The sequence below is a fragment of the Thalassotalea profundi genome, from assembly GCF_014653195.1.
GTDB lineage: Bacteria > Pseudomonadota > Gammaproteobacteria > Enterobacterales > Alteromonadaceae > Thalassotalea_B > Thalassotalea_B profundi.
This window is the reverse complement of sequence record NZ_BNAH01000019.1, coordinates 1-49,252: the sequence shown is the minus strand read 5'-3', so window position 1 is coordinate 49,252 and position 49,252 is coordinate 1. Positions and strand designations below refer to the sequence as shown.

At 36.8% G+C, this 49,252-nt stretch carries 39 protein-coding genes; 3 read left to right on the top strand and 36 right to left on the bottom strand.

Annotated elements, in window-relative coordinates; genetic code table 11:
* Positions 1-115 precede the first annotated feature (115 nt).
* The 14 genes from IE155_RS17455 to argC all read right to left on the bottom strand — a co-directional run bounded on the left by IE155_RS17455 (position 116) and on the right by argC (position 17,111).
* Positions 116-964 carry an alpha/beta hydrolase gene (locus IE155_RS17455; protein ID WP_229817442.1) on the bottom strand — a complete coding sequence of 283 codons (849 nt, stop codon included), beginning with the start codon at positions 962-964 and terminating at the stop codon, positions 116-118.
* 33 nt (positions 965-997) lie between these two features.
* Positions 998-4,765, bottom strand: a complete 3,768-nt coding sequence (locus tag IE155_RS17450; protein WP_189379581.1) for a translocation/assembly module TamB domain-containing protein — start codon at positions 4,763-4,765, stop codon at positions 998-1,000.
* A complete protein-coding gene (locus IE155_RS17445; RefSeq protein WP_189379579.1) occupies positions 4,762-6,516 on the bottom strand; it encodes an autotransporter assembly complex protein TamA in 1,755 nt (584 codons plus the stop codon). Before IE155_RS17445 ends, IE155_RS17450 begins: the two co-directional genes overlap by 4 nt.
* A 130-nt stretch (positions 6,517-6,646) precedes the next feature.
* Positions 6,647-7,207, bottom strand: a complete 561-nt coding sequence (locus IE155_RS17440) for an ankyrin repeat domain-containing protein (protein ID WP_189379577.1) — start codon at positions 7,205-7,207, stop codon at positions 6,647-6,649.
* Between the two features lie 24 nt (positions 7,208-7,231).
* The gene (locus IE155_RS17435) at positions 7,232-7,585 is read right to left on the bottom strand and encodes a hypothetical protein (RefSeq protein WP_189379576.1); all 354 of its coding nucleotides are present in this window, start codon (positions 7,583-7,585) and stop codon (positions 7,232-7,234) included.
* 359 nt (positions 7,586-7,944) lie between these two features.
* Positions 7,945-8,184 carry a hypothetical protein gene (locus IE155_RS17430; protein WP_189379574.1) on the bottom strand — a complete coding sequence of 80 codons (240 nt, stop codon included), beginning with the start codon at positions 8,182-8,184 and terminating at the stop codon, positions 7,945-7,947.
* A 73-nt stretch (positions 8,185-8,257) separates the two neighbouring features.
* Positions 8,258-8,992 (bottom strand): hypothetical protein, encoded by a 735-nt coding sequence (locus tag IE155_RS17425; RefSeq protein WP_189379572.1) that lies wholly within the window; start codon positions 8,990-8,992, stop codon positions 8,258-8,260.
* A gap of 286 nt (positions 8,993-9,278) precedes the next feature.
* Positions 9,279-9,500: a penicillin-binding protein gene (locus tag IE155_RS17420; protein WP_189379570.1), complete on the bottom strand. Its 222-nt coding sequence runs from the start codon at positions 9,498-9,500 to the stop codon at positions 9,279-9,281.
* A gap of 131 nt (positions 9,501-9,631) precedes the next feature.
* Entirely contained in the window at positions 9,632-10,942 is a 1,311-nt protein-coding gene (argA, locus tag IE155_RS17415) for an amino-acid N-acetyltransferase (protein WP_189379569.1), read from the bottom strand.
* 45 nt (positions 10,943-10,987) lie between these two features.
* Positions 10,988-12,937, bottom strand: a complete 1,950-nt coding sequence (gene argH, locus IE155_RS17410) for an argininosuccinate lyase (protein ID WP_189379567.1) — start codon at positions 12,935-12,937, stop codon at positions 10,988-10,990.
* 2 nt (positions 12,938-12,939) lie between these two features.
* Entirely contained in the window at positions 12,940-14,199 is a 1,260-nt protein-coding gene (locus tag IE155_RS17405) for an argininosuccinate synthase (protein WP_189379565.1), read from the bottom strand.
* A gap of 59 nt (positions 14,200-14,258) precedes the next feature.
* Positions 14,259-15,182: an ornithine carbamoyltransferase gene (locus tag IE155_RS17400; protein WP_189379563.1), complete on the bottom strand. Its 924-nt coding sequence runs from the start codon at positions 15,180-15,182 to the stop codon at positions 14,259-14,261.
* 106 nt (positions 15,183-15,288) lie between these two features.
* Positions 15,289-16,059, bottom strand: coding sequence for an acetylglutamate kinase (argB, locus tag IE155_RS17395; RefSeq protein WP_189379561.1), 771 nt, complete (start codon positions 16,057-16,059; stop codon positions 15,289-15,291).
* Complete coding sequence (gene argC / locus IE155_RS17390) at positions 16,056-17,111, bottom strand: N-acetyl-gamma-glutamyl-phosphate reductase (protein ID WP_189379560.1); 1,056 nt, start codon at positions 17,109-17,111, stop codon at positions 16,056-16,058. Before argC ends, argB begins: the two co-directional genes overlap by 4 nt.
* 241 nt (positions 17,112-17,352) lie before the next feature.
* On the opposite strand from argC, the gene argE reads away from it, so the two are divergent.
* Complete coding sequence (gene argE, locus IE155_RS17385) at positions 17,353-18,501, top strand: acetylornithine deacetylase (RefSeq protein WP_189379558.1); 1,149 nt, start codon at positions 17,353-17,355, stop codon at positions 18,499-18,501.
* A gap of 63 nt (positions 18,502-18,564) precedes the next feature.
* Here the strand turns inward: argE and IE155_RS17380 are convergent, their stop codons facing one another.
* From IE155_RS17380 to metB, 6 genes are all read right to left on the bottom strand, one after another.
* The gene (locus tag IE155_RS17380) at positions 18,565-19,071 is read right to left on the bottom strand and encodes a P-loop NTPase family protein (protein WP_189379556.1); all 507 of its coding nucleotides are present in this window, start codon (positions 19,069-19,071) and stop codon (positions 18,565-18,567) included.
* Positions 19,068-19,511 carry a CopD family protein gene (locus IE155_RS17375; protein WP_189379554.1) on the bottom strand — a complete coding sequence of 148 codons (444 nt, stop codon included), beginning with the start codon at positions 19,509-19,511 and terminating at the stop codon, positions 19,068-19,070. Before IE155_RS17375 ends, IE155_RS17380 begins: the two co-directional genes overlap by 4 nt.
* A gap of 94 nt (positions 19,512-19,605) precedes the next feature.
* The gene (locus IE155_RS17370; RefSeq protein ID WP_189379585.1) at positions 19,606-20,196 is read right to left on the bottom strand and encodes a DUF2238 domain-containing protein; all 591 of its coding nucleotides are present in this window, start codon (positions 20,194-20,196) and stop codon (positions 19,606-19,608) included.
* 29 nt (positions 20,197-20,225) lie between these two features.
* Positions 20,226-21,683, bottom strand: a complete 1,458-nt coding sequence (locus IE155_RS17365; RefSeq protein WP_189379552.1) for a hypothetical protein — start codon at positions 21,681-21,683, stop codon at positions 20,226-20,228.
* A 136-nt stretch (positions 21,684-21,819) separates the two neighbouring features.
* A complete protein-coding gene (metL, locus tag IE155_RS17360; protein ID WP_189379550.1) occupies positions 21,820-24,264 on the bottom strand; it encodes a bifunctional aspartate kinase/homoserine dehydrogenase II in 2,445 nt (814 codons plus the stop codon).
* A gap of 29 nt (positions 24,265-24,293) precedes the next feature.
* A complete protein-coding gene (metB, locus tag IE155_RS17355; RefSeq protein ID WP_189379583.1) occupies positions 24,294-25,454 on the bottom strand; it encodes a cystathionine gamma-synthase in 1,161 nt (386 codons plus the stop codon).
* Between the two features lie 263 nt (positions 25,455-25,717).
* On the opposite strand from metB, the gene metJ reads away from it, so the two are divergent.
* On the top strand, positions 25,718-26,050 hold the full coding sequence (gene metJ / locus IE155_RS17350; protein WP_189379549.1) for a met regulon transcriptional regulator MetJ: 333 nt from the start codon (positions 25,718-25,720) through the stop codon (positions 26,048-26,050).
* 68 nt (positions 26,051-26,118) lie between these two features.
* Here metJ and IE155_RS17345 read toward each other — a convergent pair whose 3' ends face one another.
* The 10 genes from IE155_RS17345 to tsaE all read right to left on the bottom strand — a co-directional run bounded on the left by IE155_RS17345 (position 26,119) and on the right by tsaE (position 37,862).
* The gene (locus IE155_RS17345; protein ID WP_189379547.1) at positions 26,119-27,360 is read right to left on the bottom strand and encodes a malic enzyme-like NAD(P)-binding protein; all 1,242 of its coding nucleotides are present in this window, start codon (positions 27,358-27,360) and stop codon (positions 26,119-26,121) included.
* Between the two features lie 410 nt (positions 27,361-27,770).
* Complete coding sequence (locus IE155_RS17340) at positions 27,771-29,066, bottom strand: adenylosuccinate synthase (protein WP_189379545.1); 1,296 nt, start codon at positions 29,064-29,066, stop codon at positions 27,771-27,773.
* Between the two features lie 237 nt (positions 29,067-29,303).
* Positions 29,304-30,188, bottom strand: a complete 885-nt coding sequence (gene hflC / locus IE155_RS17335; RefSeq protein ID WP_189379544.1) for a protease modulator HflC — start codon at positions 30,186-30,188, stop codon at positions 29,304-29,306.
* A 3-nt stretch (positions 30,189-30,191) separates the two neighbouring features.
* Entirely contained in the window at positions 30,192-31,337 is a 1,146-nt protein-coding gene (hflK, locus tag IE155_RS17330; protein WP_189379542.1) for an FtsH protease activity modulator HflK, read from the bottom strand.
* Between the two features lie 80 nt (positions 31,338-31,417).
* The gene (hflX, locus tag IE155_RS17325) at positions 31,418-32,704 is read right to left on the bottom strand and encodes a ribosome rescue GTPase HflX (protein WP_189379540.1); all 1,287 of its coding nucleotides are present in this window, start codon (positions 32,702-32,704) and stop codon (positions 31,418-31,420) included.
* Between the two features lie 33 nt (positions 32,705-32,737).
* Entirely contained in the window at positions 32,738-32,998 is a 261-nt protein-coding gene (gene hfq, locus IE155_RS17320; RefSeq protein WP_189379538.1) for an RNA chaperone Hfq, read from the bottom strand.
* A gap of 121 nt (positions 32,999-33,119) precedes the next feature.
* A complete protein-coding gene (gene miaA, locus IE155_RS17315; RefSeq protein ID WP_189379536.1) occupies positions 33,120-34,061 on the bottom strand; it encodes a tRNA (adenosine(37)-N6)-dimethylallyltransferase MiaA in 942 nt (313 codons plus the stop codon).
* Between the two features lie 4 nt (positions 34,062-34,065).
* Entirely contained in the window at positions 34,066-35,931 is a 1,866-nt protein-coding gene (gene mutL / locus IE155_RS17310) for a DNA mismatch repair endonuclease MutL (RefSeq protein ID WP_189379534.1), read from the bottom strand.
* 23 nt (positions 35,932-35,954) lie between these two features.
* Positions 35,955-37,280, bottom strand: a complete 1,326-nt coding sequence (locus IE155_RS17305; RefSeq protein WP_189379532.1) for an N-acetylmuramoyl-L-alanine amidase — start codon at positions 37,278-37,280, stop codon at positions 35,955-35,957.
* Positions 37,281-37,364: 84 nt separating this feature from the next.
* The gene (tsaE, locus tag IE155_RS17300) at positions 37,365-37,862 is read right to left on the bottom strand and encodes a tRNA (adenosine(37)-N6)-threonylcarbamoyltransferase complex ATPase subunit type 1 TsaE (protein WP_229817440.1); all 498 of its coding nucleotides are present in this window, start codon (positions 37,860-37,862) and stop codon (positions 37,365-37,367) included.
* A 169-nt stretch (positions 37,863-38,031) separates the two neighbouring features.
* On the opposite strand from tsaE, the gene queG reads away from it, so the two are divergent.
* Positions 38,032-39,177: a tRNA epoxyqueuosine(34) reductase QueG gene (gene queG / locus IE155_RS17295; RefSeq protein ID WP_189379524.1), complete on the top strand. Its 1,146-nt coding sequence runs from the start codon at positions 38,032-38,034 to the stop codon at positions 39,175-39,177.
* A 32-nt stretch (positions 39,178-39,209) separates the two neighbouring features.
* Here the strand turns inward: queG and IE155_RS17290 are convergent, their stop codons facing one another.
* From IE155_RS17290 to IE155_RS17265, 6 genes are all read right to left on the bottom strand, one after another.
* A complete protein-coding gene (locus IE155_RS17290) occupies positions 39,210-40,883 on the bottom strand; it encodes a response regulator (RefSeq protein WP_189379522.1) in 1,674 nt (557 codons plus the stop codon).
* Between the two features lie 26 nt (positions 40,884-40,909).
* Positions 40,910-41,116 (bottom strand): DUF1289 domain-containing protein, encoded by a 207-nt coding sequence (locus tag IE155_RS17285; protein WP_189379520.1) that lies wholly within the window; start codon positions 41,114-41,116, stop codon positions 40,910-40,912.
* Complete coding sequence (locus tag IE155_RS17280) at positions 41,117-44,521, bottom strand: hypothetical protein (RefSeq protein WP_189379519.1); 3,405 nt, start codon at positions 44,519-44,521, stop codon at positions 41,117-41,119.
* 170 nt (positions 44,522-44,691) lie between these two features.
* Complete coding sequence (locus IE155_RS17275; RefSeq protein ID WP_229817437.1) at positions 44,692-45,129, bottom strand: DUF4442 domain-containing protein; 438 nt, start codon at positions 45,127-45,129, stop codon at positions 44,692-44,694.
* Between the two features lie 131 nt (positions 45,130-45,260).
* Positions 45,261-48,638, bottom strand: a complete 3,378-nt coding sequence (locus IE155_RS17270; RefSeq protein ID WP_189379515.1) for an ATP-binding protein — start codon at positions 48,636-48,638, stop codon at positions 45,261-45,263.
* Positions 48,639-48,871: 233 nt separating this feature from the next.
* On the bottom strand, positions 48,872-49,252 hold a 381-nt coding region (locus tag IE155_RS17265; protein ID WP_506054835.1), incomplete at its 5' end, for an EF-Tu C-terminal domain-related protein.

Sequence of the window (49,252 nt, the reverse complement as noted above, 5' to 3'; positions counted from 1 at the left end):
TGGGTATTTATTATTACTCATAACATCTCTCATCATACTTCATTTTCTAAATAAAAGATGTCTACATTATTTGGGGAAGATCATAATGCTGAATTGCTTATTATTGAATAACAAGTTACTTCGAATAAATCCAATGTAACCCCTGAATAGCTGTTGTCGGAAAAGCCGTTTCATGGTTTGCTTCGGGGATCACTATTATTTTTGCTTTAAGGTTAGGCTGATCCCACGCCAACATGCTTTGATAGAAGGCTTGAGCATCACCCACCATGTCATGTTGCCCTTCAAATGCAGTTGTCTCTAACGCGCCTACAGAGATAAACACATTCGCATGTATACTTTTTAGCTTTACGTTATTTTCTAACTGAAAGATAAATTTATTATCAAACCAATATGAGGGGCTACCTAGTATGTAGTTTTTAAATAGTTGTGGCTTAGTTAATAATATATACGTACCAAATAAGCCACCCAGAGAATTTCCAATAAACGTGCGATCGCTTGGGTCAGTTCGATAATTATTGTCGATAAAATTAATGACATTATTCTCAATAAAGTCTAAATGCTGTTGAGCGCCACCTGTTTTTTGTTTCCAAGATTTATTGATTGATGGCGTATAGTCTCGCACTCGGCTGGCATCTCCTTTTAAGCCTTTAGCGTATGAAATTCCCACAATAATCGCTTCTTTCATTTTATTCACGTTCATCGGGTATCGCGTTGCACCCGACACAATTTGAAAGGCATACCAAGCATCAGTTAAATAAATAACAGGATAATGTACATCACTATTTTTACGATAGGATTTAGGTAGCTTAATAAATAGCGGATAAACCTCCTGACTTTTTGGGTCTTTTATCTCCACAACGCTTGTTCTAGGTATTTGAAAAGGCGTGTTTTCTGCCGCCATAGTTTTTAAAGAGGTTAACGCTAATAACATTAGCAAAGCAGGAAGAGTGTTTAATGATGACAAATGGAATTCCTTATGACTTATCTCAAGCTCAGATCATTTAATATCAAATGAGTAATAAATATCAGCTGAGTTTTCTAACCCCGAAACTGTTTCTACCCACAAACGATTTAACAAATAAAACCTAACTGTTAATTCATTTATCGGCTCCATAATGCCTAAGCCATATTTAATATACACTTTGTCGCCTAAGTAACCTGCTATCGTGGCTTGTTTTTCGTCGCCGTCAATTTCAACACGGTTAATTAATGGTAGTTTTTCAATTTGATCGAGCACACCCGAAAAGTTAGTAATCGCTGTACCTAATGCCACGCCAATGGCGGTATTGCTGTCGCCAGTTTCAGCGTCTAAACCTCTACCGCGTACCAGATATGACAAGGTTTCTGATTGCTGCATGGTCGGATTTGAAAATAACTTTATATCCAAGCTGTTTGTCAAGCCTGTTGCGTCGATACCCACCACAATGTTTTCTTTTTCAATAGTGCGAGTCGCTTGCATTGCCACATAGGGATTATTGGTGGGGCCGTTAAACGTAATGTTGCCTTTGGTAATGGACAAGTCTTGCCCATAGGCTTTATAACGACCTTGCGGAACTTTCAAATTACCAAAAAGTTGTAATGGCTGCTGAGGTTGTTGACTGACTTGTAAATCACCTCCAAGTCGCCCCGTAAAGCCTTGGCCTTCAACCTTAAACGCATCAGCAATAATTACCCGAATATTGGTTGATACATCAAAGGGCTTTTCACTTACCACTTTTTCGCCATCGTCATTCACAATAATCACATCTTTACTTAGGCTAACACTACCTTGTGGCAGTTTATCAATAGTAAGTTTGCCATCGAGTATTTCTACATTACCTGATAATTTAAGTGCTGAGGCCTGTATCTGTGCATTCAAATGTGGTGATAGCGTTAACGTAAGATCTGGTGGTACTGAAAAACTTAATGATTCACCATCAAGATTGAACTCCCCTTTTAATTCGCTTTGCCAATTAGCATTACCAGTAAGGGTAGCCGTAGCATTATTAAGGTTTAATCCGCCCGTCACTTCTGCATTATTACCCTTAAAATCAAGCACTAAGTTAATGTCATCGAGGGTATTCATATTACCAGAAATTTTAGCTTTCCCTTTGGTCAAGGCGATATTACCGTTGATCAAAGGGTTATCTAACGCCCCTTCAACAGTAAGTTGTGTACTAACCCCTCCTTCCAAAATGGCAAGCTCTGGCACCAATACAAGTAATGGCGAAAGACTGAAATGGTTGATGAAAACATTTCCCTGTTCAATGCGGTTATCAGTTAATGAAAACACACTAGACGCTTTTATTATTTCAGTATTATCAGGGGCATATAACGCAAAACTTCCATCTACTTTATTATTGTTCATGTGTAAATTAAGTTGCCCACCTTGCCATTCAAGCAAGCTATGTAGTGTTTCATCTTTTGTGGTTTTTATATGCCCTTCGCTGATTGATAATTGGCTATTAATCATTGGCATAACATTTGGCTTCCAAGCAATAGCAATATCGCCATCTAATGCCCCTGAAACATTAATATCATTTGGAATAAACGGTGCTAACAGTTCACTATTTAATTTTAACGACGCGGCTAACTCGCCTTTAGATAATTCAATTGTAGTGTTGTTGTTTAAACAAACTTGTGCACCTGAACCAAGCCAACAATGCTTATTAATAGCTAACGTATTTTGATTATTGTTGTAGATAAAGTTAAGGGTTTCACTTGCTTCAAATGCTTGCTTATCTATAGAAAAAGAGGCTTGTTCGGTGCTTATTTGTATACGCTGATTTGCGGGTGAATAATCACTATTGAGTAGTAAATTAACGCCTGAATCACCCTGCCAGTTTACACCCACTTGTTGCTGATTTAAGTCTCCAGTACTGCTTAAATCGATATCATGAATAGTATGTGAATTTCGGTTAATTTTTTCGCTCGTGATCGAAACAGTATGTTTATGATTATCCAATGGATGATAATTGGCTTCGAAATTAATCGCATCACTGGATATTTGCTGAACAAACAGATTTTTTAATTTACCTTTCAAGTTTATTTCAGGATGAAGCGCAGGACCAGAAACGGTAAAGTTAGCACTTAGTGCACCTTCAACATCATTTACTAAGGCATTTACCTGCTTAATTTCACTGGTGCCTGTAACATGCCAATTTTCATCACTATAGCCATTAAAGTTAAGTGCTACACCCGCATAATTAAGTTGAAGGTTACTCTGAGCAAGCTCTCCTTTATGATTAATATCAAGATTACCTTGCGCGTTAAGCTCAATCTCATTAATTTCACCTAATATCACAGAGTCAGTTACGGCTATCGCCCATTCCTTTTCATTCCAGTGCCCTGTACTGTGAATAACCCCCTGTAGTCGACCTGATATACGCGAGTCGATATTGGGTAAAGTGATACCTGTTGTATCCACTTTTACATCCCAAGATATATGCTCACCTAGTTGCAACGCCCCTAGCAAATTTAGGTTGTTTTTTGAGGTCGCATCATTAAACGATAAGGTATTAATGCTAAATACTTCTTTGTCATAAATCGCGTTAAACTCAAGTACTGCATCTTGGTAGCCAAAACCACTGATATTACTTTTTAAATCGATAGTGTGATAATTAACATCGCCTTTACTATTTAGCTGTAATGATGAAGGGGTAACAACATTGGTCATATCCGTTGGCAAGGTAAATTGAGTCACATCGGCGTTCAATTGATATGGTAATTTTTGATTAGTAACATCCACTAACATGTCAGCTTTTAAAACTAACTCGCCTTGGCTGTTTATCTTGGTGATTAACTCGGATAAATCACCTTGTATTAGCACTTGTTGTTGAGAATTATTAAGCTGGGGAACTTGTTCAAAGTCAGTAATATCACTAGTGAACTGTATATCAACAAGGTAAGGAGGCACAAAGGTAACCGTACCTTTAAGCCCTAAATCACCAATATCTTTAACGGTAGAAGACAACGTTTTAATCGCCAATTGCGATTTAAACCATGTTAAAGCCAATTGAGTATTCTCTGAAGCTAGCTGTAATGGCTTATCTCGATTTGTATCACTGAGAGTGACATGTAACGCATTTATAGTTAACGGCTTCATAGTTAAATTAATGGGTAAATAGAGCTCGGGAAGTTCTGCTAATGGCCACGTTTGGTTAGCATTATCAACAATTGGCGTTGTCGATGTTTGTTGGTTAGCAATACTAATATCCGCAGTAGCTAATTTCGATTGCTCAATATTAAGCGCCAATATGTTGGAGAGATTTTTACTAATTGAAAGCGCACTAGAAAAATCAGTTAAGGTTATTTCTGTTGCTTGAGTAACGCCCTGATTAACACTTTGCATATTAATTTGAGCTTTTGCTAACACAAATTTTTTCATTTTGACTGAAAAAGGCAAAGATATGCTGGCAGATTTATCAGGTGTTTCGGTAACAGCGTTGTCTATTGGCGGCGTTTCACTTGCTTTGGTATTCACTTGTAGTGATCCAACACTCAGTTCATCAATACATAATTGGTTTTTCCAGAAACACCGTAAATGTAACTGCAAATGCACCTCTTCAGCATTTACGGTGATACCTTCCTGATCAATACTAAGCTGACTAATCATTAAGTTATTGAGTAAAGAACCACTTTCATACTCTATATGAACAGAAGATGCTTTCTTGACAAAATAAAATGATAACTGCGCGCCCCAAGACGTGGAGAATAAGATAGCCACAAAGCACAGTAATCCCGTGATTAAGCCTAATAAACTATAACTAACGCGTTTATAGGTCATAAATCTGCACCAATACTAAAATGAATACGCCATGAGGGATTTTCCTCACTTAACGAGTACCCTAGCGCAAACCTAATGGGACCTATAGGGGAAATATAATGTAAGCCTGGACCAACAGAATAAACAAGATCGAGCTTATCCGTATTGTTAACACTACCCGCATCAACAAATAATGCTCCTCGCCAAGTATTGGAAAAATAATATTGGTACTCTAAACTGGCAACGACAAGATTAGTACCGCCAATTACTATTTCATCACCTGAATCATCGCCTTGTGAAAGTGCTAATTTAGGCCCGATTGATTGATATGCAAATCCACGAATACTTTGGTCACCACCTGCATAAAAGCGTAATGAAGGCGATAAGTCTTCTTCAAAATCTTCATCAACAAGCACATACCCAAGTTCAGCACGTGCCACTATTCTATGTTTAGGCGACAGCGAAGTAATATATTTCCAGCGCGCATTAAAGCGTAAAAATGACGTTTCAGAAAGCACCTCTTCATAGCTTCCCTCTAAATTATAATATTGCCTAAAACCACTACTCGGATCGAGTAAAGAGCCTTTTCGATCGACATCTGACCACGAAAAACCTGGAATAAAATAACTCGCATCATCGTAAACACCATCCGTATGCCACTCTTCGGTTAAGTGTCTTAAATAGGGTTGACGCAAAATATCATTTTCTAAATATACACGGCCTACTTGGAATGAAAGAAAACCACTAGTTAGCCCACCATAATCATTTTGCTCTAGCTCTGTTTGTAATTGCAAAACATCATCGTTGGGGTGCGACAAGGGAATACTGTAAATAAAGTACCCTGTTGGATTAATTTTCGAGTAAGACAACCTTAATTCTTGCCGATGACCATAGCGATTAACTAACGGCGTTTTCCAACCAAAAGAAAATCGTTCTTTGGTATCGGTTGCGTAACCTAAGCCTAAATTAAATTGATGTTGCTTGGCTTTTTCTAAGTAGATGTCAACAGGTAATATATTATCTGTTGTGTTGTCGGTGTCAGGGCGAACAATTACATTGCTAAAATACTGGGTTTTATCGAGTTCATTCTGTAAATTTTGCAAAAGTGATTGTTGATAAAAATCGCCATTTTTAAATGGCACTAACGGCGCTAACACGTCAGCATTCATATCAAATTCACTAAACTTTACTTCCCCAAATTGATAACGAGGACCACTGTCAAAATGAATGAGAATATCAGCCGTTGCTAAGTTTTTATTGATAGCAATATTTGATTGCAGAAACTTGCTATCGAAATAGCCACGCTCTAAGCCAAGCGAAACCAAATCAGATTTAAATTGCTCATAAATACCATGATGTAACGTATCGCCTGATTTAATAGGCGCATTGCTTATTTTCGCTAAAAAAACCTTGTCAGTTAACGCATCCCCTTTAATATTCACTTCCACTTTATTTATTTCAGTGGGTTGGTTAAGTATGACTTGTACGGAAAGTGTCCAAGCCTCATTATCAAGAGGTTTATCAACGCGAGTGGTGACCACAGCACGATAATAACCTAATGCTTTTAAAGCATTTTGGGTTTGTTTTTTCGCAGAAAATACAAAAGCAGCACGTTCAGTTTCATTCTCAGGCAACTCGCCCAAGTATGCGTTAATGTTTTGCGCTATCTCATCAGGTAAATCATCTAAAATGTTAACTGAAAGTACACTTGATGTCGCAAAAGGAGAAATTAATAATAAAATTATTAATAATAGGAAAAAACGACTCTGCATTAAGCTTGTTTACCAATAAACGTTAAGAAGTTGAATATAACCGTAGCATAACAGTAAATGATGTTTGGCTGAACGCAAGTTTTGTTACTTACTGTAAACTTTAGGGCGTGTTGTTATCGCTTTCTATACCCTATTCTGACATTTTTTCATATAATGCGATCACTTCCACATTTTCAGATTTTACGGCTTGAATATAGGCGGTTCTGCCCTTTATGTCTTGATAATCAGGATCTGCGCCATGAAATAACAGTCGCTCAGTTACTTTTGAATTATTTTGTTCGGCAGCCAATAATAAAGGCGATTTTTTTAGAAAACCTAGAATGATATTAACCTCAGCACCATGCGACACAAGCTCATCGATTATCTCAGGGTGTTGATTTTGATATGCAGCAGCGCTTAATGCCGTGCCGTTAAAATCAATATCACGTTCATTTACATCTACGCCTCTGAGGATAAGCGCTTCAATAATTTTAGGGTTACTTGTTATAGAAGCAGCCCACATAAGTACAGGACCGTTTTTATTATTTGGCAAAAGCGCTTCTTCTGGAATTTGATAGACATCATCTACCGTAGCAGATTCCCAAAAAGCTTCCGTACTAAACTCTTGATAAGGGTTACTAACTTTTACATAAACAAGTAACACAATAGCTGCAATAAGAATAATAATTAATTTAGGGTTTACCGAATCCATGTAAGCCTCTTAGATAATTGGTTGTTACAACGGTTTTGACTCGGCTTTTGAAATTTCTTGACCACCAAAAACAAAACACAACATTAATATTAATTCATCAATAAGCCAAAAGCTTGATAATCCTGTAGTTATTATTACCACCATCAAAACAATGCCCGGAATAAAAAATGTAAGAAACTTATCTTTTCGCTGGCTAGGGAATAAGTATAGATATAAAAAAACTAAAGCAGCCCCTATAACTGAAGACAACAAATAAGGGAGCAAATTGACAAGGGTTAATTCGATTTCATCATAAAATCCGCGTAACAAAAATAATGTTACGGACATGGTAATACACATGATGAGTGAATTTTTTATATTGCGAGCGGTAATGAGCATTTTGACTATCCTTATCGTTGTAGCGCTTTACTAAGCGACTGAAAATGTTGGTTACTATAAGCAAGATAAGCGTAAAGGACTAACTCTTTTTGTCCGTTTGATTAACTTATACATAATTTATTTGCCGTATTTAAGATCAAAAAGTTCTTTAAGTAAATCTGTTCTTTGAACATTTGATTGACCAACAATGCCGATAGCAATAATCAATACAATCACTGCACTACTTAAATTGATACCTAAATTTAGCCCAAAATACGCAAGCAATAAACAAGCGAAAAATAAAGAGGTGATCTTCCCCCGATAAAGTGGATGGTGTCCACTTTATCGGGGGAACTTCAGATTTCCGTTTAATGTTCTTGTTAGCTATTGCTTTCGCCACTGTCCGAATAAAGCCAATCGGTAAATTTAGAAATTAAGTAATGGAGCGGGACAAATATGATTAGATATAAGCCTAAATCCATCAAGAATGATAGCTCTTGTAAATAAGTAAAACTATCTTCTACAGTTCGTTTCATAAAAATAGTAAATAAGGCTGATAGAAATATTGCTACATATCGAGAAAACTCATTACGTTTTTTAGGTTTTACTTCCTTGTGCACCACATACTCTCCAAAATAGCCCAAATAAGGGGCTGATAATTGTTGGCTAAAATGTCCCGTCTTAATTGGCTTGTTAGAAGGTGTTTTTCACAAGCCAATTAGCGCCGTCTATTAACTCATTCACTTGCTCTTTTGTCGGTTCAATATCTTTCTTATGTGAGCATATATTGCGAATATCGGCTAAATAAGTAACTTTACGCCACGTGGGTGTATCAAAGATACCTTCATTTTTTAAAGGATCATTTAAATCACTTATTGTTGGATTTTTCTTTCTACTCGTTATGTTGTGAGTTTTTGCTAATTTTTGAAGGTGATTTTCAATTATTACTCCAGTTAAAGAGCCTGCGGCTCTTAAACTCACTTTTATTAACTTCCTAGCTGTTTCAAGTTCAGCGTCTTGAATATCAGCCATTAATTCACTATCTATATTTGTAAGAATAGAACTAATTCGACCAACTAATGAATTAACAATTGCTAACTGATTCATTAGGTTTTGAGCAGTTTGATTTCTTGTGTTAAATCCAGGGTGTCTATGTTTATTTGGGGCAACACCCTTAAGAAAGTCTTGAATATAATAAGTACCATACCCCATGCTTTTTCTTTTAGGATCTATTTCATAATATGACTTAAATTCAGTTAACCTATCTTGAGCTAATAGTTCAACAACTCTAATAGCTTTCGTGTACCAATTCTGATACTCGAAAGTAAAATCTTTTTTGCTATCTTCTGACTGTAAATCTGAAACTACTACAACACCTTCTTTATAAAGGGCAGTTAATTCTTCGGAGATCGAGGCTTTAGTATCCATGCACACCTTCTAACAGCTTAATAAAAGGAATTTTTCTCGCCTATTACTCAGCACGATCAATCTTCCTTAATTTCTTGATGGATTCACGATATAACGTAATCGGTTAAATTTCAAAGGTAATTTAGTTTTAGGGTTGATGGATACTGCGTGAAAACGAGAAAACGGGTTGGTTATATCTAGGTGCAGGTTATTTTAAATAATTTACTGAAAAAATTTGTAAAAAAGTCCGGTGTTTGGTCGGTATACACACCGACCTTATTTTGAGTTTTCTTGGTTTATTACCAAATCAATAGGTTGAGTTAGGCGTATTCTCAGGATTTATTTCGCCATAAACTTCATCAGGATCCACATCATTAATTAATAATACCTCTCTCACTGTTTGAATATGATCGAGTACTTTTTGGTAACTATCTCCATACTCATATTTAGTGACTTCAATTGGTCTTGGCATATAAGTAAAGGCTATTTTCAATGCGTTTAAAGAAGACTGATTAATTTTTTCACTCATTTTCGGACTCATTCTCTCATTATTTTTATTCATCACGGCTTAATCGGTAGCTAATTTCCACAGGCAGTAAAATTCACCTTGATGATTTTATTACCATCAAGGTTACTCGATTAATTATTTAAAAACAAAGCCTAAATCTCTTTAATCAATACCTTGGATTTACGTTGAAAGTTATACATTTGTTTTTTACCTTCGGGTAAATCTTCCATTGAACGTTCAATAAAACCACGCTCTCTAAACCAATGACCACTAACGGTGGTTAGCACAAACAAAGAAGTTAAACCAAGCGCCTTCGCTTTTAGCTCTATTGCTTCCATTAAACGTTCACCACGATTGCCTTTTCGATAGTCAGGGTGAATAGCGACACAGGCAATTTCACCCGAGCCGGCTTCGATATAGGGATACAGCGCCGCACAGGCAATAATTACATCTTCTTTTTTAATCACAGTGAAGCGGTCTATTTCCACTTCTAATAACTCACGTGAACGTTTGACGAGTATGCCTTCCGCTTCTAACGGGGCAATTAATTCTAAAATACCACCAACATCGTCAATAGTAGCGGTAAATTCTTGCTCTTTATGATCTTTGGCAATTAACGTTCCTGCCCCATCACGGGTAAATAACTCTTGTAATAAAGCCGTTTCGCTCTGATAGCTAACACAATGGCAACGCTCTACACCATTTTCACCACATTGAATGATCGCTCTTAATAGCAATTGGCGCACATGGCAGTCTTTATCGTCCAGTAAGGTTTTTACTCTACGAATACTACAGCTACGAATAAGTTCGCCTGATTCGTCTATCAAACCATCGTCTTCGGTTAATGTAATTAACTTATCAGCTTTTAACGCAATCGCTGTTTGTGTGGCAACATCTTCTAACGCTAAATTAAAAACCTCGCCCGTTGATGAATAACCGATTGGCGAAAGTAACACTATCGACCCATAATCAAGTTGCGTTTTAATGCCGACTTCATCAATTCTTCGAACAGTCCCGGTATATTTATAATCAATGCCGTCGCGTACCCCCATAGGTTTTGCAATAACAAAGTTACCGGTACTAACGCGAATTTGCGAGCCATGCATGGGCGAATTTACTAGCCCCATGGTAAGCAATGCTTCAATATGTAAACGTAGTGAACCTGTGGCATCTTTAACGGCAACTAAGGTTTCGGCATCAGTGACGCGAATATTGTTTTCAACTTGACGTGGTATATTGCGTTGCTCCATACGCTCGTCAATTTGTGGGCGTGAACCATGCACTACCACAAGCTTTACCCCTAAACTACGTAGTAAAGCAATATCATGAATAATATTGGCAAAATTAGGATGAAGAACGGCCTCACCACCAAACATTAGTACGACGGTTTTTCCACGATGCGCATTAATATAAGGCGCTGCGTATCTAAACCATTTAACGTTTTCTTTATTACTATTAGCCATGTGTCCGTTCTTCTTAAATTACTATTTTACGTTAACTATTCGTGATTACTTATTATCTGCAACCAGTGGAAATAATATATATTCCATTGCCACTTCATCAGCCGGATCTTTATGAGGACTCGGTTCGCTGTCTTCAATAATATTGTCAGCCAAAGACGCTTTATCGATAAGGTTAAAGCCTAATTTTTTGAAATATGTTGGGATATACGTCAGTACAATAATTTTTTCTAATTGCATTTGATGAGCAAAACCAAGTAAATATTGAACAAGTGCTTGCCCTTGTCCTTGACGATGGGCATTTTCTTCAACCACAACAGACCTAATTTCAGCTAGCCCTGTTTGATAGATATAAAGTGAAGCACAACCAACAACATCTCCGTCAATTTCAGCAACTACAAAGTTTTGAATATCGTGAATAATATTGTCTCGGCTACGCGGTAAAATTTCACCTTTGTCGGCCCAGTAAGTGGTTAAATTAAAAATACTGTCAACGTCAGTCATTCGTGCTCGGCGTACGGATAAAGCCGCTGCACGTTGTGCATTCAAACGTTGTTTCACCTGCTTTAACGCAACTTTAACTTGTTCTTTACCCGGCGCGCCTACCACTTGTTCATTAAGAATTTCACGATCACCCGACTGTATATTATCAAGGGCTTTTTGAACTTGCGTACGTGATGTGCCGCCTAAGGCTTCACGCTTATCTAAGGTTGATTCAATAGATAAGTGTTGATACACATCTTGTTCGATACATTCACTAAATTCTTGTAATTGGGTTAAGGTTAAATCTTCTAATGGGCAGCCTTTATCAATTGCCGCTAATACTACTTCGCCAACAATATGATGCGCTTCACGAAACGGAATATCTTTACTGACAAGATAATCAGCCAGTTCCGTGGCGTTCGCATAGCCTTGTTGCGCCGCAGCTAAGGTACGAGAGCGATTAACTTTTAAGCCATCGGCCACTAAAACCGCCATTTCCATACATTCTAGCCATGTATCTAGGGCGTCAAACATGCCTTCTTTGTCTTCTTGCATGTCTTTGTTGTAGGCAAGAGCCAACGCTTTCATAGTCGTTAACATACCCGTTAATGCACCAAAAACGCGCCCCGTTTTACCGCGAATTAACTCACAGGCATCAGGGTTTTTCTTTTGCGGCATTAATGATGAACCCGAGCTAACTAAATCGCTCATTTCAACAAAGCCTGCTTCACCTGAATTATAGAAAATTAAGTCTTCGGCAAAACGTGATAAGTGCATCATTGAAATACTGGCCGCTGCAATTAATTCAATCACATGATCGCGATCTGAAACGGCATCTAAACTATTCATGGTGGCCGTTCTAAAACCTAAGTTATGTGCTAACGCATTACGATCAATCGGATAAGCCGTTCCTGCCAATGCGCCAGAGCCTAGAGGTGAAACATCTAAGCGGTAAATTGCATCTTTTAGTCGGCCAATATCACGGTTAAACATTTCAACGTACGCTAAACACCAATGACCAAAGGTTACTGGTTGCGCACGTTGTAAATGCGTATAGCCCGGTAAAACTGTATCTTTTTCACGTTCAGCTAAATTCATCATCGCTTGCTGTAAATTAACTAAGGCTAGCAATAACTCGCCACCAGTTTCTTTACACCAAAGCTTAAGGTCAGTGGCTACTTGGTCGTTACGACTACGCCCTGTATGTAGCTTTTTACCTAAGTCGCCCGTTTTTTCAATTAATTGAATTTCCACCCAACTATGAATATCTTCAGCGTCAGAATTAAGTATCTGTTCAGGGTTTTCTTCAACTGATACTTTTAATTCATTTAATGCTGCGGTTAGCTTAGTTAATTCATCATCGGTAATAATACCAACGGAATGAATAGCGCCAGCCCATGCAATGGAGCCGACAATATCCTGTACTGCCATGCGGTAATCTACCGGCAATGAGTCATTAAATTTTTTAAACTGCAAGCTTGCTTGCCCTTTAAAACGTCCGCCCCATAAAGCCATGTTTATTTTTCCTTCTCAGATAAAGCGCCCTTTTGAGAAAGTGCTGTAATACGGCTAGATAAACTGAATAAACGAATAAAACCTTCAGCATGTTTTTGGTCGTACACGTCATCAGCGCCAAAGGTTGCAAATTCTTCAGAATAAAGCGAGTTAGGTGAACGACGTTGAGTAACTTGTGCGGTACCTTTATAGAGTTTGACTACCACATCACCGGTTAGTTTTTCAGCAAAAGACGCTGCGCCAGCTAATTGCGCTTTGGCTAATGGGGTAAACCAACGGCCGTCATAAATAACATGTGAAAATTCAAGGCCAATAGATTCACGATATTTTAATGACTCTTTATCTAAAATTAAGGTTTCAAGGCCTTTGTAAGCGGCCATTAAAATAGTACCACCTGGGGTTTCATAACAACCACGAGACTTCATACCTACTAAACGGTTTTCTACAATGTCAATTCGACCAACACCATGTGCAGCACCTTTAGCATTTAAATACATTAACGCGTCATGCGCAGGCGAACCATTGGCCTTAAAGTCTTGTCCGTCTACTGATACAAGCTCACCTTCCACAAAACTTAATTGTACGCGCTCTGCTTGATCGGGAGCATCTTCAGGGTCCACTGTCATTGTCCAAACTTCTTTGGACGGCTCACACCATGGATCTTCTAACTCGCCACCTTCATGTGAAATGTGCCAAGCATTCGCATCGCGGCTATAAATTTTTGTAAGTGACGCTGAACACGGCACATTTCGCTCAGCTAAGTAATCAAGTAAGTCTTCACGAGATACCATGTCCCATTCACGCCATGGTGCAATAACGGTTAACTCAGGCGCTAAAGCAGCAAAGCACGATTCGAAACGTACTTGGTCATTACCTTTACCTGTACAACCATGGCATAAAGCATCTGCACCTACTTTTAATGCTACTTCAACGTGGGCTTTGGCAATAACTGGACGTGCCATTGAAGTACCTAATAAATATTGGCCTTCATAAACAGCACCTGTTTTTAAAATGGGATATATATAATCTTTTACATATTCTTCTTTAAGGTCAACTACGTGACACTCTGAAGCACCAGAAGCAATTGCTTTTTCTTGAATGCCAATAAGTTCTTCTTCGCCTTGACCAACATCAGCACAAAATGCGACAACTTCACAACCTTCATAGTTTTCTTTTAACCATGGAATAATGGCTGAGGTATCTAAACCGCCTGAATATGCTAATACTACCTTTTTAATTTTTTTCTTCGCTGCTAAAGCCATGTTTGTTTCCTATAATCTCTTAAATTATTTACAATTTTATTAAATTGGTGGGGGGTAACTTACTTAGCAAATAAGCTAACCAGTACTGCACATTGTGCCCACATTCTGTTTTCAGCTTCTTGAAAGACCACTGACTTTTCTTCGTCGTCAAACAAAGCTGTTGTTATTTCTTCTTCCAAATGCGCAGGTTGACAATGCATAACTATGCTTGCCTGAGCATTTTCCATTAATTGATGGTTAACTTGATAGGGCATGAATTTCTTTAAAACTTCGGTTTTATCACTGCTATCTTCATTACCCATTGACACCCAAGTATCAGTATAGAGTGCATCTTGTTGCCCTAACGCATTAATATCATTTATAAACGTAAATGTTGAGCCGCTGACTTTTGTAAATTGCTCAACTTTGCTTAACATCGCTTGCGATGGTCCATGGCCCTCTGGACAAACCAAAGTAAAGTCAACACCGACAATTGCCGCCATAAGCATTAATGAATTTGAGACGTTATTACCGTCGCCAATATAAGCAAATTTGACCTTTGACAGATCATCAAAGCATTCTGATAAAGTAACAAAATCAGCTAATGACTGACACGGATGATATAAATCACACAAGGCATTGATTACGGGTACACTTGCGTGTTCGGCTAAGCCTTCGATCGCACTATTTTCAAAAACACGGGCGACAATCGCATCTGCAAAACAAGAAAGGTTTTTAGCGTAATCACTTACTCTTTCACGCTCACCTAATTTGCCATTTTGCTGACCTAAATAAAGTGCGTGGCCGCCGAGTTTATTAATGCCCATATCAAAACTGACGTGGGTTCTTAATGACGGTTTTTCAAAAATCATGGCAACCGATTTACCTTCCAGCTTTTTATTGTAGCTTTTAGGGTTTTTCTTGATATCTTTGGCAAGCGATATCAAGTTGAGTATCTGTTCTTTATTTAACTGATCATCAGCTAAAAAATTTAATAATGACATAATCAATCCTGTAAAAATAACGAAGCTTATTATTCGTAAGAATAAGCAATACGCGTACGTCTTAGTAATAAGTATTAAGCGCTAGCGATAGAATGTTCAATAAAAATTATTCTGGTTGAATACGGGTACCTATAAGCTCACCATTTAACAAATTCACTATTTGTTCAGGCGCTTGCCAACTGGCCACCGCGATGCTTCGTCGTAATTGATTCGCCGCATAAAAAGCGGCATTAACTTTGGCTGTCATGCCACCAGCTATCACACCATCGTTGATTAATTTATTTGCTGTAATAGCGTCTAATTGCGCTAAATATTCTCCATCCGCGCCTTTCACTCCATTGACATCCGTTAATAATAGTAGTTGGGCATTTAATAACTGACAAATGACCACTGCGGCATCATCGGCATTTACATTGACCAACTCACCAGTAGGTAATGCACCAATGGAGGAAATAATAGGTAAGAAATTTGCTTTTAATAAGGTATCAAGTAATTTGCTATCTTGTGCTTTAGGGGTACCAACGGCGCCTAGATCAAGGTCATTTAATCGGCAGCTAACGATGCCACCATCGGTTAGTGATAAACCCACCGAAGGGATTTTCATACTCGTGGCTGTAGCAACAATCGACTTATTAACTGCACCCGCTAATGCACCACTAATTATCGGCATTTGCTCTGCTGGTGTTACACGTAGTCCATGTTTTTTCACAGTAGTAAATCCTGCCTGAGATAACATTTCATCAACTACACAACCACCGCCATGTACGAGTACCACAGCATGATTTTTTATAGAGGCAATTACATTTAATAAGGCGGTTAATGCGGATTCTTTTTCTAAAATAGCACCGCCGATTTTTATCACTAAAGGTTGTTTCATACTTTAGCTCCTTTAGGTAATGACTCTTTAATTAACGTATTTTTGATTAAAGAGTAATGACTAGGTAAACCTAGGCTAAGATTGGCACATTGTAATGCCTGAGATGCTGCGCCTTTTAATAAGTTATCAATAGCACAACTCACCACTACTACCTGCTTTTCTTCATCAACTTTCCAGTGCAAATCAGCAAAAGGTGTATGCGCTACATTATCTATTTTTGGCCATGCGCCCACTAAGCGAATTAATGGTGTGTTTTTGTACGCATTAATAAAGGCTTGGTTAATATCAGCGCTAGTTACACCTTCATTTAGTGGTAATGTTACTGTTGAAAGCAGGCCCCTTTTATAAGGTGCAAGATGTGGATTGAAAATAACTTGAGCATGCGCTTCTTGACTAATTTCAGGCTGATGACGATGCTGTAAAATATTGTATGGCGTTAAACTTACTTCATTAAAGCTCGTCGCTAAAGCGGCTTTTCTCCCCGCGCCCGTTACACCGCTAATTCCATTGACCACGATTAACGAATTATCAAGGTGTAAACCTTGGTTAATAATTGGCTTTAACGCTAATAAACTGGCAGTAGGATAACAACCAGGTACGGCAATAATTTGGCTATTAGCAATATCGTCAGCATACCATTCTGCTAAACCATATTGTGCTTGTGCGAGAGTTGAAAGGTGCTGATGAGCAAAACCATAATACTTAGGATAGTCATCGCTATTTTTTAAGCGGAAACCACCCGAAAGATCAAATACCTTTACGCCCTTTTCAACAAAAGCATGGGCCCAATCGGCACTAAACTCATGAGGAGTCGCGAAAAACACTGCATCAATTTCATTGACCGTTTGCTCAAACCATTGCTCAGAAAAAGCTTTTAAGGGTAGATCGCATATGCCTAAATACTTTGGGTGTAATGTCGAAAATAATTCACCTGTTGACTCACTATTTTCTGATACGACCAAATCGCAAATTGAAATTTTGTCATGTTGACAAAGTAGCGCAATTAATTCCGCGCCTGTATAACCACTTGCTCCGATTACTGCAACCTTCATATTACCCTCAAAAAATGCAATTCTATTCACTCTTACAATACTATAAGAAAAAAATGTTAAACTTTTTCGTTACCGCCACACTGTATTTAACATGATATAACTTATCCGATTTTAAAAGCGCTAAATCGAATTGAATCCTCTGAAAAATTTGCGTAATCTAACGAATAACAATTAGAAATGCGAAATTAACATCAAATGGGTAGTTATGCAATAAAGAAGCATAACTATTTCGAGAAAAATAATGAAAAAATTACCAAATTTTACCCAAGCTTTAACTGAACTTATTGCCCAACCTTCAATTAGCTCTACATTAGAACGTTGGGATCAAGGAAATTTATCTATAATTCAATTACTTGCAACTTGGTTTGAAGAGTTAGGCTTTACCATAAACATTCAACAAGTACCTGAAACACGTAATAAATATAATATGTTAGCTAAACTCGGCAGTGGCGATGGTGGACTTTTGTTGTCTGGTCATAGTGACACAGTGCCTTTTGATGAAAATAGATGGAATTCAGACCCATTAATGATCACTGAAAAAAGCGATAAATTTTATGGTTTAGGCACCTGTGATATGAAAGGCTTTTTCGCATTTATTTTACAGGCTTGTAAAACTATTGATGTGAAAAATATGAAAAAACCTTTGTATATTCTCGCTACTGCTGATGAAGAAACCACTATGGCTGGTGCGCGATTTTTTATGCAAAGCCAATTAGCAAAACCTGATGTAGCAATAATAGGTGAACCCACTAACTTAGTTCCAGTAGTGATGCATAAGGGGCATATGTCTCATCAAATAAAAGTAACGGGTCAGTCTGGGCATTCAAGCCAGCCTGATAGAGGCGTGAATGCAATTGAAATAATGCATCAAGTGATAAGCGCTTTATTAACCTTAAAAGAAAAGTTAGCGTTAACTTATCAACATCAAGCTTTTGAAGTACCTATGCCGACGCTTAACCTAGGGGCTATTCGTGGCGGCGATAATGCCAACCGTATATGTGGGCATTGTGAATTAGATATTGATATGAGAGCCATTCCTGGCTTAAGTGATGACGAACTAATTAGCTGGTTGGCCAAGGCATTAGAGCCAGTAGCACTTCGTTACCCTGGCAGAGTAACATTTGCAGAATTGCACCCTAGCTCACCTAGTTTTGAGCAAACGAAACCAAGTGAATTAATCGACTTTGCTGAAAGTATCAGTGGTCATAGTTGCTGTGCGGTAAATTATGCAACGGAAGCTCCGTTTATTCAGCAATTAGGCTGTCAAACCATTGTGATGGGCCCAGGTTCTATTGATCAAGCGCATCAACCTGATGAATTTTTGGCGTTTGATCAAATCAACAAAACCGATAAAGTGTTATTAGAGATGATTAACAAGTATTGCTTCTAGTCGCTTTGAAGTTGGTATACAAACCAAGCTATTGATAATTGTCATTTAAAATAGCTTAGTTATTCAACAAATATCATCCTTTTTATTACAGCGACTATTGTCACAATACATAGTTTTTATGCCTTCATATTCATCATAAAATGATTGATGTGCCGTTTTTGAAAAGGTATCTGAACGTACTTCATATTGTGCGATCCATTCAACAAGCATATCAAGATTATCATCTTGGGCTGCTTTTGATGGGTATTTATGAGGTTCCCACGGACGTTTCCTCGCATTGCTTATGCACATATCTATCGGCAAATTTAAAAAGATAATTTCAGAAGATTTTCCCTTCACTAATGCCAGTAAATCGCTATAGCACCCTTCTATCACCCACTCAGTATTAAGTTTCGTAAATTGCTCGATTAACGCCGCCGACTCTGCTATCGACATACGCGTTGGCGGCGATGTTTTTTGCCAAGCAAGCGTATCTAAGTCAAGATGAGCTAATGATTTAGCTTCACACAATTGCTTGGCTAATGTTGACTTTCCCGATCCAGAATTACCAAAAATTAATATCGTACTCAATACAACCATCCCGTTCTAAATGACACGCCGACAACAACAAATAGTATTGAAATTAGTGTAACAGGAATAATATGCCATGCCATAACGGTGAGATTATTTTTTGACAGCACAGGTATAACACGAAATCGAGCATCAAGAGCAAAGCAAAAAGTGAGTGTGAGCAGAGTCAATTTGGCTAAAATTCCATGAGTAATAGGATTACTGATATCTATCCACTGGCTAATATCAGGTAACAAACGATAAGCTAGCATTATACCAGTAATAACTTGCACAATGAGCGCTGGCATACCAATTTTTTCATAAACTGATTCAAAACTGAGCAACTTTTCCGGTGATTTATCCCTAAGTACTTTAGGCAAAATCACCACAGACAAAACAATATGTCCGCCAGTCCAGATGGTGGCGGCAAGTATATGTAATAAAAGGAGTGTTCCGTACATAACAGTTACCCAAAAATACCTAAGTATCAATGAGTGTAATCTCATTCTTTGTAAACTAAGCTATTCTTGATCAACTTTTAGGTTTATAAGTCAGTTATTTTTGTAGTAAATACTTCAATTGCTGGTTATGAATTTTAGACAAAATAAGTAATGAACAAATAGCTCCAAGCAAAGCAATGCCCATATCAGATTGAGTATCCCAAACATAACCCTGAGTACCTAAAAATGCTTCGGCATCTTCGCCCGAAGCTAATGCAACCCACCATTCAATTAACTCATAAAAAGCACTAAAGGCCAGACAAATTGAAATAATAATATAATGTCGCCAGGCAGCGGAGTTAACAACATTTTTACGTAGTAAAATTTCTCTTGCTATTAACGCAGGTACAAAGCCTTGAAAGAAATGACCAACTTTATCGTAATTATTTCTCTCGGAGCCAAATAAATCATCAAAAAATGGCACTTCGGCGTAGGTATAATGTCCACCAACCATTAAGACGACACAATGCAATAAAATAAAAAAGTATAGTAAAGTTGTCAGTCGAAATGAGTGGTATGTGAAAACAAGAATGGCAATACCAATTAATGCGGGAAGTACTTCTAAAAACCAAGTAAATTGATCTTTTGGGCCTATTCCTGACCAAACTAAAACAGCTAAAAAGCAGCTAATCCAAAGAGTCTTAATAGTGATTCTCCTAAAAAGTAAAAAGACCGTTATTTACTTTTATTCCATAATTTTTGATTATCTTTTACCGAAAAGTAATCACCTGCGTGCCAGTAACGTGGTAATAAGTCGAGCTTTTTTCGATCGGCATAATTTGAAGCCAGTAATTCTAAAATTTCATTTAAGCGTTCTTTACTCAATGTAGCAAACTGCTGTGCAACTTCAACATTATATAAATTACTGTCATTATGAATGACAACATCTTGACCAAAACCAATAAAGGTTAAATACCTAGTAGCAGTTCTACAAACAGGATGCTGTCCATTTTCTGGGTATAATTGAGTGACTATCGCGTATTCATACCGATCACTTTTTTCACCGTCACTATCAAAAGGAATATAGGTTACTCCATAACCCTGAGGATAAGTTCCCGTTATTTTATACAACGCATCAACCACTGATTTACAACAACTGCCATGTTCAGCATTTTGATAGAGTGCTTGGTACACCTTAGGTAGTAATTTATAATTGTAACTAGGTTTGGTTGATAGAATTATCGACGTGTATATTTGTGGCACTTTAAGTAAATTGCCAATACCTGATCTAGGCGCAATAGATCCTTTTATTAATTGTTTAATAAATACTAGCTTTTGGTGCTCTACAATATTAAATTTATCGCGCTCTGTTTTCGAATTACCCACATAAATTGGCGCCCCTAAACCATCAATCATAAACTTAACAGTTTCACTATAGTTGATTTGTAATAACGCCTTACGCTCATCCACAGGTAGTGTACGATGCATATCTAATTTACCATCTTTGCCTTTTAATATTTCTTGAGCATCAGGATGATAATTACCAATATCTTGAATAAGAGCAGCCATTAAAATAGGGATTTTGATATTTTCAGTTAACGTCTGATAAATGTCTTTATCCGTCGCTGCTAAAGATTTAAAACTTTCTATATCTATCCCAGATAAATGTTCTTTTAGATAAGGATGATTTAGCGTTATAGATTGCTCTATAAATAACTGGTCGAATAAACGTAACGTTAAAATAGCTTTATAAAGTGGCTTATTACGCTCATTATGCTCAGCTATTTTTTTTCCTTCTGTGGGGCTGACTAATTGAATAGTCCCTAAGAGTTGCGCTGATTTTCGATTAGTTTCATCAAATGACATCCCTTCACTGAGTTTTAATATTTCGAGGCAGATTTCATATAAATATTTATAACGTTCATTACTTTCATAGCGTAACTCTTGCTTGAGATCTCGGTAATCACGTTCAAATCGAGTAATCGATTTATCTTTTTTTTCACCTTTAGCTTTAAGTTCGGCAATGCTTTCTTTAAAGCCATCTAATTTATGCTGAATAAATGATTGCTTAGCGAAAAATTCAATCGCTCGCTCAACAAGTGAATCTTTTAAAGCACTGCGACCATAAAGTTTATCTAATAGCAGTTTTACTTGAGCGGTGAACTTAGTATCACTAGTGGATTTTTTTAACATAGGTAAGCAGTAACTTCCATGCAACAATCATGATTATCATTCAATGCTAGTTAATAATTAAATAACTCTCAAGCACTTAATTAATTAATACAGTGAATAGACAAGTAAATGAACGCTGCTTAATTTCACCTACTGCTTAAACACTTTTAATTTTCACTTGATTTGTTCGACTCACCAACTGCTGACAAATACTTACTAAGTCTGAATGTAATCCTCCCGCGGTTACATCTCTTCCCGCACCCGGTCCCCTCACAATAAGGGGATTCGTATCATACCACTGACTTTTTACTTGAAAAATATTGTCACATGCTGAAAGGTTAGCGAAAGCATCATCTTGTGCTAATTGCTCCAAACTAATACTTGCATTGATTTTCTCTTCTTCAACACTAAATCGTGCAATGTAGCGAATACACTTTTGTTGCTGTTTAGCTTGCTGTAACTGTACTAGAAAATAATCATCTAATTGCGGTACTTGGTTAAAAAATTCATTTTTTGATATTGTTCGCAAAGCTTCCGGCACTAAATTTTGGCAATGAATATCTTCCAGCGATAATTCAAATCCGGCCATCCTAGCTAAAATAAGTAATTTTCTTTGCACATCACGTCCAGAAAGGTCTTCACGTGGATCTGGTTCAGTAAGCCCTTGGTTAAGAGCGTCTAGCAACAAAGTAGAAAAAGGTGTTTCTCCATCATAATTTTCAAATAACCATGACAAGGTACCCGAAAAAATACCTGATATTTCAGTAATTGTATCGCCGCTATTCAGTAGGTCTTTAATCACATGATTAATTGGGAGTCCTGCACCTACAGTAGTATTTCCGAGCCACAAACTTTGATGCTTTTTGGCTGTTTCCAGTAATTGAATATATTGTTGAGTGGGTGCAGAGCCTGCCCATTTATTGGCGCCCACAACATGTATGCCCTGCTCAAAAAAAGCACGATACAAATGACTAAATTGCTCGCTAGGCGTAATATCCACGACTACAAGTTCGTCATATGGATGATTCGCCAACCATGAAAGAAACTGCTCATTATCATAGGGTTGTGCGTATTGCTCAAATTGCTCTAGTGCGTGATTCACATCGATCCCGTCATTATTAACTAACGCTTTTTTAGACGTAACTAAACCGACCAAGTGAACGTTTTCTAATGCGTGAATACTATTTAACTGGTGAGGTAGCATTTCAATAAAACGCTGACCTATATTGCCGAGCCCCGCCACAACAAGGCCAATATGACGTGCATCTTTGGTCATGTCATAGTGGACATTATTTAATAATTCAATAGTACAATTTTGTGGCATTACAGCAATTAAGCTGTGTTTATTTTCTGAGCTAACAAATTCTAATACATTCGCATCTTTTAATGAGCGCTTATAACGAGCTTTTATATCTCCATGCTCAACAACTTTGTGTCCAACGGTTGCCATAATGGCAGCGGGTATAAATGAAACTTCAGTATCGTGACACGCTAACCATTGGCTTAGTGCCTTTTGTTGATGTTGATAAATCACTATAAAGCCTTTCTCAACATCATAGGTTATAGCTTCAAACTCTTGTGCAGCTTCTTGACCACGGTCTCCAGTGAAACTTTCGCTTCTTGCAAGTAATAGATCATTTAAATACGTTACAGACAACTCTTGTTTGGCTATTTGCCCAAATGTGCCAATTTCGGTACCACCTACTTCAAAAGCAAAACTACTTGCTACATGTAAGTGCGTACTATGATTTGTAAGTGGTTGTAGTGTTTTAGCATGTAATACCGGATTACCTAAACGACCTAGCTCTTTCGCTACGCCATTAGGTAAACGGTGTAGCTTTCTTGAATGAGGAACAACCCGTGGATCGGCACTATAAATACCATCAACATCAGTCCAAAGTGTTACATTACTTGCTCTGACTAACGCCGCCATTATAGTTGCAGAGTAATCGCTGCCATTACGTCCTAGTGTTTTAGTCAAGCCGTCTGCATCTTTGCTAATATAGCCAGTAACAACAGTAAGCTTTTCTGGCTGTCGGCAATGGGCTAATTGTTTCTCACTTAACGGATAAAGTACCTGACAGTCTCGCTCATTGTTGATGACTAAAAAGTCCCTCGCATCGATATAGCGACTTGGACAAACACGTTCGTTTAATACCGCAGACATTAAACGAGCAGACCATAACTCGCCAAATGCTAACAAATCATTTTCAAATTTAGCTATATCAAGGTCTATCCAAGTTAAAAACTGTTGGATGTCTTTGTCTAATATTTCAATAAGCCTTGCAGCACTCGATTTATTTAATAAAGAAGCAATAAGCGTTGCTTGGCTTTCTTTTAAGGCTAATATAGCGTCATTTAATGAAGCATCGCCCGACTTGGCTAAAGCTAACACTGCGAACAAATCGTCTGTGGTATTCCCATTGGCAGAAACCACGACAATATCATTCAACTGACAATGTTGTTGTATAATGCCAACAACACGTTCAATACAAGCTTTATTGGCTAGACTACTACCACCAAATTTATGCACTTGTACGGCTTGTTTTACTAATTGATTATTCTCTGCGCTTAAAACCGCAGCATTTGATGACTGTTCCATAATAAAGCTTACACTTTTAAAGTAAAAAACTAGTGTTGCTGACTAGCAACAAGACCTTGAGCCAAATCTGCGAGAATATCTTCAATATCTTCTATTCCCACTGAAATACGCACAAGTGATTGTGTGATACCTGCTTCTATCTGCGCTGATATTTCCATACCGGCATGTGTCATAGTTGATGGGTGACTTATTAAACTTTCTACTCCACCTAACGACTGTGCTAATGTGAATAGCTGCAAATGATCAAATAACTTCTTAACTGCTTCAATACCACCTTTAATTTCAAAGCTCATCATTGCACCAAAGTTTGCTTGCTGCTTTTTAGCAATGTGATGATTGGGATGGCTTGTCAATCCCGGGTAATATACTGCTTCGATTGCTGGATGTTTATATAAAAAATCTGCTACTTGATCAGCATTAGTTTGATGCTGTTTTATTCTCACAGGTAATGTTTTTAAACCTCGTATAGCTAAATAGCTGTCAAATGGTGAACCCGTAATGCCAATGCAGTTTGCCCACCATGCAAGCTCTTCACCTAAAGCTTGCTCTTTAGTGACTAAAACGCCACCCACAACATCACTATGCCCATTTATATATTTGGTCGTTGAATGAAAAACAATGTCGGCACCTAACAATAATGGTTGCTGTGAGATCGGAGACAAGAATGTATTGTCCACAGCCACCAAAGCTCCTGCTTTATGGCTTAATTGAGCAATTTTCTGTATATCATAAATACGTAGTAAAGGGTTACTTGGCGTTTCTATTAATACTAATTTAGGTTTTTTTGCTAATGCCTCGGCCAACGCCTGTTCATCATTTTGATCAACAATAATCAACTGAAACTGTCCACGTTTGGCTAAATGAGTAAATAGTCGATAGCTTCCACCATAACAATCATGTGGAATAACAATAGTATCGTCGATTGTTAATAGTTGACAGAGAAGGTGAACTGCCGACATCCCTGTGCTGGTAACAACACCTACAGCCCCTTGCTCAAGATCTGCAATCGCTTGACCAAAAGTCGCTCTTGTTGGGTTCCCTGTACGCGAATAATCAAATTGCCGTTTTTCATTGAATCCCTTAAGGGAATATGTACTTGATAAATGTATTGGAGCAACAACAGCACCATGATGTTTATCGGTATTAATACCGCTACGAACTGCAATTGTCGCATGTTTTTTTTCAGACATTTTATCAGTCATATACTTACCTAATAGGTTTATTTCAAATAGATGTTTGGACGTCTATAACTCTAAACGCTTTCGATAATTCGGTCAAGAACTTTTAGACATCTAAACTTCTACACATTCATAGTTGACTCAGGGCGTACAAGCAGTAAAATCATAGGCAGAATCACTATTGGTCTTTAATGAAAAATAGAAAAGCTTTCTTATTTATTCGTTTAAGTGCCATGATAAAAAGTAAATATACAAATACAATCAGAGGAAATTTCATGGCAAAGTGGAATGGTGAGTACATAAATCCATATGCAGAACATGGGAAAAAAAGTGAACAAGTTAAAAAAATAACGGTTTCCATTCCATTACGTGTGCTCAAAGTATTAACTGATGAGCGAACGCGCCGCCAAATAAATAATTTAAGACATGCCACTAACAGTGAATTACTGTGTGAAGCATTTTTACATGCATTCACAGGACAACCACTACCTGATGATAATGACTTAGCCAAAGACAACACTGAAAAATTACCCGCTAGTGTTCGTAAAATACTTACTGAGCAAGGTATAACTGACTTTTCTCAATATGATGACGAAGACGAAAGCTAACGGCAACAAGTCAAGCCTTTACACTAAAAAGCCAACAAATAGTTGGCTTTTTAGTACTTAGAGAGCACTTACTCCATATAATTTTCTGGCATTTCAAGAGCTGCAACCCCTGACTCTACCGCCGCCATAGCCACTGCTTTTGCAACACGACCACACAAACGAGAATCCATAGGTTTCGGGATAATATATTCTTTTCCGAATACTAGAGAATCAACGCCTGAAGCATCTAATACTTCTTTCGGTACAGGTTCTTTTGCTAATTCACGAATGGCATTAACACAAGCGACTTTCATTTGATCATTAATTGTTCTTGCACGTACATCGAGCGCACCACGAAAAATAAAAGGGAAACAAAGAACGTTATTCACTTGATTAGGATAATCAGAGCGTCCCGTTGCAATAATAACATCATCACGGGTAGACAATGCTAATTCAGGTTTAATTTCAGGATCAGGGTTAGAACATGCAAAAATAACAGGTTTAGGTGCCATCATTTTTACATGCTCAGCAGATAAAACATTAGGGCCCGATACGCCAACAAAAACATCTGCACCATCTATTACATCTTCAAGCGTACGTTTATCTGTATTATTTGCAAATAAGCGTTTATATTCATTTAAATCATCACGACGGGTATGAATAACACCTTTAGTGTCTAACATATAAATTTTTTCACGTTGTGCGCCACACTTTATTAATAGTTCCATACACGCAATAGCCGCAGCACCAGCTCCCATGCACACTATATCAGCATGTTTGATATTTTTACCTTGAATATCTAAAGCATTCAACATGCCTGCAGCCGTTACGATTGCAGTTCCATGTTGATCATCATGAAATACCGGTACTTTACAACGTTCAATTAAGGCTTTTTCAATCACAAAACATTCTGGTGCTTTAATATCTTCAAGGTTGATACCACCAAAACTATCAGCAATATTAGCAACTGTATCAATAAAATCTTCAACCGTTTTATGCTTAACTTCTATATCAATAGAGTTAATATCAGCAAAACGCTTAAATAATAATGCTTTACCTTCCATTACTGGTTTAGCTGCCATTGGCCCTAAATTACCTAAACCTAGAATCGCGGTACCATTGGTGATCACGGCAACTGTATTACCTTTACCGGTATATTTGTAAACATCATCAGGGTTTTCAGCAATAGCTCTAACGGGCTCTGCAACCCCTGGGCTATATGCTAATGATAAGTCATAGCTTGTTTCAGCCGCCGTAGTAAGTTCAACACTAATTTTTCCTGGTGTGGGTAATGCGTGGTAATCTAATGCCTCTTGACGTAAGTCAGCCATGTTTCTTCCTAAGTGCGTTAAATGATAATAAGCTACATAAGCGCTTATTTATAATTATTAGTTATTACGCTTATAGTATTTCATTTACGCAGAACCAATCAAGAGTATTTACATATAAAAAATCGCTACAAGCTATATAAAATATAGCTTGTAGCGATTTAAATTACACATAAAGATGTTGAATTTTGACTATATTTATTCAATTATTTTAATCTACAATGCTCTTAAAGATAATAATTTGATGTTTAAAGTTGTAGATATTCGCTTAATTTCGCCGATATTAGGTTAATTATGGTGATATTCTGTACTATAGACTTTAAGGCTTTTTTTTCGACAATGCGATGATAATTGGTTTTTTGTACATAAAAAAACCAGCGAATATCGCTGGTTTTTTTTAAAGAAAATATTTCTTATTCGAATGGATTAACTAAAATAATAGTTTCATTCCGATCTGGTCCAGTAGAAATAATATCCACAGGTACACCTGTAATTTCTTCAATACGCTTAATATATGCCAGTGCATTAGCTGGTAATTGCTCTTTGCTAGTTGCACCAACAGTAACTTCTGTCCAACCCGGCATTTCTTCATAAATAGGGGTTACGTTCTCGTAACCTTCTGCGGCTGTCGGTGGTACAGTTACCACATCACCGTTTGGCATGGTATAACCTGTACATATTTTCAATGTCTTTAACCCGTCTAATACATCAAGTTTAGTCAAGCAAAAGCCACTAATACTATTTACTTGAACCGCTCGATGCATTGCAACTGCATCAAACCAACCACAACGACGTTCACGCCCTGTAGTTGCGCCAAACTCATGTCCAACAGTACCTAAATGCTCACCTATTTCGTCATTTAATTCTGTAGGAAACGGACCTGAACCAACTCGTGTTGTATAAGCTTTAGTAATCCCTAATACATAATCAAGATAACGAGGACCAAAACCACACCCAGTAGCAACACCACCAACTGTTGTGTTTGATGAAGTAACATAAGGATAAGTACCATGATCAATATCAAGTAAAGTGCCCTGTGCACCTTCAAACATAATTGAATCACCGGCTTTGCGAGACACATCTAAAAGTTCAGCAATATCGGCAACCATGCCTTTAATCACTTCGCCTACTTCTAAAGCATCAGCTAATGTCTGTTCATAGCTTACCGCTTCAGCTTTATAGTAATTGGTTAAAACAAAATTATGATATTCCATAATTTCTTTTAATTTAACGGCAAACGTTTCAGGGCAAAATAAATCACCAACACGTAACCCACGGCGAGCAGCTTTATCTTCGTACGCTGGACCAATACCACGACCTGTAGTACCAATAGCTTTATTGCCACGAGCTTTCTCTCGCGCTAAATCTAATGCGTTGTGATAAGGAAGTATTAAAGGACAAGCATCACTGATCAATAAACGTTCGCGTACTGGTACGCCGCGTTCTTCAAGCATTTTAATCTCTGTCATTAGCGCTTTTGGACAAAGCACTACGCCGTTACCAATTAAGCACTTTACATTTTCACGTAAAACACCTGATGGAATTAAATGAAGAACAGTTTTTTCACCGTTAATCACTAATGTATGGCCAGCATTATGACCGCCTTGATAGCGCACTACATACTTAGCTTTATCTGTAAGTAGGTCTACAACCTTACCTTTGCCTTCGTCACCCCATTGAGTGCCAAGAACTACGACGTTTTTACCCATTATTCACATTTTGGAAAAAAAATTAGGCGGGGATTCTACCAAATATAGGTATTGAGTCCAAGCACTAATTGTTGCTTTTTAAGACGATTAAAAAATTATCAATTGTGAGAAGATCTTAACAACTGAGTTCCTTATTTTTTATTGCTATAAACAGTCTATTAAAGAATAAAAAAAGCCAAGGTAAGTACCTTGGCTTTGATGATTAACAATAGTTATGTATTAGTTAATAGTCAGGAGTTATTTTTTAGAATAATTACTGTCTTTTAAGTAATTAAAGAAATCACTATCGGGTTTAACTACCATAATATCGTTTTTACTATTGAAGCTTTTTTCATAGGCTTCTAGGCTACGGAAAAAATTAAAGAACTCAGGATCTTTTTTATAAGTATCCGCATAAATTTTAGCCGCTAATGCATCACCTTCACCACGTAATTCATGAGCCTGTTTCTGTGCTGTTGCTAACATAACAGTTACTTTAGCATCAATCGTGGCTTTTATAATTTCAGACTGCTCTTGACCTTGTGATCTGTGTTCTTTTGCAACCGCTGTACGTTCGGCACGCATACGGTCATAAATAGAATTACTCACTTCAGTAGGTAGGTTAATCGCCTTTACTCGAACATCAATAACTTCGATACCTAGATCTTCAAGGCTACTTTCTGCACTTTCTAGTGCTTTAGCCATAATATCGTCACGATCACCAGAAACAATTTCTTTTATGGTGCGAGAACCAAACTCAGTTCTTAATCCGTTATTAATTTTCTGTTTTAATAAAGCACGGGCATTATCAATTGAGCCTGTGGTTCTCAAGTAATAAGTAGAGAAGTCAACAATACGCCACTTAGCATAAGAATTAACCATTAAATCCTTTTTCTCAGAAGTGACAAAACGATCTGGCGCTTCATCTAAGGTTTGAATACGGGCATCAATTTTACGCACATTTTCAATAAACGGTATTTTAAATTGTAAACCTGGCTCGTAAACTATCATACTGCCAGCGTCATCCCGCTTAATTTTTGAAAATTGAAAGACTATAGCTCTTTGTCCTTCAAATACTACAAAAACTGAAGAAACACCTAAAATAAATAACGCGGCAATTATTGCAATAATAAAGTTTTTCATCGCTTAATCTCTCCCGTTATCAAATCGGTCAGCACGACTTGAGCTACTGGCTGCTCTTGTTGGCTGTCCGGTGTTGCTAGTTGAAGGTGATGTCTGTGGGATCACGTTTTGATAATTAGGTTGTTGTTGCATTATTTTATCTAATGGTAAATAAATCATGTTATTGCCACCGTCAACGTCAACCATGACTTTACTTGTGTTGCTATATACTTTTTCCATCGTCGCAAGATATAAACGCTTACGGGTAACTTCTGGTGCAGCTTGATATTCAGGCAACATTTTCTCAAAGCGTGCCACTTCACCTTCCGCATCTAGAACAGTTTGTTCTTTATAAGCTATTGCTTCTTGTTCGATACGTTTTACACGACCACGTGCTCTTGGCTCGATACCTCTAGCATAGGCTTCAGCTTCACGTAAGTAGCGTATTTCATCTTCTTGCGCTGCTATTGCATCGTCAAAAGAGTCTTTTACTTCCTCTGGAGGACGCGCATCTTTAAAGTTAACATCAACAATGATTAACCCTAAATTATAAGGTTTAATTATATTTTCTAACTCAGTCCAAACAGCTTGGCGAACAATTTCACGACCACTGGTTAACACATCATCCATTTTTGAATGACCAATAACATATCGTAGCGCGCTATCTAATGATTGACTTAAGCTGTCATCAGCATTGGTTACGCTGAATATATATGCACGCGGATCAACTACTCGATATTGTATCTGCATTTCAACGCGCACTACGTTTTCATCTTGAGTTAACATAAAGCCAGCTGAAGGTAAGTCACGCGTTGTTTGCATATCTACCGGTATGATACGGTCAATAAATGTCCACTTCCAACGTAAACCAGGCTCAACTACACCTGCGTATTGACCAAAGCGTAATACCAAACCTTTTTCAGCCTCTTTAATAGTGTAGAAACCACTAAATGCATAAACCAATACCGCAATAATGAGTACAAGGCTAATACCTAAACTTGAGAAACTTTTACCGCTACCTCCACCAGACGGCTTGCCGCCAAAGATACCACCAAATTTATTCCCTAAGTCTTTCAATAAATCATCTAGGTCAGGAGGACCTTGATTTTTACCGCCTTTGTTATTATTCCAGGGATCTTTATCTTTATTCCCTGGTTCGTTCCAAGCCATACCGCTCTCCGAAAAGTAAATTGATTGGATATATGTTTACCAATCGAGACTATTAATATTCGTTGTAATATATCAGTCTGTTAATGTTCAATAAAGCCTTGAATGAGGGCTTCGTCTTGTTTTATCAACTTATTCCATTCGCTAACTGGCATTTTAATGTCAATCATGCAATTCCCTTCTTCATCATAGTGCTCATTGGTAATGCAATTTAGCCTATATAATGCACCTCTAAATTTTCCATAAGCTGGGGGAATTTTTAAACAATGTTTTACAATATCTTTGCCTAGCCTTTCAGCTAAAGCTTGAAATAATAAATTAATGCCTGCTCCACTGTGAGCCGACAGCCATACTCGAATAGGCAATCCTTGTTCATTTCGATCAATGCGAGGTTCAACATCATCTAATTTATCAATTTTATTACAGACCAAGAGTTGCGGAACTTCACCAGCATCGATTTCTTTTAAAACATCTTCTACCTGTTCAATATTTTCTGTACGTCTTTCATCATAAATATCAATAACATGAAGAAGTAATTCTGCTTCCCTAGTCTCCGTTAATGTAGCTTTAAATGCAGCCACTAAGTCATGAGGAAGATGACGAATAAAACCAACGGTATCGGCTAATATCACTCGTCCTACATCTTCAACTTCTATTCGACGTAGGGTCGGATCAAGTGTCGCAAACAATTGATCGGCTGCGTAAACATCAGCCTGGGTAATTCGATTAAATAGCGAGGACTTACCCGCATTAGTGTAACCAACTAAGGAAATCGTCGGTAGCTCTGCTCTGTTTCTAGCTCGACGACCTTGTTGTCGTTGCTTTTCAACTTTTTCCAAGCGCTTACGAATATTAGTCATACGCTCACGTAACAAGCGTCTATCAGTTTCGAGCTGAGTTTCACCAGGACCGCGTAAACCAATACCACCTTTTTGCCTTTCAAGGTGGGTCCAACCACGAATAAGTCGGGTACTCATATGTCGTAGTTGTGCTAATTCTACCTGTAACTTACCTTCGTGTGTTCTTGCTCGTTGTGCAAAAATATCTAAAATTAAGGTGGTACGATCAACAACTCTGCATTCACATAATGCTTCAATCTGCTTTTCTTGTGATGGCGTAAGGCTATGATTAAAAAGTACGATATTTGCATCAAACAGTTTTACTGCCTCAGCAATTTCTCCTGCTTTACCACTGCCTACAAAAAACTTGCTATCAGGGCTATTACGCTTCCCAGTAATAACATTTAGTGCATTAACACCTGCAGAAGACACAAGCATTTCAAATTCTTGTAAGTCTTCGCGGGCATTCTCATCGGGAAAATCTATATGAACAAGTATCGCTTGCTCACCAGCTTGATAACGATCAAACAAATGAGCAACACCAAACAATACGAGATTGTGTCATTAGTCCTCAGGATCCTGTTCAAAACCAGCTTGGGCAGGTTGCTGTGGTGCAGTATTAACAGCACGAGATGGAACCACTGTAGAAATGGCGTGTTTATATACCATTTGACTCACTGTGTTTTTTAACAAAATAACAAATTGATCGAACGACTCAACTTGTCCTTGTAATTTAATACCATTTACTAAGTATATTGCTACCGGAATGCGATCACGACGCAAAGCATTCAAAAATGGGTCTTGTAAAGATTGCCCCTTTGCCATTATTTGGCCCCTTTTCTTATTTTTAGTTAAGTTCAAGTGTTTTTACACTGATTATTTTACTTGTTTTCGTAATAAAACTAACTGCTTAGTATCTTCAACACTTCTAATTATACATCAATGTTTAGAGTTTGCTTAGCGCAGTTATAATTTGTTGCAAATTATTTTCATCTTCCATATTAAGCCAATGTATATCAGGCCAGTTTCTCAACCAAGTTAATTGTCTTTTAGCTAGCTGTCTTGTGGCACAAATACCTTTAAATATCATTTCATCATGATCGTAGTCACCATTAAGGTATTCCCACATTTGACGGTATCCTACACAGCGAATAGATGGTAAATCTTTATGTAAATCTCCCCGCTTTTTTAATTTATCGACCTCATGCTCGAAACCTTGAGCTATCATTTGTTCAAATCTAAGGGCAATACGAGCATGTAAATCAGCCCTTTCTTTTGGTGCAATAGCGAATTGTAACACATCTCCTGATAAGCTTTCCCCTTTAACTTTGGTTAACTCTGTCATTGTTTTACCAGAAATTCTATAAACTTCTAAAGCTCTGGTTATACGCTGTGGATCATTTTTATGAATGCGTTGCCCAGACTCTGCATCCACTGCTATCAATTGTTTGTGTAAGTATTCCCAGCCATGCAACAAAGCTTCTTGCTCTATAGCGGTTCGAATACCAGCATCAGCTTCAGGCAATGGTGATATACCTTCAATTAAGCTTTTAAAATACATCATAGTACCGCCAACTAAAATTGGTACTCTATTTTTTGCTCTAATTGTAGAAATTTCTTTTAATGCATCTTTACAAAACTCTGCCGCTGAGTAGCTTTCACTCGCATCCTTAATATTAATTAATTTGTGCGGATACAGGGCCAATTCATCTAACGTTGGCTTAGCCGTCCCAATATCCATATCACGATAAACTAAAGCTGAATCAACACTAATAATATCACTATCAATACTGTCATATAACGCCATCGCTAATGCAGTTTTACCTGATGCCGTTGGCCCCATAATACAAACTACTGGTGGTAATTGGTTAATAGCTACTTTAGACATAAATTTAAGTTAATTGCTTTTTAACTGATGTGAGGTCAACATCTACAGAATTCAAGCTTAAGCCTTTACTTAGCAACGATATATTTAATTGCTTTTCATTATCTTCATTTATCATCAACTGCAAGTACTGTTGCCAAAGTTGCTGCACTTCTTGCGCTTGGAAAGTTTTATCTACCATATTCTTTGCAATAAATTGTTGCCAAAACGGCTCACTAACACCATTACCGTTTTCTTCAGCATCTTGAAGCTGCTTAAAAAGCAAGGTAAAACATTGACTAATATTTTGCTGGCGTAATAACGCAGGAAATTGTCTAATTCTAATTTCAGTCGTAGATATCATGTCCATGACTATTCCAATATGCTTTAATTGCTCCTGATACTTGCCAATTCTGACACTATCATCAACTGACAGTTCAAATTTTATTGGTAATAATAACGGCTGACTCACTAAACCTTTTTCCCATTGTTGCTGTAAGGTGTTTAAAGTAACGACCTCTGCTACAAATGTTGCCGAAATTAAGCGTATATTTTGTTCAATCTTAAATAATATATAGTTAGGCTCAATAAAAGTAAGCCACTGAATAGCCATTTTTGAGCTGCTTGTAGAGTATACTTCAGTGGTAGTTCTAGCTGTTTCTTTAGACTCTATTGATAACTTTTCGGCCAATGGTGTCATTAAACGTTGATATACGCTATTAGACTTTGAACTCGTTAATTCCTTATTACGAAAAGATGCCGTTGAAACAGTATAATCACTTTTTCGTGTTTCATTAATTTGACGAATTGGGTTTACATACTCCTGCTCACGGGCGGAATATGGCTCTATAGTTGTTGCCTCCGCACTAGGCTCTTCAGGCATAGTTTGAGATGAGTACTGAGTCGTTAATGTTTGTTGGCAAACTGAAAAAATAAAATCATGCACATAACGCGATTGATGAAAACGAACTTCATGCTTAGCTGGATGAACATTCACATCAACTTCTTTTACATTTAATGTTAAAAATAAAACAAACGCTGGGTACGTTTCAGCGGGTAATGAATCACTATAAGCTTGGCGAATAGCATGATTGATTAACTTATCACGCATCATTCTTCCATTTACATAGCTATAACATAAATCGTTTTGTTTGCGTGAAAAATTGGGGGTTGCCATCCAACCATGTAGGTGCAATGACTCATGCTGGCAATCAAGATACAAAGCATTGTCTATAAATGCTTGGCCGCAAACTTGAGCAACACGCTTTTCATATTGTTGTTGGTTATTGGCTGTGCGGTATTGACGAATAATTTTACCGTTATGAGACAATACAAAGCTTACATCGAATCGAGCCAATGCTATTCGTTTGATCACTTCTTCAATATGAGAAAATTCTGTTTTTTCAGTACGTAGAAATTTTCGTCTTGCTGGGGTATTAAAAAATAAATCTACCACATCAATCGTTGTTCCATCACTATGAGCTGCAGGTAGTATAGTAACTTCCATATCTCGCCCTTGGGCGCAAGCTTGCCATGCTGACTCTTGGTCAGCGGGTTTTGACGTTAGGGTTAAACGAGATACAGAACTAATACTCGCCAACGCTTCACCACGAAAACCTAAACTACTAATTCCCTCTAAATCATGTAAATCTTTAATTTTACTGGTGGCATGGCGACTTAACGCTAAAGTAAGTTCACCTTTCTCAATACCACAGCCATTATCAGATATTTTTATGCGTTTAGCGCCACCTTTTTCTATGTCGATTTTAATTGCAGTTGCGCCAGCATCCAAACTATTTTCAACTAACTCTTTCACCACTGAAGCGGGACGTTCAACCACTTCACCCGCCGCGATTTGGTTAGCTAAACGCGCGGGTAAAATTTCTATTGTCATTATTTATACCAAGTAGAGTTAAATTATAAAGCGGCGCGAGGAATTTTAAGTGTTTGTCCAATGCGGACAACATTTGATGATAAATTATTTAATGATTTTAGTTGATTCACAGATACATTATAACGCTGTGCAACAACTGAAAGTGACTCCCCTCTAGCAACTTTATGTTTCTTCAACGTCATTGCCGCAATTAAACTACCTTGAGGAGGATGTAGTTCAAAATAATGCGTTATTGCAGTAAAAATAGACTTTGCGAGCTTTTGTTGATGAGCTGAATTATTTAATCGCTTTTCTTCTTGTGGATTGGAAATAAAACCGGTTTCAATCAAAACAGATGGAATATCAGCAGATTTTAATACCGCTAAGCTCAATCGCTCTGGCGTTTTCTTATGCAATTTAGTTACTTTTTTCATTTGCTTAATCACGTGCTCGGCAAATTCGTAGCTACTTGCCATGGTATATTCTTTCTTCATATCCGCTAATGTGATCGCTAGGTTTTTGTCTTTAGTTTTCTTTATGGTGTCACCGGCACCGCCTAATAATTCTGACTCTTTTTGGCGATTTGAAATCCAACGAGTAAACTCTGAATCGGCTCGGCGTGTAGACTGTACCAATACAGAAGCACCATGAGGTTGTGCTGAAGTAAAGGCATCAGCATGAATTGATATTAATAAATCAGCACCTTTTTCACGGGAAAGTTCAATTTTTCGATCATGGTTAACATAGTAATCACCGCTGCGGATCATTACCGCCTTAAACCCTGTCTGACGATCAATTAATCGTGACAGCTTTTTTGCAATATTAAGCGTTATATGTTTTTCATAGGTTCCCGATGCCCCTATTGAACCAGGATCTTCACCTCCATGGCCGGCTATCACGGCAATAACAATATCTCGCTTATCATTAGGCGTATGTGTTTCTACGGTTTGGTTCACACGATGAGGATCGAACAAATCGACAACTAAACGATTACCATATTGACCTGCTGGTGCTAATGGAAATAGCGTTAGCTTATAATCATCATTTAATTCTAATACAAGGCGCATACCTCCCTTGTATTTAGGTTTGGAAGTTCGAATACGCTTTATGCGCTTATCATTCCTAGCAAGAGTTTCTAACTCAACCAAGTTTTTAGTATATTTAAAGTCAATCACTAAACGTTGTGGGTTCTTTAGGCTAAAATACGTATATTCTGGGGTGGTCTTTAAATCAAAAACGATGCGAGTATTTTCAGGAGCAGGCCAAACACGAATACCATCAATACTATTAGCCGCATAGGTAAATGGTGAGAAAACCAAAAACGTAAGCAAGAAAATAACTAATGTACGTATTGCTACTACCAAATTCATGTGACTAACAACCCCAAATAATTTAAATTAATTTACTTCTTTTCTAGACTAGGGCATTTGCACAACTTAGGAACATATAACTATTTACTCAGTCAGCCCTAAAAGTAATTTATGCCCAATAGTTGTATGTGAACTTATTGTTAATTTTCGCTGCTCACCTTGATATTCTATATTAATAGTAACATCGGCATTAGCCAATAGCCCAGCGCCTTTTTCTGGCCATTCAATAAAGCAGTTACTTTGCGCACCAAAGTAATCGCGTATTCCCATATATTCTAATTCTTCAGGATCAGCTAAGCGATATAAATCAAAATGATATACTTGCCATTCACCTAAATCGTATGGCTCAACTAATGTATAAGTTGGGCTTTTAACATTACCCTTGTGTCCTAACCCTTGCACAAACCCACGAGTAAGAGTAGTTTTCCCTGTACCTAAATCACCGTTTAAATAGACGACAATCCCATGATTAAGTTCATTTTTTACAATATTAGCTAATTTGTTACCAAAGGTAACAGTGGCAGATTCATCTGCTAAATTAAACTCTTTTTCAGTCCGAGGCGCTGAACATGGTTTATTCATATCTACGTTCATATTTGGGTAATAGTCCAATCTAAAATACAAGCAAAGAAATTATACCTGATTATGCGTAATCCATGCTAGCAATACACATACTGTGACTGTCACCTGATAAGGCTTTTATGGTAAACTTATGATAATTAAAACTGACATATAATAGTGTTATTACTCAATGACAACACCCTCTTTTGATTATCTTGAACTTGCTAATAGAATAAAGCTTTGGGGCAAAGACTTAGGCTTTAATAAAGTAGGGATCACAAATGTTAATTTAAGTGATCATGAAGATAATCTTACCAAGTGGCTAGCCAATAATTATCATGGTGATATGCATTATATGGAAAGTCATGGGTTAATGCGCGCGCGCCCGGCAGAGTTAGCTCCTGGCGCTTTAAGAGTTATTTCAGTTCGATTAGACTATTTACCATCTGACGCAAGATTTGCCCAAACATTACAAGATAAAGACAAAGCTTATGTGAGTCGATACGCACTTGGTCGAGATTATCATAAGTTAATGCGCAAACGACTGAAAAAGCTTGGTGAACAAATAAAAGATTACTGTGCTAATTTAAATTACCGTCCTTTTGTCGATTCTGCACCAATATTAGAACGCCCACTAGCGGAAAAGGCTGGCTTAGGCTGGGTAGGAAAACATAGCTTGTTATTAAGCCAAGAAGCTGGTTCTTGGTTTTTTATTGGCGAGTTACTCGTAGATATCCCCCTACCTTGTGACCAGCCAGTAAGTGAAAATTGTGGCAAATGTGTTGCTTGTATTAAAATTTGCCCTACCAATGCCATCGTTGAACCTTATGTGGTCGATGCTAGGCGCTGCATATCGTATCTTACTATTGAGTTAAAAGATGCTATACCACTGGAATTCAGATCCTTGCTAGGAAATCGTATATATGGTTGCGATGATTGCCAATTAATTTGTCCTTGGAATCAATATGCCCAATTAAGTGTAGAGCAAGACTTTCAAGCACGACATAAACTTGACCGCACCTCCTTACTGAAACTTTTTCTGTGGAGCGAGCAAGATTTTTTAAATAATACCCAAGGCTCTCCTATTCGTCGAATTGGGTATCAGCAATGGTTACGAAATATTTCAGTCGCTTTAGGAAATGCCGATTATAGACAAGAGATAGTTGATGCACTTCAACAACAGCGAGAAATAGCTTCACCCTTAGTGCAGGAACATATAGATTGGGCGCTTGAACAGCAAAGCAAAAAGCAAAAAGTAATCACGTTGACTGGAAACGAACGTTTAAATGCTCGATTGATCAGATCAATAGAAAAAGGTTTACCTAGAGATGCTTAAGCTTTCTTTCATAACTAAGATAATAAGACAAGCTATTCTTCTTTTTCTTCTTCTTTTTCTTTTTGCCCAGTTAATGTTTTCCAACGCTCTATTAATTGGTCTACCTTATGTTGAGAGTCTTCATTTAAGTTAGCTGCACTAAAAGTAGTTATTGCTTTATCAGCATATTCTAAATAGGCATCATCAAGCTCATTTTTTTCTTTCATGAGGCTCATAATATTCAACAAACTAGACGCAAATTTTATTGATGTAGGAGCTAAATGCTGTGCTTGAATTATAGCCTCTAAAGCGGGGACATAACGACACTTTCTCATATGCTCCTCTGACATTTCATACAAATGTTTAGGTGTAAAATGAATATCCGATCGCTCTTGTGTTTCCTGCTCTATATATTTGTTCACCACTTGACTTGTTAAAGAGTCCCCCATAATTTGGTTCTTTATTGCTTGTAATAAAACAGCCGCTTCTTCACGCATACCTAATTCATGAAAAACTTTAACTTTATCTAAGTTATCTTCAATTGATGCACTTGGACGAAGACTAATTTGAGTTTCCACCAAGCGCTTCGCTTTATCTGATTGTTTTTGTACATTGAATAAACGCGCTTGAATTACCGTTAATTGTTGCGTTAAATCATGCGCTTTACCATACTCTATTTCTAAACGTTGAATATATCTTTGAACTTGTGTAATCAGCTTCGCCGAATTCTCATCTGATACAGTACAAATAAGATCTATCGCTGAACGAATTACGTTTAACATTAAATCAGGTGAGTCATGAATTGAGTTTTTTGCTTGTTTGGCGATATTCTGTGTCGCAATATATTGCCCTTGGTGATCGTGATTTAAACGTGCTAAATCCCATGATTTTCTATTTCGCTCTATATTACGGGGAGATAATGCAGTCGCTTTTTTGATTTCTTCATACGCTGCGGAGTAATTTTCTTGCTCTATATAATATTGCGCAAGTAAATCATGAGTTGCAAAACGTGTGTTAGGCTTTTCAATAAGAGAATCGATAAGCTTTTTAATCTCATCAATTCGTCCCTGCTTTAATAACGATTGTACAAAGCCAATATATACCCAGCCATGGCGTATTTCTTCAAGTAAGTTTTTATAAAATATTTCTGCTTCTGAATACTCTAACAAATTCAAAAGTGCATCACCTTTCATCCTTAAAATATGCGTTCTATATTTTTTTAATTCTTCATTAGATAAATGCCTGTCGGCAAAGTAGATAGCTTTAGAAAATTCTCGGTGATCTAAAGCGTAGTACATATTAAATAATTGTTGTTTAACCTTTAAGGTATGTGTCAGTCTGTCTTGTACCAGTTTTGGCACTAATGGCTTAACCCAAAAATCATCAGGATCTAATTCAATAATAGCATTAACTAAAGACTCATTTGTTTCTGTACTAAGAAAAATTAAAACTGTGGTGTGGGTAACAAAGCCTTTAAATTTTAACTCTTCTAATAGATGAAAACCATCGCGATCGCTACTGACATTAAATGAGCAAATAACAACATCGAAACACATTTTATTGCACAAACTGATAGCATAATAGGCACTTTGAGCACAGCTCACCATGCGTATGCCTAAGTCATAGAAAGACCTTTTTAATACATCATGAACAAGTAGATTATCATCAATGACTAATACTCGTAATTGTTCAAAATTCTCTAATCGATTTTTTACGTCTAAATCCATTACACCTCGTTACAACGCATACAACGTTATTGATTATGACTACTTTTACGATGTTTACATTTGATCACTATATTTTGTTGCTCTGCTTCGGTTAATTCACGCCAACCGGTTATCTCATTCAAGTGTCGAAAACAACCTATACAAATGTCATTTTCATTTAAACAGCAATTTTTTACACAAGGGCTTAAATTAACATATGCTGTTCTTTTTGAATCATTTTCACTGCTTGTCACTTATATTGACTCCGCATACGTTGCTAACAACTGATACTTTATCTGAATATCCTGCATCGCCTCAGTTGCCCCCTTAAAATCTTTCTTTGATAAACTATTCATCAAAGGCAAGCAGGCATTCGCTAAATCGTTAGCGACCATAATTTTTGTTACTGTTAAAACGGTCGTCAAACAACGTTCAGCATTTATCGCGTCTTTAACTTCTAAATATTTAGCTAACTGAGTTATAGCGCAGCCTATCTCGTTAATATAGTCTAAGATCATAAAGCCAGCTAATTCAGATGAACCTTGATTTTGCGCATATTTTACTAAATCAAATGCTGCCATTTCGACACAGAGATCTATTTTCTTGCTAGCCGAAGCTTCAGGAGACTTACTTTCAATCACCTTATGTGAATTTACACTATGATGCTGGGTTAACTGAAGCTCCTTAAGCCATGAACTGAATACATTAACAAGGGCACCAATATCTAGCACATTGGGTAATAAATTAAACTCCCAATGGCAATGTTCATCAGTAATATCTTTCTGACATTTATTTAACTGTGTACTTGTAAATGCATAAACCGCTCTTTTTACTTTTTTCCCAACCTCTAGTTGCATGATTGCCGAGTCGTCAAATTCATTAATCAAAATAAGATATCGACCTGATTTCCATTGTTTTTGCATTTGTTGCGCATTGCAAACTAAATGTACTTGCAATCCCATCCAATGCAATAAGCGCTGTAATATTTCATGCTTTTTGGGTTCAGCTACCGCAAGCAATACTTCAACCTGAGTTGCAGAAAAGCGATAAGGTGTAAATATATCTGCCGCTAAAAGAAGGTTACTTGAGCGTTCACTTTTTATAAATTGTTTAAGCTCTGCAGCAAACGTAATAGCATCCAATATTTGACTATGTTGATACATACCTATGCGATGAAAAGCTTGATTACATATAGGTTGTAAAACAAATATCTTAGGTTGTAATTCTAAAGGCAAATTATCAACGTGTTTAGTCACTAATGAAAAATCATTGCTAAATACATTATCTGCAACAATTAAGGTCGCAACAGGTTCTTTTAGTAACTGTTTGGCATTCACTTGTTTAGTAAAAGCTTTAATTGAACTGACAACAGATAATTTTGCTTGATGCTTTTTAGCTATCTGAGTAACAAAACTTACAGTGAGTGAATTATCACTTAACAACATTAAGTTTCGCTGATTTAAATCAATAACATCCGGTTTTTGGGTCGTTGATACTGCGGTTGTGATCGGCATTTTAAATGATATTTGATAGCCTTTATCTATGACCTTTGTTTGCAATTGCTCACAATATGTCGCGTTAAATAAACGAGAAAAATATTGTGTTAATGGAGCCTCCTTTTCCAACTTATCACCATCAACCTGCGTTAATGCCATGATTGTTTCTGGTAAAGTATAGCTATTTTCAAGGTGGGTAATATTAAAAACAAAGTTTAAAATTTGCTGCCCTGAGTTTTTATCAGCCATGGTTACTGCAAGATGCAAGTGTCCTTTATACTGCTCTTGTAATAAAGAGTGGCAAAAATGACTTAATGTTTGATGAAACAACCTAATATTCAGCTTGCAAGGTTCAATGATATTACTATCAACGGTATAGCTAATAGTGTTTCGTTGTAAGTTGGCATCGACTAGAATATTAGACATTAAAACGTAAAGTTCATTAATAAAATTAACATCAGTTAATTTTACTTGCCTGTCTTTATTACCTAACAAGGTTGTTAACTGTAGTTGCTTTGACCACTCAAGCATTCTAATTAAGTGGCGATAAACTTTTAGCGGAGCAACTCCAAATCCTAAAGAAGCACTTTGACTTTGCAGCATAGTACGAATAAGCATTTTACTTAATACCTGACTATTCTCAATTCGCTGCATGCGATTATCTTGTTCATTTTGAATAATCGTTTGGTTTACTTCTACGATTTCTTTTTCAAGTTTAGCCTGACGATCTTGTAAACATAAAATGCCATGCCAAGCATGTTCAGTAAATTCGATAGTTAAACTAAATACCCGCCCTTGTTTATCTTGTATAATGCGTTCTATGATAGTGTTATCAAGCTTAGCCTGGCGGGCATCAATAAAAATACCCTTGATGTTTTGTCGACTAAAAGCATGATACCAGCACTGATTTGGCTTTAGCGCTAATACCTCACTTGCTAATGCTTTCGATAAATCTCTTTCTCCTTTTTGAATATCACTAGACCACACTAATAACTGTAAGTATTTGGCAAGGCGAGTCTTTAATTCATCATAATTTGTCTTAACTTGCTGATATTCATTTTCACTATGCGCAGGTAAAGTTAATTGATTGATTAATTCAAATGCTTTCTGTTGTTCTAATGATGTGAACGGTAAAGTAACGTCGCCTTCAACTCGTTGCTCTAATAAAGTCATTGAATGTTGTTGGTAACGTTTGATGCGAGTTGCAAGCAGCATAAGCAATAGCATCAATAAAAAAACAAACACAGCTAGTATTGACACAAGCGTAATATAATAAGCACTCTCAGATGCTTTTAATTGTGGTGGTAACCAAGGTAAGACTTCTTTTGGCCAAAGGTTATCTGATGCTCGTTGTGCTAACTTAAATTCGGCGCTTAATGGTAATAGGACCTGATAATGCTTATTTATTAACGAGCGAAACTCTTGACTAATACGAATATGACTTCGCCATTTGGCAATACTACGTTGATCTACCCATAATAAATTATTCAACTCTAGTAGAGGGGTTACAACAGTTGCTTCTTCCATTTCATTCGCTGTGATATCAAGCCATTGCTGGTTTAATGTGTTTAATCGCTCAGTAAACTCTGTAAATAGATCAATATCTGTCGCTACAGTTACATTTTCCATCACAATTATTGCTTGAGAAAAGAGATTGATACTTTGTTGATACAATAAGTGATGACGTTTTATGCTACTTTTTAGTGCATCACTTAAAGCCGTATTTACTAACTGCAGCTGAACAATTGTATTTTTCTTTAACTGTTCATTTTTCTCATGGTTTACCGATAAGCGTTCAACAGCTACTTGGTAATTTTCACCGTCAGCTAGCAATTTTCTTAATAGTTGCTTATCACCGACATCACTCCTAATTAACGCTTTCAAATTATCCTGATATTTTGATAGCACTGGAGAAAAGTTTTTCGGGTTATCCGCAATAAGGATCTCTGTAAGTAACTGCTTACTATTAGCAATTAATTTATTATAGTTAACTTGTTTTTCAACTGAGGGAAGTATATCGCGTTTTAGTGTAAATAAGTCGGACTCTCTACTATAAAAAATCGCAAGTACACCAATAAAAAAACAGCTAAACAAACAAGCAATGATTGTAATGCGTCGATTAATTTGTTGATGAAAAGGGGTTAAAGAGTCCATGCTTGTCATTAATTATCCAAAATAAAACCTATTGATACACCTTTTTTTGTGATGCTCAAATCACAAATAAAGAAAACAATAGTTTAGGGGATAATGACCAATAATCAAAGGCTAAATCGAGCCGTTTAAATAATAAGGTTTGGCTTGATTTTAGCGATCTGATTTACATTGATGATAAGTTATTTTTTAGCTCGCTTAGTTACCCATGCCCAGTGCATTAAACAAGCGATTGGTTCTTCGCCAGACTCATCCGTAATATGTACTTCGACTAGAAAGTCGCCTTTGTCTTGCGCTTTCATTTGATCTAATTGTTCAGAAGTAATAGTTGCTTTTGCTTTTAGAGCACCTTCCATACGTCTTAAAAAATCCATTTTCATCGACTTTAATAAAGGGAGTTGAGAGTCGGGTAGATTAATCCCAAAAACGATACCTGACGCAGACTCAGCCAATAATGCAGCTGCAACAGCATGTACGCCGCCAATATGATTTTGAACTTTTCTTTTATTAGCAAGCTCAATTTCAACCTTTTGATGATCGATATGCGTGATCTTAATGCCTGTTGTATTGGCATATTTAACCTGTGAACAGAATAACTTGGTTAATAACCACGAACGCATAAATTTAGGCCCTGAGTTAATACGTTGGACCATTTTACTTAATCGATTCGCCATAATAATTATCTCAATTGAATAGAATCCCTTATTGTTAACTATACTGGTCAGACCTTCAAGGGTAACTTGATTATTTGCTAATTATTTATAGAAAAGTTTTCTTGTATTATTTTGGTAACCTTTTGAAATTCCCTCCCAATTGTTTGGACTAAATGAACACATCCCTGTATATCTTTTTGCTTTGCCGTACCTTCTAATGCAATTGAATAAGCGTAAAGTTGTAATGCGCTAATATTAGCTGTTGTACCTTGTAGAGCATGGCTTACCAATTTTATTTCACTAAAATCTTTGCTATTCAACGCTTCTTGTAGTGAACTAATTTTAATAGGCGTTTCATCAAGAAACATCTCAAGTAGCTTCTTATATAGCTCTTCGTTATGAGATAAACGTTCTAATGCTTTCTCGAAATTTAATGATTCATAAACAGCTATTTTCTTATTTTTTCCCGCTACATTGCTTGAAATACCAGCAAGTAAGAACTTATTTAATGTTTGAAATAAACGAGCAGTATCAATAGGCTTAGTAAGATAGTCATTCATCCCAAGAGCAAGACACTTTTCTTTCTCATCAGACATAGCATTAGCTGTTAAGGCAATGATTGGGGTTCGTACAAACTCATCACCTGCTTCACCTTTTCGTATACGCTGAGTTGTTTCATATCCATCCATAATTGGCATTTGACAATCAAGTAATATGGCATCAATTTCTACCTTGTTGGTTTTCGCCTCAACCAATTTTTCTATCGCTTCAACACCAGATAAAGCTGTAATTGTTTTTGCATTAACAGAATGTAATAAATGCACAGCAATAGTGATATTAATGCTATTGTCATCGACCACTAAATAGGTTTTATTCGCAAGATTCGGAAAATCAAATTCACTCTTGCTGTCTTCTGTAAGCTTAGAAGTAAAATATTTCAACAACTCTGTATTAGTTGAAAATAATTGTAAGAAAGACAGTAATTTTGTTGGCCTATTTAGGAATGCAAATAAATGCTGAATTTCAGGATAAGTCTCCGAATGACGTGAAAGAAATATACTTCTAGATAATATTTTCTCATTGTCTTTTATTAGTTGATATTCCGAATGGTGACAGTCTACAACATAATAATCAGGATTTTCATTATCAACAACACCACCAAAATATCTTATGGTATTGTCCCATTTTTTATATATATACTCATCACATAAAAGAAGTTTAAACGATACTTTATTCAATACTTTAGTATCAGGTAAGGCTTTAGCCCCTTCGGTTTCTGTATCAATATAAAAACTGAATGTACTTCCTTTATCTTTTTCTGATACAACTGAGATTTCCCCTCCCATCAATTCACAAAGTTGTTTACTAATTGAAAGGCCTAGCCCTGTGCCCCCAAACTCAGTTGAAATTGAGTTATCAGCCTGAGTAAAAGATTGAAATAGTTTTGACTGTAAATCTTTTGCGATACCTATACCGGTATCTTTAATATCAACTTCCAACCTAATTTTTTTGTTGATAAACCTTGTTCTTGCTGAGATATATACGCCACCACGCAACGTAAATTTCAATGCATTCCCAATTAAATTATTTAAAATTTGAATCAATCTTCCCGAATCTAATTTTAATGAGAAATGCTTTATTTCAGTAACATCAAACTCTAAATTAACATTCTTGTCATAAGCTTGAGGAGTTAAGGAGATAACAGTATCTTCAATTACCGCTATCACATTACAATTTTCAGCGACTATTTCAAGCTTTCCCGCTTCAATCTTTGATAAGTCTAAAACATCATTAATTAATGTACTTAACGATGATGCACTCGAGTGCATCATGTCTAGTAATGAAGCAATATGCTCTTCATGTTTTTCCTTAGACATCAAGTTAAGTGATCCTAAAATTCCATTTAATGGAGTTCGCATTTCATGGCTAATAGTTGAAACAAACTTACTTTTAATATTTGACGCATTCACGGCATTTTTCCGTTCTTGCTCTAATTCTGCAGTTCTTGCTAAAATTTGATCTTCCAATGAAGCATTAATTTCTGTTATTTCATTCTCGTACCTTATTTGCTCTGAAATGTCTTGAACAAATAGTGCATTACCAATTTTTACATTTTTATCATCTAAAATGGGTGACATATTTACACGCAATTCAGTGACCTTGTTTGAAGATGTCACCTGAAAGTTGGTAGTATTTGAGCTTTCAAATTTTATCAGTTGATCAATAAATTCAGCACAAAAGCATGATATATCCGCTAACTTTTGCTTCGATTTGAAATGACTTAACTCTGGAAAAAACTGAGCCGCTGCAATATTAAAACTTTCTATTTCTAATTTATGATTAATCGCAATAATCCCATCTGAGGCGCCTTGAATTATTGCAGCAAACTGTGTTCTTGTTTTCCTTAACTGAGCGGCACTACGAATATAAAAAAGCAAGATGACCGAAATAACAATAAAAATAAGAAAAATAACAGCTAAAGAACCTAAATTAGCGAGGCGTTTATCCTGTAATATTTTCTCATATTTTTGCTCACTAATATAATTGATAAAAGAAAACTTATTAGCCCCTCCAAATTCTATAGGGGCAAAAATAAGATCTTTAAATAGCGAAATAAAATGAGATTTTTCATTACTTTTATTAGTAAACTTTAATAAACCTTGATCCCATGGCTCAGTTTTAAATGCTTTACTCCATGTAACCTCAGGAGCTAAATCTTTAGTAAAACGATACTCTCCATCACTATGCTCAATAATATTTTCATATTGATCTAATAATGATAATCGTACATCGTGTTTATCACTTATATCCTGTAGCTGACTAAGTAATTCTGTCGCAGAAATATTAATGATTAACAAACTGTATAGTTGATTAAGTTCGTTATATACAGGTATTGAAAAGCGAATTGTAGGCTTAACCGGGTATTCAATAACTCCGTTTTCACGATTTAAATCTAATTCAGAAATATATACCGTATGTTCAGGTAATTTGAGTGTTTTTTTAAAGTAATCTGTATCGCCTTTATTTTGTAATTTTGTTTCAATTACTCGTTGAATATCTTGGCCTATTTTATCCACTCTAACTAATTCAAAACCTGTTGCTGCATCGATCAATCTAATTTGTGCAATATCTTGGTAATTGCTTGCTAGTGAACTAAAAATTTGTGCAAGCCGTGTCAACCATACGTCCGTTTTTGTTCCATCAAGTGAATCAACACCGTTATTTACCTTAGAACGACTAATTCCTTGAATAGGAGGAGTATCTAATAAAAATGTTAAATGTCTAAATTGTCTGTTTAAAAAACTATTGAAGGTATTTTTTTGTTCCGAATAGACGCCTTCTAATAAGTTTTTCACTTCCAATCGTGTAGATTCAACTAGTGCGTTGTCTTGTACTTTAATAATAAAAGCTACAGATAATATAAAAATAAGAGCTAACCATGGCATTAAAAATTTATTTGAACTGATTACTGCCATTCTTAATTTCATTATTTCTCAGTAAGATGATTGGGTTATATTGCAGGTGTGGCTACTAAGTTTATTGTAGGTTAATTTTTAGTAAAAAAATAGTTTTCCTATGTGATCGATTGTATTAATAATAATTACAAGCTTATAGATCTAGTCAATTGGGTAAGTCGTTTTTAAACCACAGACAAAAAAGGCCGCTTTCGCGACCTTTTCTTTATGCTCAGTGAGCTAAAATCTCGATATTAGTCGATGATTTTAGAAACAACACCAGCACCAACAGTACGACCACCTTCACGGATTGCGAAGCGTAAACCTTCGTCCATCGCTACTGGGTTAATTAGCTCTACAACAAACTTTAAGTTGTCGCCTGGCATTACCATTTCTACACCTTCAGGTAATTCTACTGCACCTGTGATGTCAGTCGTACGGAAGTAAAACTGTGGACGGTAGCCTTTAAAGAATGGAGTGTGACGTCCACCTTCATCTTTGCTTAATACGTAAACTTCTGACTCAAACTTAGTATGAGGTGAAATTGAACCCGGCTTACATAATACTTGACCACGCTCTACGTCTTCACGCTTAGTACCACGTAATAATACACCACAGTTCTCACCTGCACGACC

Excerpts from the sequence above, each read along its gene's own strand:
- IE155_RS17450 (WP_189379581.1), bottom strand. The coding sequence starts at position 4,765 with ATGACCTATAAACGCGTTAGTTATAGTTTATTAGGCTTAATCACGGGA.
- IE155_RS17445 (WP_189379579.1), bottom strand. The coding sequence starts at position 6,516 with ATGCAGAGTCGTTTTTTCCTATTATTAATAATTTTATTATTAATTTCT.
- IE155_RS17440 (WP_189379577.1), bottom strand. The coding sequence starts at position 7,207 with ATGGATTCGGTAAACCCTAAATTAATTATTATTCTTATTGCAGCTATT.
- IE155_RS17435 (WP_189379576.1), bottom strand. The coding sequence starts at position 7,585 with ATGCTCATTACCGCTCGCAATATAAAAAATTCACTCATCATGTGTATT.
- IE155_RS17425 (WP_189379572.1), bottom strand. The coding sequence starts at position 8,992 with ATGGATACTAAAGCCTCGATCTCCGAAGAATTAACTGCCCTTTATAAA.
- IE155_RS17420 (WP_189379570.1), bottom strand. The coding sequence starts at position 9,500 with ATGAGTGAAAAAATTAATCAGTCTTCTTTAAACGCATTGAAAATAGCC.
- argA (WP_189379569.1), bottom strand. The coding sequence starts at position 10,942 with ATGGCTAATAGTAATAAAGAAAACGTTAAATGGTTTAGATACGCAGCG.
- argH (WP_189379567.1), bottom strand. The coding sequence starts at position 12,937 with ATGGCTTTATGGGGCGGACGTTTTAAAGGGCAAGCAAGCTTGCAGTTT.
- IE155_RS17405 (WP_189379565.1), bottom strand. The coding sequence starts at position 14,199 with ATGGCTTTAGCAGCGAAGAAAAAAATTAAAAAGGTAGTATTAGCATAT.
- IE155_RS17400 (WP_189379563.1), bottom strand. The coding sequence starts at position 15,182 with ATGTCATTATTAAATTTTTTAGCTGATGATCAGTTAAATAAAGAACAG.
- argB (WP_189379561.1), bottom strand. The coding sequence starts at position 16,059 with ATGAAACAACCTTTAGTGATAAAAATCGGCGGTGCTATTTTAGAAAAA.
- argC (WP_189379560.1), bottom strand. The coding sequence starts at position 17,111 with ATGAAGGTTGCAGTAATCGGAGCAAGTGGTTATACAGGCGCGGAATTA.
- argE (WP_189379558.1), top strand. The coding sequence starts at position 17,353 with ATGAAAAAATTACCAAATTTTACCCAAGCTTTAACTGAACTTATTGCC.
- IE155_RS17375 (WP_189379554.1), bottom strand. The coding sequence starts at position 19,511 with ATGTACGGAACACTCCTTTTATTACATATACTTGCCGCCACCATCTGG.
- IE155_RS17365 (WP_189379552.1), bottom strand. The coding sequence starts at position 21,683 with ATGTTAAAAAAATCCACTAGTGATACTAAGTTCACCGCTCAAGTAAAA.
- metL (WP_189379550.1), bottom strand. The coding sequence starts at position 24,264 with ATGGAACAGTCATCAAATGCTGCGGTTTTAAGCGCAGAGAATAATCAA.
- metB (WP_189379583.1), bottom strand. The coding sequence starts at position 25,454 with ATGTCTGAAAAAAAACATGCGACAATTGCAGTTCGTAGCGGTATTAAT.
- metJ (WP_189379549.1), top strand. The coding sequence starts at position 25,718 with ATGGCAAAGTGGAATGGTGAGTACATAAATCCATATGCAGAACATGGG.
- IE155_RS17345 (WP_189379547.1), bottom strand. The coding sequence starts at position 27,360 with ATGGCTGACTTACGTCAAGAGGCATTAGATTACCACGCATTACCCACA.
- IE155_RS17340 (WP_189379545.1), bottom strand. The coding sequence starts at position 29,066 with ATGGGTAAAAACGTCGTAGTTCTTGGCACTCAATGGGGTGACGAAGGC.
- hflC (WP_189379544.1), bottom strand. The coding sequence starts at position 30,188 with ATGAAAAACTTTATTATTGCAATAATTGCCGCGTTATTTATTTTAGGT.
- hflK (WP_189379542.1), bottom strand. The coding sequence starts at position 31,337 with ATGGCTTGGAACGAACCAGGGAATAAAGATAAAGATCCCTGGAATAAT.
- hfq (WP_189379538.1), bottom strand. The coding sequence starts at position 32,998 with ATGGCAAAGGGGCAATCTTTACAAGACCCATTTTTGAATGCTTTGCGT.
- miaA (WP_189379536.1), bottom strand. The coding sequence starts at position 34,061 with ATGTCTAAAGTAGCTATTAACCAATTACCACCAGTAGTTTGTATTATG.
- mutL (WP_189379534.1), bottom strand. The coding sequence starts at position 35,931 with ATGACAATAGAAATTTTACCCGCGCGTTTAGCTAACCAAATCGCGGCG.
- IE155_RS17305 (WP_189379532.1), bottom strand. The coding sequence starts at position 37,280 with ATGAATTTGGTAGTAGCAATACGTACATTAGTTATTTTCTTGCTTACG.
- tsaE (WP_229817440.1), bottom strand. The coding sequence starts at position 37,862 with ATGAATAAACCATGTTCAGCGCCTCGGACTGAAAAAGAGTTTAATTTA.
- queG (WP_189379524.1), top strand. The coding sequence starts at position 38,032 with ATGACAACACCCTCTTTTGATTATCTTGAACTTGCTAATAGAATAAAG.
- IE155_RS17290 (WP_189379522.1), bottom strand. The coding sequence starts at position 40,883 with ATGGATTTAGACGTAAAAAATCGATTAGAGAATTTTGAACAATTACGA.
- IE155_RS17280 (WP_189379519.1), bottom strand. The coding sequence starts at position 44,521 with ATGACAAGCATGGACTCTTTAACCCCTTTTCATCAACAAATTAATCGA.
- IE155_RS17275 (WP_229817437.1), bottom strand. The coding sequence starts at position 45,129 with ATGCGTTCGTGGTTATTAACCAAGTTATTCTGTTCACAGGTTAAATAT.
- IE155_RS17270 (WP_189379515.1), bottom strand. The coding sequence starts at position 48,638 with ATGGCAGTAATCAGTTCAAATAAATTTTTAATGCCATGGTTAGCTCTT.